Source organism: Chromobacterium piscinae (assembly GCF_021129175.1).
GTDB lineage: Bacteria > Pseudomonadota > Gammaproteobacteria > Burkholderiales > Chromobacteriaceae > Chromobacterium > Chromobacterium piscinae.
This window is the reverse complement of sequence record NZ_JAJOHV010000063.1, coordinates 1-43,463: the sequence shown is the minus strand read 5'-3', so window position 1 is coordinate 43,463 and position 43,463 is coordinate 1. Positions and strand designations below refer to the sequence as shown.

31 protein-coding genes are annotated in these 43,463 nt (G+C 59.2%); 19 read left to right on the top strand and 12 right to left on the bottom strand.

Going from position 1 to position 43,463, the window contains the following annotated elements; genetic code table 11:
• The 3 genes from LQR33_RS16480 to LQR33_RS16470 form a co-directional block, all read left to right on the top strand.
• Positions 1-403, top strand: a 403-nt coding sequence (locus LQR33_RS16480) for an ABC transporter permease (RefSeq protein ID WP_231469769.1), incomplete at its 5' end; no start/stop codon positions are given.
• A 303-nt stretch (positions 404-706) separates the two neighbouring features.
• A complete protein-coding gene (locus tag LQR33_RS16475) occupies positions 707-1,093 on the top strand; it encodes a cytochrome b562 (RefSeq protein ID WP_221667967.1) in 387 nt (128 codons plus the stop codon).
• A gap of 75 nt (positions 1,094-1,168) precedes the next feature.
• Positions 1,169-1,711, top strand: coding sequence for a cytochrome b (locus tag LQR33_RS16470; protein WP_231469767.1), 543 nt, complete (start codon positions 1,169-1,171; stop codon positions 1,709-1,711).
• A 28-nt stretch (positions 1,712-1,739) separates the two neighbouring features.
• Here the strand turns inward: LQR33_RS16470 and mnmE are convergent, their stop codons facing one another.
• From mnmE to rpmH, 5 genes are all read right to left on the bottom strand, one after another.
• Positions 1,740-3,092 carry a tRNA uridine-5-carboxymethylaminomethyl(34) synthesis GTPase MnmE gene (mnmE, locus tag LQR33_RS16465; RefSeq protein WP_021477550.1) on the bottom strand — a complete coding sequence of 451 codons (1,353 nt, stop codon included), beginning with the start codon at positions 3,090-3,092 and terminating at the stop codon, positions 1,740-1,742.
• A gap of 343 nt (positions 3,093-3,435) precedes the next feature.
• Entirely contained in the window at positions 3,436-5,073 is a 1,638-nt protein-coding gene (yidC, locus tag LQR33_RS16460) for a membrane protein insertase YidC (RefSeq protein ID WP_021477549.1), read from the bottom strand.
• A gap of 19 nt (positions 5,074-5,092) precedes the next feature.
• Complete coding sequence (gene yidD, locus LQR33_RS16455; protein WP_021477548.1) at positions 5,093-5,302, bottom strand: membrane protein insertion efficiency factor YidD; 210 nt, start codon at positions 5,300-5,302, stop codon at positions 5,093-5,095.
• Entirely contained in the window at positions 5,278-5,643 is a 366-nt protein-coding gene (rnpA, locus tag LQR33_RS16450) for a ribonuclease P protein component (RefSeq protein ID WP_011137952.1), read from the bottom strand. The genes yidD and rnpA overlap by 25 nt, the downstream gene beginning before the upstream one ends.
• A 4-nt stretch (positions 5,644-5,647) precedes the next feature.
• Positions 5,648-5,782, bottom strand: a complete 135-nt coding sequence (gene rpmH / locus LQR33_RS16445; RefSeq protein WP_021477546.1) for a 50S ribosomal protein L34 — start codon at positions 5,780-5,782, stop codon at positions 5,648-5,650.
• A gap of 330 nt (positions 5,783-6,112) precedes the next feature.
• Between rpmH and dnaA the strand changes: the two genes are divergently transcribed.
• The 3 genes from dnaA (at position 6,113) to gyrB (ending at position 11,188) form a co-directional block, all read left to right on the top strand.
• Complete coding sequence (gene dnaA / locus LQR33_RS16440) at positions 6,113-7,516, top strand: chromosomal replication initiator protein DnaA (protein ID WP_021477545.1); 1,404 nt, start codon at positions 6,113-6,115, stop codon at positions 7,514-7,516.
• Positions 7,517-7,558: 42 nt separating this feature from the next.
• Positions 7,559-8,668, top strand: coding sequence for a DNA polymerase III subunit beta (gene dnaN / locus LQR33_RS16435; RefSeq protein ID WP_231469765.1), 1,110 nt, complete (start codon positions 7,559-7,561; stop codon positions 8,666-8,668).
• Positions 8,669-8,797: 129 nt separating this feature from the next.
• A complete protein-coding gene (gene gyrB / locus LQR33_RS16430) occupies positions 8,798-11,188 on the top strand; it encodes a DNA topoisomerase (ATP-hydrolyzing) subunit B (RefSeq protein ID WP_231469763.1) in 2,391 nt (796 codons plus the stop codon).
• Between the two features lie 366 nt (positions 11,189-11,554).
• Here gyrB and LQR33_RS16425 read toward each other — a convergent pair whose 3' ends face one another.
• The 5 genes from LQR33_RS16425 to LQR33_RS16405 form a co-directional block, all read right to left on the bottom strand.
• The gene (locus LQR33_RS16425) at positions 11,555-14,638 is read right to left on the bottom strand and encodes a DEAD/DEAH box helicase (RefSeq protein ID WP_231469761.1); all 3,084 of its coding nucleotides are present in this window, start codon (positions 14,636-14,638) and stop codon (positions 11,555-11,557) included.
• 53 nt (positions 14,639-14,691) lie between these two features.
• Positions 14,692-15,501, bottom strand: a complete 810-nt coding sequence (locus LQR33_RS16420) for a virulence associated protein (RefSeq protein ID WP_231469759.1) — start codon at positions 15,499-15,501, stop codon at positions 14,692-14,694.
• Between the two features lie 429 nt (positions 15,502-15,930).
• Positions 15,931-16,620 (bottom strand): HNH endonuclease, encoded by a 690-nt coding sequence (locus LQR33_RS16415; protein ID WP_231469757.1) that lies wholly within the window; start codon positions 16,618-16,620, stop codon positions 15,931-15,933.
• Entirely contained in the window at positions 16,617-17,690 is a 1,074-nt protein-coding gene (locus LQR33_RS16410) for an AAA family ATPase (RefSeq protein WP_231469755.1), read from the bottom strand. The genes LQR33_RS16415 and LQR33_RS16410 overlap by 4 nt, the downstream gene beginning before the upstream one ends.
• Positions 17,691-17,923: 233 nt before the next feature.
• On the bottom strand, positions 17,924-18,601 hold the full coding sequence (locus tag LQR33_RS16405; RefSeq protein ID WP_231469752.1) for an HNH endonuclease: 678 nt from the start codon (positions 18,599-18,601) through the stop codon (positions 17,924-17,926).
• Between the two features lie 848 nt (positions 18,602-19,449).
• Between LQR33_RS16405 and LQR33_RS16400 the strand changes: the two genes are divergently transcribed.
• The 5 genes from LQR33_RS16400 (at position 19,450) to LQR33_RS24420 (ending at position 26,048) form a co-directional block, all read left to right on the top strand.
• Positions 19,450-20,223 carry a Tn7 transposase TnsA N-terminal domain-containing protein gene (locus LQR33_RS16400; protein ID WP_231469751.1) on the top strand — a complete coding sequence of 258 codons (774 nt, stop codon included), beginning with the start codon at positions 19,450-19,452 and terminating at the stop codon, positions 20,221-20,223.
• Entirely contained in the window at positions 20,220-22,256 is a 2,037-nt protein-coding gene (locus tag LQR33_RS16395) for a Mu transposase C-terminal domain-containing protein (protein WP_231469749.1), read from the top strand. Before LQR33_RS16400 ends, LQR33_RS16395 begins: the two co-directional genes overlap by 4 nt.
• Positions 22,253-23,245 (top strand): TniB family NTP-binding protein, encoded by a 993-nt coding sequence (locus LQR33_RS16390; protein WP_231469747.1) that lies wholly within the window; start codon positions 22,253-22,255, stop codon positions 23,243-23,245. Before LQR33_RS16395 ends, LQR33_RS16390 begins: the two co-directional genes overlap by 4 nt.
• Positions 23,242-25,089: a TniQ family protein gene (locus tag LQR33_RS16385; protein WP_231469745.1), complete on the top strand. Its 1,848-nt coding sequence runs from the start codon at positions 23,242-23,244 to the stop codon at positions 25,087-25,089. The genes LQR33_RS16390 and LQR33_RS16385 overlap by 4 nt, the downstream gene beginning before the upstream one ends.
• A 638-nt stretch (positions 25,090-25,727) precedes the next feature.
• A complete protein-coding gene (locus LQR33_RS24420; RefSeq protein ID WP_378076702.1) occupies positions 25,728-26,048 on the top strand; it encodes a helix-turn-helix transcriptional regulator in 321 nt (106 codons plus the stop codon).
• 322 nt (positions 26,049-26,370) lie between these two features.
• Here the strand turns inward: LQR33_RS24420 and LQR33_RS16380 are convergent, their stop codons facing one another.
• Together LQR33_RS16380 and LQR33_RS16375 are read right to left on the bottom strand one after the other, a co-directional pair.
• The gene (locus LQR33_RS16380; protein WP_231469743.1) at positions 26,371-27,426 is read right to left on the bottom strand and encodes a DUF4238 domain-containing protein; all 1,056 of its coding nucleotides are present in this window, start codon (positions 27,424-27,426) and stop codon (positions 26,371-26,373) included.
• Between the two features lie 51 nt (positions 27,427-27,477).
• Entirely contained in the window at positions 27,478-28,314 is an 837-nt protein-coding gene (locus LQR33_RS16375; RefSeq protein ID WP_231469741.1) for a WYL domain-containing protein, read from the bottom strand.
• Positions 28,315-28,561: 247 nt separating this feature from the next.
• Between LQR33_RS16375 and LQR33_RS16370 the strand changes: the two genes are divergently transcribed.
• The 8 genes from LQR33_RS16370 to LQR33_RS16335 form a co-directional block, all read left to right on the top strand.
• Positions 28,562-29,872, top strand: coding sequence for a Wadjet anti-phage system protein JetA family protein (locus LQR33_RS16370; protein WP_231469739.1), 1,311 nt, complete (start codon positions 28,562-28,564; stop codon positions 29,870-29,872).
• The gene (locus LQR33_RS16365) at positions 29,869-30,540 is read left to right on the top strand and encodes a DUF4194 domain-containing protein (RefSeq protein WP_231469737.1); all 672 of its coding nucleotides are present in this window, start codon (positions 29,869-29,871) and stop codon (positions 30,538-30,540) included. Before LQR33_RS16370 ends, LQR33_RS16365 begins: the two co-directional genes overlap by 4 nt.
• Positions 30,537-34,169, top strand: coding sequence for an SbcC/MukB-like Walker B domain-containing protein (locus tag LQR33_RS16360; protein ID WP_231469735.1), 3,633 nt, complete (start codon positions 30,537-30,539; stop codon positions 34,167-34,169). The genes LQR33_RS16365 and LQR33_RS16360 overlap by 4 nt, the downstream gene beginning before the upstream one ends.
• Positions 34,166-35,311 (top strand): Wadjet anti-phage system protein JetD domain-containing protein, encoded by a 1,146-nt coding sequence (locus tag LQR33_RS16355; RefSeq protein WP_231469733.1) that lies wholly within the window; start codon positions 34,166-34,168, stop codon positions 35,309-35,311. Before LQR33_RS16360 ends, LQR33_RS16355 begins: the two co-directional genes overlap by 4 nt.
• Positions 35,312-35,426: 115 nt before the next feature.
• Complete coding sequence (locus LQR33_RS16350) at positions 35,427-39,986, top strand: AAA domain-containing protein (protein WP_231469731.1); 4,560 nt, start codon at positions 35,427-35,429, stop codon at positions 39,984-39,986.
• A gap of 70 nt (positions 39,987-40,056) precedes the next feature.
• Entirely contained in the window at positions 40,057-41,151 is a 1,095-nt protein-coding gene (locus LQR33_RS16345) for a DUF4236 domain-containing protein (protein WP_231469728.1), read from the top strand.
• A gap of 441 nt (positions 41,152-41,592) precedes the next feature.
• A complete protein-coding gene (locus LQR33_RS16340) occupies positions 41,593-42,693 on the top strand; it encodes a hypothetical protein (RefSeq protein WP_231469726.1) in 1,101 nt (366 codons plus the stop codon).
• Between the two features lie 590 nt (positions 42,694-43,283).
• A partial coding sequence (locus tag LQR33_RS16335) for a hypothetical protein (protein WP_231469724.1) occupies positions 43,284-43,463 on the top strand: 180 nt, incomplete at its 3' end.

The window sequence follows — 43,463 nt, the reverse complement described above, 5'->3', positions numbered from 1 at the left end:
CTTCGGCGCCGCGCCGGCGCTAATCGCGCTGGCACTGTACAGCTTGCTGCCCATCACCCACGCCGCGCTGTCAGGCCTGGCCTCGGTGCCCGAGGACGCGCTGGAAACCGCCCGCGGCATGGGCATGAGTCCGCGGCAAATGCTGTGGCGGGTGGAACTGCCCTTGGCCGCGCCGGTGATCGTGGCCGGCCTGCGCACCGCGATGGTGATCAATATCGGCACCGCCGCGCTGGCCTCCACCGTCGGCGCCCGCACGCTGGGCCTGCCCATCATCGTCGGCCTGTCCGGCTTCAACACCGCCTACGTGATCCAGGGCGCGCTGCCGGTGGCGCTGCTGGCCATCGTCGTCGACCAGGTGTTTCAGTGGCTGGGGGAGTGGCTGACGCCGCAGCATCAGACCTGAGCGGATCGGCCTGGCCCGGCTGTGGATAAAAACGGCGTCCACACGCCGCTGTGGATAAGCATGCCGCGAGCCGCAATCCTGCCGGCCAGAACCGCAGGAGCGGCTTCACGCGCATGCGGCTCCGCTCCTCCAGCCCGGCAGAAGGCTTTCGCCTCGCTAACAAAAACTTGCAAAGTCCCTGGTCTTGCCAGCCGTTCTTAAGTTTCGCGTAAGTCTAGCTGACTATGCTGCGGGAAACGCCGGATGTGCCGGCGCAGATCGCCGGCTTTCCGCCGCCGCTCAGACAACTTGCGCGAGGCCCCCATGAACGCTTTGAAAAAACTCCAACCGCCCATTGCCGCCTTGGGTTCCATCCTGCTGGCACTCACGCTGCTGGCGTCCGCGCCCGCCCAGGCCGGGGAGCTGAAATTCCTGATGAAAGACATGAAAACGGCGCTGAACGGCGCGCTGGGCAGCGCCAGCATACCGGAGTTCACCCGCTATCTGGCGCGTTTGCGGGGCGACGTGGACAAAGCCGGGAGGCTGCCCTACGCCGACAATCCGGTCGACTACCGCGAAGGCATGCTCGCGCTGAGCGCCAATCTGGACAAGACCGAACAGCTGGCCAAAACCGGCGACCTGGCGGCGGCCAAGCAATCTCTGCAAGCCGCCAACCAGACCAGGAAGCATTACCACCACCTACTCAATTGACGCAGACGACGCAAGCCGTCGCGCCTCTCCGCGGCGGATTTGGGCTTAACGGTTCTCAAAACCGGGGAGAATGAGATGTCCACCCACCATCGTTACCCTTGGACCGTCAGCGCCATCCACTGGTTGCTGGCCACACTGGTCGGGGCCAATTTCGCGCTCGGCTGGCTGCTGGACGATATGGAAGAATTGATGGCCGCGCATAAGGCGCTGGGGATCGCAATCCTGGGACTCGCCCTGCTGCGGATCGTCAACACGATACGCGTGCGCCGCCGGTTGCCGGCTTCGGTCAATCCGGCAGGCTCGTTGCCGCGTTTGGGGGAAAAGCTGGCGCACAGGCTGCTGTATCTTTGCCTGATCGGCATCCCCTTACTCGGGTGGCTGAAAACCAATGCCGCCGGCCACGGACTGAGCGCGCTAGGCTGGGCGCTGCCGACCCTGGTGGAAAGAAACCGGCAGCTGTCCCACCTGTTTGGCGACCTGCACGCGGCCACGGCCACCTTGTTCGCCGCCTTGATCGGCCTGCACATCTCCGCCGCGCTCTGGCACCAGTTCGCCCATCCCGGGCAAGGGCTGGCGCGGATGCTTCCCATCGGCCCCAGGCGCCAGCGAGGCGGCTGATGCCGCCCGCCGGGAAGCCGGCTACCGCTTACTTACCAATGCAGAAGCGGGAGAAAATCACGCCCAAGAGATCGTCGGCGCTGAACTCGCCGGTGATCTCGGACAGCGCGTTCTGCGCCATCCGCAGCTCTTCGGCGAAGATTTCCACCTGCTCCCAGTCGGCTTCGGCCAATTCCAGGTGGTCGGCGGCGCGGGCGATGGCGTCCAGATGGCGCTGGCGGGCCAGGAACACGCCTTCGTCGGCGCCGCTGTAGCCTATCATCTCCAGCAGCTTGGCCTTGAGAACGTCCACGCCGTCCAGCGTTCGGGCGGACAGGCGCACCAGCGGGTGGCCATCCTGCACGGTCAGGCCGGCGGCCTCGCCGGACAGGTCCACCTTGTTGAAGACCTGCACCCTGGGCAGCGCCGGCGGCAGCCGCTCCAAAATTGTCTGCACTTCGGCGGTCAGGCCTTCGCGGCTGTCCACCAGCAGCAGCGCCAGGTCGGCGCGCTCCACCGCCTGCCAGGTGCGCTCGATGCCTATCTTTTCCACCACGTCGTCGGTGTCGCGCAGGCCGGCGGTGTCGATGATGTGCACCGGCACGCCGTCGATGACGATTTCCTCGCGCACCGTGTCGCGGGTGGTGCCGGCGATATCGGTGACGATGGCGATGTCGTCGCCGGCCAGCGCGTTCATCAGGCTGGACTTGCCGACATTGGGCTGGCCCACCAGCACCACATGCATGCCCTCGCGCAGGATGGCGCCCTGCTTGGCGGTGGCCTGCACGCCCACCAGATGCGCGCGCAGCCGGCGCAGGCGGCCGATGGCGTCGGCCTGCTTCAGGAAGTCGATTTCTTCTTCCGGGAAGTCCAGCGTCGCCTCCACCAGCATGCGCAGATTGATCAGCTCGTCCACCAGGCCGTGCACTTCGCGCGAGAACGCGCCCTTCAGCGATTTAAGCGCGCTCTTGGCCGCCGTTTCGCTGCTGGCGTCGATCAGGTCGGCCACGCTTTCGGCCTGGGCCAGGTCCAGCTTGTCGTTGAGGAAGGCCCGCTTGGTGAACTCGCCCGGCTCGGCCAGCCGCGCGCCCAGCTCCACGCAGCGCGACAGCAGCATCTTCAGCACCACCGGCCCGCCGTGGCCCTGCAGCTCGATCACATCCTCGCCGGTGAAGCTGTTGGGGCCGGGGAAGAACAGCAGCAGGCCGTTGTCCAGCGCCTGGCCGTGGCCGTCGAAGAAGTCGGTGTAGGTCGCGTAGCGCGGCTTGGGCGTCTTGCCGCCGGAGATGGCCTGCGCGAACGGCAGCAGGTCCTTGCCGGAGACGCGGATCACGCCGACGCCGCCGCGTCCCGGAGCGGTGGCGACGGCGCAGATGGTGGCGGGGGTGTAGCTGAGGTTCATCGGCATTCCTTGGGTGCTTGGCCGCGGATGGCGGGCTGGGGCATGGGCGGGTGGTTGGAGATGCATCCCCCTATCCTTGGCCTTCTCCCGCGAGGGAGAGGAAGATCAGCCGCATGGGACAACCGCCTTGCGCTCATGCTCCGCGCCGGCTTCATGCCCGCGGCGAATTCGTTTGGAGCGGCTAACAGAGCGCCTGAGCCAAGGCGCGCCGACGCAGACAGTACACATGGTACGGCAAGGAGGCGCAACGCAGGATCAGGGGCTCTGTTAGCTGCTCCTGTTCAATTATCCAGCAAAAAACCCGGCCAGTGGCCGGGTTCGATCAGCAATTCGGACGGGGCGCTCAGGATTGCAGCGCGGCCTTGTTGCTCTTTTCGATCTGCTTGTTGATGAACCACTGCTGGGTCATCGACAGCACGTTGTTGACCACGTAGTACAGCACCAGGCCGGCCGGGAAGAAGAAGAACAGCGCGGAGAAGGCCAGCGGCATGATCTTCATCATCTTCGCCTGCATCGGATCGGCCGGCGGCGGGTTCAGGAAGGTCTGCAGGAACATGGTCGCGGCCATGATCACCGGCAGGATGTAGTACGGGTCCGGACGGGCCAGATCGGTGTACCACAGGATCCACGGCGCGCCGCGCAGTTCCACGGAGGCCAGCAGCGCCCAGTACAGGCCGATGAACACCGGGATCTGGATCAGCATCGGCAGGCAGCCGCCCAACGGGTTGACCTTCTCGGTCTTGTACATCTCCATCACCGCCTGCTGGAACTTCATGCGGTCGTCGCCATGCTGCGCCTTCAGGCGCTCCAGACGCGGCGCCAGGGCCTTCATCTTGGCCATGGAGCGATAGGACGCGGCGGTCAGCGGGTAGAACACCGCCTTCACGGTCAGCGTCAGCAGCACGATCGCCCAGCCCCAGTTGCTCACCAGCGCATGCAGCTTCACCAGCAGCCAGAACAGCGGCGAGGCGAAGATGTAGAAGATGCCGAAGTCCTTGGCGTATTCCATGCCGTCGGCCAGCTTGGAGATGATGCTGTACTCTTCCGGACCGGCGAACAGCGGCACGGACACGCTCAGGCTCTTGCCCGGCGCGACGGTGGCGTAGTCCACCAGCGCGGCGGCGGAGTTCAGGCCGGCGGTTTCCTTCAGCTCGAAGCGGCAGGAACGCTCGTCCTTGCAGACCGATGCGCCGTCCAGCGGCTTCAGGATCCAGGCGGACATGAAGTAGTGCTGCACCATCGCCACCCAGCCGTCGGTGGTGGTCTTGGCGTAGTCGCCCTTGCCCTTGGCCAGGTCGTCGAAGCTCACCTTCTGGAACTTATGCTCCGAGGTGTACACGGCCGGGCCGGTGTAGGTGTGGGCCATGCGGCCTTCGCCTTCCGGCGCCTGGCTGTCGCGCAGCAGGCGGTAGTAGGCGGTGGGGGCCAGCGGCGCGGCACCGCCGTTCACGATGTCGTAACGGACGCCGATTTCGTAGCTGTTCTTGCTGAAGGTGTAAACCTTGCTCACCTTGACGCCGTTGGCGTCCGGCGCGGTCAGCTTCACTTCCAGCTTGTCGCCGGTCAGCTCGTAGCTGGGCTTGTCGGCGGTGAATACGGTTTTATGGGTCGGCAGCGCGGGATTGCTGGCCGCCACCAGGCCGGTCTGGGCCACGTAAGTGCGCTTGGCGTCATCCTCGAACAGCTGGAACGGCTGGTTGTGGTCTTCGGCCGCGCCGTGCTTCAGAAGCTTCAGCGAGCGCAGGTCGCCGCCCACGGTATCGATCTCTGCCTCGACCAGATCGGTCTTGACGTGGATGCGCTGACCTCGGGTCAGCTTGTTGGCATCGGCCGGCTGCGCCACATTATTGGCGGCGCCGGTCGTGGCCTGGGTCTTGGCCGCTTGCTGCTGCGGGGTGTGCTTGGGCATGAAATATTCATTCCACCCAAACAAGATGCCCACGGACAGTAGAACAAAGATTATCAGTCGCTTGGAGTCCATCTTCTCGATACCGGAAAGTTCAGGGAACCGGGTCATAGCCGCTGCCGCCCCAGGGATGGCAACGGCAGATGCGTCTGGCGGCCAGACAGCCACCCTTGAGCGCGCCGTGTTTCCTCACCGCCTCGATCGCATAGCCGGAACAGGTGGGCTGGAAGCGACAACGCGGCGCCAACCACGGGCTGATAGCCAGCTGGTAGAAACGGATCAGGAGGATGAGGATGCGCGACATCGTGCCAGTTTAGCAAACAAGGCCTGCAAAGCCGTTACAGCTTCGGCACGCTGTTCGCGGGTGAACGCCGTCTTGGCGCGCACCACGTAGTCCACGCCGTCCAGGCCTTGCTGGTTCAGACGGAACCACTCGCGCACGCAGCGCTTGATATAGTTGCGGCGTACCGCCCGCTTGGCGACCTTCTTGCCGACCACCAAGCCCACACGGGCGTGGTCCAGGCCGTTGGGACGGGCGAACACCTGGAAGAACGCATTGCTGCGCTGTTGCCGCAAACTAAAAACGGATGAGAACTCATCCGTTTTTAACAGCCGGTGCGCACGGCGAAAGCGGTAAGCCGACAAGGGCTTAGACGGCCAGCTTCTTACGGCCCTTGGCGCGGCGAGCGGCGATAACGGCGCGGCCGCCACGGGTCTTCATGCGGACCAGGAAGCCGTGAGTGCGTTTGCGACGGGTATTGGAAGGCTGGTAAGTACGTTTCATGATATGGGTTTCCTGTTTCGAAACGGAAATAAACGCGTGATTTGACTAGATATTCGTCGCTTTGTCAACGAGGAATTTTCTCCACCCCTGTGGATAACTTTGCAAAAAACCGTTAGAATGTCTAGGTTTACCGTTGCCGTTCGGCTGCACAACAAATGAACGCACCCAAGGGCCCACAGGCCCGCCGCGTTCGAAACACCGCAGCCCGCCGGCCGCTTCCATGCCGAACATTCCGTCGCTCGCGCGCGCGAAACGCGCATCGCGTGCGGCATTTCCCGCTGTTGCAAGCCATGCGCCCGCAGCGGGTTTTTCGCTTTCACTTGGTATGTAATGACTGAACTGGATCAATTCTGGCCTGCGTGCCTCGCCCGCCTGGAGGCCGAACTGTCTTCGCAACAGTTCAACACCTGGATCAAGCCGCTGACCGCCGAAGCCGGCGACGAAGGCATTGCGCTATTCGCGCCGAACCGCTTCATCATGCAGTTCATCAAAGACCGCTTCCTGCCGCGCATCGAGGAACTGGCCGTTGAACTGGTGGGGGAGCTGCCGGTGGAACTGCGCCTGGGCGCGCCCAGCTCGCGCCCGGCCGCCCCGGTAGCCAGCAGCAGCCAGCCCAGGGCCAAGGAGCCGGCCAAAGCCGCCGCCAGCGCCCCGGCCGCGCCGTCGCCCGCCAAGCAGGCGGCGGTGAAGGCCATTGGCGGCAGCCATGAAAGCACGCGCCTGAACCCGTCCTTCACCTTCGACACGCTGGTGACCGGCAAGGGCAACCAGCTGGCGCGCGCCGCGGCGATGCAGATCGCCGAGAATCCGGGCGACCAGGCCTACAACCCGCTGTTCGTCTACGGCGGCGTGGGCCTGGGTAAGACTCACTTGATCCAGGCGATCGGCAACCACGTGTTCCAGAAGAACCCGCAGGCCAAGATCCGCTACATCCACGCCGAACGCTATGTGGCCGACATCATGCGCGCCTACCAGCACAAGGCCTTTGATGAATTCAAGCGCTACTACCACTCGCTGGACCTGTTGCTGATTGACGACATCCAGTTCTTCGCCGGCAAGAACCGAACCCAGGAAGAGTTCTTCTACGCCTTCAACGCGCTGATCGAGGGCGGCAAGCAGGTGATCATGACCTGCGACAGCTACCCCAAGCAGATAGAAGGCATGGAGGAACGGCTGATCTCGCGCTTCTCCTGGGGCCTGACCGTGGAAATCCAGCCGCCGGAGCTGGAAATGCGCGTGGCCATTCTGATGAAGAAGGCCGAGGCCGACAGCATCAAGCTGGAGCACAACGTGGCGTTCTTCATCGCCCAGAACGTGCGCTCCAACGTGCGCGAGCTGGAAGGCGCGCTCAAGCGCGTGGTGGCCTACGCCCGCTTCACCAACCAGAACATCACGCTGGAGCTGGTGAAGGAAGCGCTGAAGGACATCCTGGCCGCCGGCAACCGCCAGGTGACCGTGGACGCCATCCAGAAGACCGTGGCCGAGTACTACAAGATCAAGCTGTCCGACATGCACAGCAAAAAGCGTTCGCGCGACATCGCCCGCCCGCGCCAGGTGGCGATGGCCTTGGCCAAGGAGCTGACCCAGCTGTCCTTGCCCAATATCGGCGATGCCTTCGGCGGCCGCGACCACACCACGGTGCTGCACGCCTGCAAGACCATCACCGAGATGCGCGCCAACGACGCCGACATCGCACACGATTACGAAGCGCTGCTGTCCATGCTGCGCAATTAAAACCATGATCCGACTCTTCACTATCCAACGGGAGCCCGCCACATGCTGATCCTGCAAGCCGAACGCGATGCCCTGCTCAAGCCCTTGCTGGCAGTCACCGGCATTGTCGAGCGTCGCCACACGCTGCCCATCCTGTCCAACGTCCTGATCGAGAAAAAGGGCGGACAGGTAGGCTTTTTGGCCACCGACCTGGAAATCCAGATCACCACCGCCAGCAGCGACGAGCTGCCGGGCGAGGATTTCCGCCTCACCACCTCGGCCAAGAAGCTGCAGGACATCCTGCGCGCCATCCCCGGCAACGCCACCGTCACGCTGGAACAGCTGGACGGCGGCCGCCTGGTGCTGAAGGCCGGCAAGAGCCGCTTCAACCTGCAAACCCTGCCGGCGGAAGACTTCCCGCTGCTGTCCGTGGGCAGCGCCGGCGAGTCCAGCTTCACCCTGTCCCAGCGCGAGCTGAAGCGCCTGATCTCCCAGGTGCAGTATTCGATGGCGGTGCAGGACATCCGTTATTACCTCAACGGCCTGTTGATGCAGACCGACGGCAACCAGGTGCGCCTGGTGGCCACCGACGGCCACCGCCTGGCCTTCGCCAGCGCCGACGTGGCCGCCACCCTGCCCAAGGCCGAGGTGATCCTGCCGCGCAAGACCATCATCGAGCTGTACAAGCTGCTGCAGGATAGCGACGACGAGATCAAGATCGAAGTGCTGGCCAACCAGGTGCGCTTCAGCTTCGGCGCCACCGTGATCATCAGCAAAGTGGTGGACGGCAAGTTCCCCGACTACAACCGCGTGATCCCGCTGGACAATGAAAAGATCTTCCTGATCGAACGCCTGGAGTTCCTGCACGCGCTGCAACGCGCCGCCATTCTGGCCAACGAGAAATTCCGCGGCGTGCGCCTAGTGCTGGCGCCGGGCAAGATGTCCATCCTGTGCACCAACAGCGAGCAGGAAGAAGCCGAGGAAGAACTGGAAATCGCCTTCCAGGGCGGCACCCTGGAAATCGGCTTCAACATCAATTACCTGTTGGACGTGCTGACCAACCTGCCGGCCGAAACCCTGCAGCTGGCGTTTGGCGACTCCAACCGCAGCGCGCTGTTCACCATTCCGGATGTCAGCAACTTCAAATACATCGTGATGCCGATGCGCATCTGATGTAGCGACGGAGCGGGCGGCCCAGCCGCCCACCGGGTTAAAGAGCCCCCTCCCCCGGGCGGTGGCTCTCAAGAATGACCGGCGCGGCCCGCCTCACGGCGCAGCCGCCGCCATTTGGAAGGTTTGAGTATGAGCGAACAAGAATACGGCGCGGACAGTATCAAGGTGCTTAAAGGCCTGGATGCGGTGCGCAAGCGCCCCGGCATGTACATTGGCGACACCCAGGACGGCACCGGCTTGCACCATATGGTGTTTGAAGTGCTGGACAACGCCATTGACGAGGCGCTGGCCGGCCATGCCGACACCATCAAGGTCACCATCAATCCGGACAACTCCGTTTCCGTGGAAGACAACGGCCGCGGCATCCCCACCGACATCCACCCGGAAGAAGGGCGATCGGCGGCGGAAGTGATCATGACCATCCTCCACGCCGGCGGCAAATTCGACAGCAACAGCTACAAGATCTCCGGCGGCCTGCACGGCGTGGGCGTATCGGTGGTGAACGCGCTGTCCGACTGGCTGAAGCTGAAAATCTGGCGCGACGGCAAGGTGCATGAAATGGAATTCCGCCGCGGCGACGCCGTGGCCCCGCTCACCGTCACCGGCCATACCAGCCACCGCGGCACCGAAGTCACCTTCTTCGCCAGCGTGGAAACCTTCGGCCACATCGAATTCCACTTCGACATCCTGGCCAAGCGCATCCGCGAACTCTCGTTCCTGAACCAGGGCGTGGGCATCCAGCTGATCGACAAGCGCAGCGGCAAGGAAGAAAACTTCGCCTTCTCCGGCGGCGTGGCCGGTTTCGTGGAATACATGAACCGCAACAAGACCGTGCTGCACCCCAAGGTGTTTTACGGCATCGGCGAAAAAGACGGCATGAGCGTGGAAGTGGCGATGCAATGGAACGACTCTTACCAAGAGAGCGTCCAGTGCTTCACCAACAACATCCCCCAGCGCGACGGCGGCGCCCACATGACCGCGCTGCGCCAGGTGATGACCCGCACGCTGAACCAGTTCATCGAAGAAACCGAAGCCGCCAAGAAGGCCAAGGTGGACACCACCGGCGACGACATGCGCGAAGGCCTGACCTGCGTGCTGTCCGTCAAGCTGCCGGACCCCAAGTTCTCCAGCCAGACCAAGGACAAGCTGGTTTCCAGCGAAATCGGCCCGGTGGTCAACGAAGTGGTCAGCGAAGCGCTGAAAACCTATCTGCTGGAAAACCCCAACGACGCCAAGATCATCTGCGGCAAGATCGTGGAAGCCGCCCGCGCCCGCGAAGCCGCCCGCAAAGCCCGCGAAATCACCCGCCGCAAGGGCGTGATGGACGGCCTGGGCCTGCCCGGCAAGCTGGCCGACTGTCAGGAAAAAGACCCGTCGCTGTGCGAACTGTACCTGGTGGAGGGTGACTCCGCCGGCGGCTCCGCCAAGCAAGGCCGCGACCGCAAATTCCAGGCCATCCTGCCGCTGAAGGGCAAGATCCTCAACGTGGAACGCGCCCGCTTCGACAAGATGCTGCAAAGCCAGGAAGTGGCCACCCTGATCACCGCCATGGGCTGCGGCATCGGCAAGGACGAATACAACCCGGACAAGCTGCGCTACCACCGCATCATCATCATGACCGATGCCGACGTGGACGGCGCGCACATCCGCACCCTGCTGCTCACCTTCTTCTACCGCCAGATGACCGAGCTGGTGGAACGCGGCCACATCTACATCGCCCAGCCGCCGCTGTACAAGGCCAAGCACGGCAAACAGGAACGCTATCTGAAAGACGACGGCGAACTGAACCAGTACCTGCTGCAACTGGCGCTGGAAAAAGCCGAGCTGATCCCGGCCGAAAGCGAAGCCCCGCTGTCCGGCGAAACCCTGGGCGAAATCGCCCGCCAGTTCCTGCTGGCCCGCGCGGTGATGGAACGCGAAAGCCGCGTCATCGACCCGCTGGTGCTGGAAGCCATGCTGAAAACCGGCCCGCTGTCTCTGGAAAGCCAGCAGCAAGCCGACTCCACCGTGGCCGAGCTGAACAAGCACCTGTCCGCCGACACCATCGAGCTGCAACTGCTGCGCGATGAAAAGAACGACGGCCATCTGGTGAAGATCATCCGCAAGCTGCACGGCAACGTGCTGGTCACCGTGCTGGACCAGAACTTCCTGGACAGCGGCGACTACGCCGAGCTGAAGAAGACCGGCCACCTGCTGGGCGGCCTGCTGCGCCAGGGCGCCCACGTGAAGCGCGGCGAAACCGTGCGCCCGGTGAGCGAGTTTGGCGAAGCGCTGGACTGGCTGCTGGCCGAAGTGAAGAAGGGCATGAACATCCAGCGCTACAAAGGCCTGGGCGAGATGAACCCGGAACAGCTGTGGGAAACCACCATGGACCCGACCGTGCGCCGCCTGCTCAAGGTGCGCATCGAAGATGTGATGGGCGCGGACGACGTGTTCACCACCCTGATGGGCGACGAGGTGGAGCCGAGACGTCAGTTCATTGAAGGCAATGCGCTGATTGCTCGGAATATCGACGTGTAACCCTGTATGTAGATAGACGCATAACCTGAGAAAACGAGACCCATAAGTTGATAGACTTATGGGTCTTTTTTTTGATAGTTGTGATTTATGAGTTGACCTATCTACGTGCAGACTTTCCCTGCCATGAGTGAAAAGTCAGCTTAGGCCTCAGACCAGAAATAGCATACTTTTGGAAAGCAGGCGCTCAGGACCGCTTGAGTTGCCCCTGAGGAGTGAAACCTTAGGAAGCCGTATTATTTCCCTTGTGTCCAGTAGCAGATGATGAACTTGAATCTGTAGGAAATTGCTCGTGGGTAGCAACGATAGTATTTATTAAGTGTCTCCTTCTTGGAGACGGCTGAGTGGCCCTGAAGAATACATCTGATGCTAGTTACTGTTCAGAATCTGGCCAAAATACGCGGGAGTCAATGCCACGACTCGCTGGATAGCGCTCAGGTGATGTACCTTGGCTGCCTCAAAGTAGGCACCTTCGAACCCGTCTTGGATAAGCGCATCTCGAATAGCTTGTGCGATGAAGCGGTCGGCAAATCCACCTTCATACGCGCTCATAGACAGGGTATCCGGAAGGCCATTCTTCAGGCTCTTTTGAAAGCTCGCGAGCGGAGCACCCTGCTCACCCAGAAGCTCTGCGGGACCAAAGAGGAATTGCGCGAGGGCCGCAAGGATGAGCGCGCAATCGAACGCCAGTGCGCTCTCCAGGAAATCAAGAACATCGTCGTCGCCCACCTTCTGCTGACGGCTGCCGGCCTTCTTCTTCGCATCCATCATTGCAGCTTGTTTAAAGATGTCCCCATAACTTGTTCCACGCATCCACGAAAGTGCGAGCTGATAACCGGCTGTCGAAGGCACGACGGAACGGAAGAAGCGGTTGTCGCAAAGCTCGGCAAAGAGCGGCCAGACTGCGGCGAGCCAACTTTCATTCGAGTCCAGACGCAGGAGGGCCTCACGATTTTGGCTACCCCACGCCTCGATTCGCTTTGCGTGCTTTACGCCGAGCAACGTTTTTCCGAACGATGCTTGCTTTGCCGGGGAGCTCTCGACCGACTCGACGCGTTGTGCTACCAACTTGAAGAACTCTTCCAGCTTGGTAGCTTGGTCAGCAGTCGCCAGCGAGTACGCTAATGTTCCAAGGGCAAGCTCTCCGGCCCTCTGCACGAAGTCTTTAGAATTCTCGGTCGCACGGTTCGCCATCAGGTAGCTTTCAAGCGTGTGCGTCATCTTTCTACGTTCCGCCAGAGACTTGCGCAGCCTCCTCGATAGTTCGTTTTTCTTTGACTGGTCGAGCCTTGGCACCTGGTTGGCTAGCCAAAGTGCCCAGCTTTCCCAGCTTGACTCATCATCAATCAGGGATAGTAGTTCATCGGCAGAAAACCGCCACTCGAGGGTACGAGAAAGAGAAAACGGCGCAAGCAACAAGAGAAGGGAACTCGTGACCCCTTCTGCTCGATTGGGCGACAACAGCTCCACTGCACTTCGAAACTTCCATGACTCCTGATTGCTAAGTCTGTTGTCATATACCGTCGAGTCAGCAAAGAGAACAATACCCTCGGTGTGCATTCCTGCACGACCGGCGCGGCCTATTAGGTTCTGGAAGTCTCGAACTTTTACACGCCCTGCGCCTTGATTGACACCTTGCACTATGAGGTAACGAATTGGCAGGTTTACCCCTTGAGCAAGAGTGGACGTGCATGCGATGAAGCTGATGAGCCCCTTCTGCATCCCATACTCCAGCGCCAAGCGAATACCGTGGGGGGTGTTGCTGTGATGGGTGTAAATGCCAAGCTTAGCGGCTTTTGACAGTAGAGATTCGCTGCCGAAATTCCCGGCGATAACGTTCCGAAGGGCCGAGACTTCGCCGGGGTTGGCGTAGCTCGAAGGCCACGTGGTGCTGTATCCTGCATTGGCAATCTGCACCGCCCGCTTTGCGATTCCATTTGCAATCGCCTTTGTTCCACAGAATATTGCGACCGCGCCATTATTTGCGACGCGCAGGCCCAAATACAGCGATACGTCGCTCGATTTTTGCCGGTCTGGGAAATGCGAGTCATCCGGCTTGAGTCCCTTTAGTTCAGATGCTTCGATAACTTTCGGAACGAAGTAGTCATGTTGTTCATAGCCACTTTCGTAGAACATCAGTTGTCCAAGTGACTCAGCCCAACTTGCAAATGCAACTGAGCGACTGGTCGGTAGCAAAGTCGTCCCATCAACCACCTGTCCCTTTTCTTGGCCCATCAACCATGTGGCAATGGCTTGAGGGTTCTGCATGACGGCGGAGATGAGCACTATCTGCGCACTATCGGGCAGGAATCCCTTGATTTCTGTAAGTAATAGTTCGTACGTAATGCCTCTGCCTCCGGTATCGAACTGATGCCCCTCGTCATAGGCCACAAGCCCAACATGATTCAGGGCTTGTGGTGATTGACGTAGAACATAGAGAAACTTCTCTGGCGTAAGTACCAACACATACGATGTCAAGGGAGGGGTGTTTCCGAAGAACTCGGCGACCTGTTCGACAAAGTCGATTTGCAAGGCATCCGTCAGTTCATTCACCTTGATGTCATCGCCCACTAGGTCCTGCCGCAGGGATGCTGCAATTTCGTGGCAAAGCGCTCGAAATGGAGCAACAACCACCGCAAGCTTCGTGCGGCCGGACATAAATGCGCTGCGGAGAATTATCTCTATTGACCTCGTTTTCCCTGCACTTGTTGGCATCTGCACCAGGCCCGAGGCCCCGCTAAACAGCCCCCGCTCCCCTAACATAATTTGAGATGGCCAGAGCTCTTTTGGGAAGGAGTTCCTTTGAATTACGGGTTTCCATTGCTCGGCTGACAAGCCTGAAAAAGCAGGAAGAGTAACCCAGGCCGAAGCGGCTAGCCTCATGCGGCAAATCGACAGCGCTGTGTCTGCGTATAGAAGCTCTTCTGGGGTTCCGAACCTATAGACTTTGCTGCGAAGTTGCTTCAGCAACTGACCAATCTCATCCAGCCTGGAGCCATCTTTGAAATGTAAATGAACAGCCTGGGAGATTAATGTCAATAGCGAGCCGTAACGCTCATCTCCAAGCTCCCAAAACCAGCCCCAATCCGCTTTCAACAGCCACTGAAGAAGGTGTTCAACCTTGTTATCTCCGTCATGCGGCTCGATGCGTTTGGCGAGAACTAAGCTGCTTCCCGGTCGCTGGGCTAGGTAGTAGGCGGCAGCGGCCAGAAGCAATGTCGTCCTTTCAAGCCCACTAGCGAATTTAGAATCAAGAATCGCATCGAAGAAGCTTGCGCAGAAGTTCAGCTCTGACTGTTGGTCCTGGTGAAGTGGCGCCAAAGGGTATTCACTGTCAGCAAGTAGTTCGCTGACATCACCTAGCGTCCCAATAGTAAGGAGGAACAGCTGTAGTGGGTCGGTGCCTTGGGGGACCTTAAGATGTTGAGCTTCGTCAAGACCGAACTCGTACATCTTTCCTTTCGAGCGCGTGATGCCAAATAGGCGTCTGCTGTTGTTTCCGGCCCTCATTTGCAAGCCCTGTCGTACAGTTCATGGACCAGCTTCATCAGCAGATTTGCTCGGACGACTATCAAGCCAAGATTGGCCTGATTTGAGTGGTGGGCGGCAACAGTCTTTTCCAGCTCGGTCTGATTGAAAGCCACATTGGAGAGCACTGCAACGGCCCCCGAGAAGTACGTATAAGGGTTGTCGGCAAGATTCTGGAACCGTGCAATCCTATTAACTTCCGCCGTCTTCCCTTCGCGTAAGAGCCTACGTTTGGTTGCATTTAGCGTGAAACCTTGCCTGATATACAAGTCCTTTGAGCCATCGTCCACAGCACTTTGGAGTTGGCGGTCGTAGTCCTTCCCCGAGAGTGACGCTTTAACCTCAAATGCTAATAGAACATCGTCAGGAGTTGCTGATGTGGGGTTAGCTTGATAGAAACCTAGTATGTCAACGCCTTTGACAGACTCGTCCTTGCTTGCCTTGTCTGAATATTTACCCCGAGGTACCCAGTAGCCGAGCATGAACTCCAAGTAGTCGGAGATGAGGAATTCAGCGAAGTCACCCGAGCGAATTGAAGGCCCTGGCGACTTTGTTTTGTGAGGGAAGACATACTCGTTTAAATATTGCTTAATGGCCATCCCAGTGCCGGCCATGAGAATCGGAAGCTCTTCGTCAGAGCAGTATTGACGACGAAAATGCAGTGCCCATGCGTCGAGGATGGCTGTGTCCGTAGGAGCATCAAACTCCCATACATCGATTGTACGCCCCTCAGCCGTCGTCAAGCCGATTGCGCTCTTCTTTAGTCCGTGCAGATGGGCTGGCAGCATGACCCTTCCCCTTGAGAGGTATTTGGCTATTAATCCTGAAGCCGTCATACTCCAGCTTTAAGGGTAATGTTTTTTGAATGACAACTACAAATTATCGGTTTGCAACCTATTGTCATTTTACTAGATTTTCGTGCTGCTAACGGCTGCTTCGAGACAATTTATTCAGGGTCAGCTCATGGCGGACTGCCGGCTGCCACCCAACGGAAGAATACGACTCAACGCTGCCGGTAGCACCATCGTGGCCTCAACGGCAGGTAACTGCTGCAGCCGGTCACCCGCCTCAGTCAATGTCAGACGCTAGTTTTGCCGAAATAGTTACTAGCCAACACTCATGTGAATGGTTGCCGCCACAACGCATAGCGGACACTAGGCGGGGCAGGTCCGCACTGCGGCTTGAATTATGTTGATTGAAATTAATTAATTTTATATTTAAATGTTCGTAGTCATTGCAGATATTAAATTTTTTAGTGCTTGAGTTTTGTTAGGGCAATGCTTTGCCATATATGTGTTTAAGTTATTAATTGCTTGTGCAACATTAGGGTTTGCTACCGCTTTTGCCTCAAACTCACTTACATTTACAAGTAGATTTGTACATATCGCTACGCCAGCTGACGTTTTTCCAATATAAGCTCTCAGGTGAATATGATTGGTTTGAATTACAAAGCGGTCAATATGCTCGGCATATACATGGTGAACGGGATGAAAGCATTGCCAATTATTAGATGAATTAGGGTAATATCTTCCGGGGTTTTGTAGGGTGTAGTAATCACGGTCACTTTTAAGTGCATTGCAAGTGACACACGCAACAACAAGGTTGGCCTTTGTAAATGTGAATTGTGGGTAAATGCTCGCAGGAAGAATGTGGTCAATATTTAAATTTGCACCGTGGAAAACTTTATCTTGGCAATAGGCGCACCTAGAAGATGAATTGCTAACTTGCTGAGTAATTGCATCGTAAAGTTTCCTTCCATAGGGGGCGTCATTGTACATCGTCGCCCAAAGTCCTGTGACGTTTGACTTTGCAAGTAAATAATAATTTACTGCGGTTTTCTTGAGAATTTTTCGTCTTTTGTATTGATTGGTTTTGTAGCCATTCAATGCGGTTTGAAGAAATTTCATGCTGGTTTCTTGGGTGGCTTTGCTTGGGATACTGAAAGCAATTCATTAATTGCCGTTTGAAATTCTTCAAAAATTTGCATTACAGATGCATTGTCTAGCGCAGATTTCGACGCATCATTTATTTTTTCACCAAGATTCTCAACGGCATCTCTCGCAACTTTTTCCGTCGTTTGTGATTGTAAATTTAAATTAGTGACAGTCTGATTTATAATTGTGGCAATCTCGGAGAATATGTGTCGATTATTCGGTGTGAGCGTATTAAAATCTTTAAACAGAATCTCCTCAACATCGAATTTGCCTTCCTCAATTCGATGAAGTTCATTTGCTTTTAGCAGATAACACGCGGCCTTATTTTGCATTGCATTAGAAATGATGACGGGTGAATGTGTTGCAATAAATGCTTTCACCCCTGGGTGCAGGCTTAGTAAAGGCTGGAAGCGTTCTGGCCACTTAATTTGCCATTCTGCGTGAAGACTAATTTCAGGCTCGTCAATGTAGTATATGATGTTTTCACTTGATGACGCGATAATCTTCAGCGCAGTACTGATGATGCATTGTTCACCAGAACTAAGTTCGGAAATTTTGAAAGATTTATTCGACTTATAGAAGACAGCCTCGAATGGTTTTCCAGTGAGCGATAACATATCAGAATTATTATTAACAAATTGCTCTGTTAGCTCAGTCGTATCGAAAGTGGGAAAGCTAGAACGCTTAACGCTGCGGTGAGCTATTCCTACTTTTCTGTCAAATCCGATTTGATTTAAGAAGTCTAAGAAAATATTTCTTAGATTGGCTTGCAATACTTCTACATATAGCAGGACCGTATTGGCTGACAATGTTCCGTTGTGGGTGCCATTTCCCACGGTCCGATTTCCCATGTACCGATAGGAACCATTTGGCGTAATCTTCGGTTTTTGGCGGTAAGTGAATTTGTCCGAAGCACTTGACGAGATTACTACCACATCATTTTCAAAGTGACGTGTATTGGCATGTTTTTCTAATGCTCTACTTTTTCCAGAGCCATTACTTCCAATAATATAGGTAAATTGATTTTCTTCTGGGAAATCCATTATATTCTACTCTGCTAAATTGGTTGTTTTTAACTTGGCTGTCTGCTTAGATAGGGTTTTATGCGAAGGATTTTCGGTAGGTCTTGGAGCAAAATAGCCCCACAGATTAGCTCCTAATCGCTCCACCAAGCGTCAGCAACTGGCCTAGGGCTGTTGGTCATCACCCCGGCAGAAAGAGACCAGAAGCCAAAATTGGAAAATTGCAGCTACAGACATTTATGGTGACTGGCTATTCACTCACGCACTAATCTGGCAATTCGCTCGTAGAGGCACGAAACTAACTCCCTAGAGTTTTCACTATAGTGAAAAGCCTTATGGCAGTTCGGGCATAAGGCTACCGCATTTGTCACAGTATCAGAGCCGTTGTCAGCGAGTTGACGAACGTGGTGAACTTCTAGGTAAGGTTGACCATCTGACCCACAAAAAGGAGCCGGCTGGCCGCACGATTCGCATACGCCTTTGGCGTGTTGGAGCACCCAAGCCTTAACAGCTACATCTCTTTTATACTGAGTAATTGTGGATGACGTGATTGCTGGGCGGTAGTTACCTTCTGGTCTTAAAAGATTTTTCTTTTTGACTACTTCTCTGACCTCTATTTCAAATGCAGCAATAGGGACGTATTGCTTACCCTCGGCCTGAGCAATCATTGCTTCAATTTCCGTAGCTACGTTTGCTCCGACATTCTTGGCAGGTTTGAGGCCAGAAAGCCAGTTACGACCCAAGAGTGTCATGACGTACGATATGTTTTGCATTCGATATTCAAATGCTTTTGTTGTACGCCCAAACTTTGCGGCCAGGTCCTCGTAGTAATGTTTCTTGATGAACGGCTGGCCATTACGCTCCTTACGCTGCATCTCAATGTATGCGACAACGGATGCGAGTAGTTCTTCTTTGCCCCACCCCTCACTCATGAAATGTCCTCCTGGAGAAGTATGTGACGCTAGCATACACCCAAGCTATAACAATGGCTGCTTTCCCGACCGAGGAATAATTGGCAATGTTCGTCATTTACCTCACTTGAAAACCCCCGCCCAATCGCCTAGGGTTGGTAGATATCAGTGCAATGCTGACCTGCAGTTTTGAGAGTGAACCTGTCTTTGTTGATGTGAGCCGCCAACGCGGTCGTGCCCTATTTATGAGAGGGTACGATGCGGGGGCTGGTCATGGGACGGGTTGTCTGCAGTAGGTGGCAGTCTTACGAAATCCGGTCCAAACTGGAGGGGTATGTTTGCGCTTTTTTCTGGCTAGATGCGAGCGCCGCGTATCCTGAACTGCCAAGAGTCACCATCAGCCAAGCGCAGCGGTGGGGCTTAGTAGCTGAATACTCCCCTGTTCGCCATCACGACAAACCTGGCCGAGTTCGTCTTGCAGGCTCGTTGGTCTGCCACGCAATTTCCCGTTTTAACACACATTGTCTTGAGTGCTGCAGCATGGGTTCATCACTCCGTGCGACGCCATCACTACACCTTGTAACGCTAACGTTACATGCGCGTAACGGGGAAAAAATTTTCGCCGAAACTCACTCTGTCAAATCAATATTTTCCCGCGTTATTGCTTGTAACGTCGGCCAAAATGCATCTATTTTTCCTCAAAACACTCAGATAAGCTGCGCGGTTTATCGTTCTGTTGACTGCCTGATGTTGAGCAAAACCCGCACTACAAATTTCCCGTATCGCCCTTCCGCTGTAAGCGTCATTGCGCGTGCCAGGACTCGTGGCCAGAGCGTTCTGTCATGCCGAGCTTCCAGGGGAGGTGTGTCATGAGCCGGACACCCGCATCCTATGGCCGTCGCGGTCGGGTGGATGATGCCAACACGGGCGTCCGACATCCGGCCCCCACCTATGGCAAAGCTAAGCTGGGGACGTACAGCGAGAAGGCGAACGGGCACATCAACGTTGAGCAGGAGGCTGAGCGTTTCGTTTCGCATCTGCTTGAGATTGACCCACGCGTTCGCGGCTTTCAGCCGCAACCCTTCTGTGTCGACCTGATTGACGAGCGTCTGCTGCTGACCAAAGCAGCCCGAAGTGCCGCCTGGCACGCGTATCGCGAACTGCCGGGCGCGAAACTCTACACCCCCGACTTCAGCGTCGACTGGCAAGACGGGCTGCGCTATGCAGTTGAGGTCAAGCTAGAGGGCTTCGAGGGGGACGAAGCGTACTGGGAGAAAATCGAGCGCGCCCGCCCGATTCTCACGGCCAATGGCTACCCGCTGCGCACCTGGGTCATGCCGGCGAACACCGCCCATCCGCTGAGGATGAACGTGCGGCTCCTCAAGCAGGCAACGCATCAACGTCATACCTACCTTACCGCTGAGCTGGTCGAACGCGTGAGAGACCGCTGTGAAGCGGGGCCGGTCACCGTGCGTACCCTGTGCGAAGACCTCCAGCTATTGCCCAGCCTGATGCCGGTCTTGCTGGTCAGCGGTCTGCTGACGGCGGACGTGGCCCATTTCCCTATCTGCGGCACGCTCGAGGTCTCGCTCGCGCAGGGTGACCTGAGCCATCTGTGTTTGTTGGAGGAGGTGGAACGATGATGCATACCCTCTTTCAGAATGACCGGCTGGCGCCTCCGATGAACCTCGACGCCTATCTTGAGGTGCTCGACCCGCGCCCGCGTGACGGCTGTGTCAAAGTCTTCGATGCCGCCAAGCGTGCGGACCGCTATGTGGAAGTGGCAACGCTCACGGCGGACCTCTACGCAGGCAAGCTCACGCTGTTGCGTGCGGGCAAACCACGCTTCAGCCAGGCAGCCCAACACAGTGACACGAAGCTTCACAACAAAATCCATGTCATCAAGGAGGCAATGCGGCGCATCCGTGGCATCCAGAAGCAGCTAGGCGTGAGCTTTGCGGCGGCGTACCACTACGCAGCCGAAGCGTATCGCGATGAAGCGGGGCCGCTGTCGGAGCCCTTTCCTCCGCAGTCGACGATGTACCGCTACCGCCAACGCGAGTTGGCCGGTTTGCCCGTGCTGCGCGGTGACCGAAACAAGGGCAACCGCTCGCCGCGCTACTCCCAGGAAGTCATCAACACGATTTGCACGCTGGCGGAGTTGCATTATCTGGTCCCGCAATCGCGCTGGTCACTCGAAACCTTGACCAACACGGTCAATCGGGCGGTACGGGGTAGTCTTGTCCCACTGGATTGTCCAAAGATTAGCCGGAAGTTCGTCAGGAACACCATCCGGCGTTTTGTCCAAGCGAACCCCGACGACGACCGGATGCTGCCAAGCCAGGCCATAGCGGGAACCGCCATTGCGAAACAGCGCATCCGAGTCGAAATGCCCTTTGAGCGGGTGGAGCAGGATGCGCTTCATCTGCCCTTTGTCATCCAGACCCCGAGCGGTGTCAGCAGCCAGGTCTGGCTGGTGCATGCGATTGATTGCTGCACGGGCCATCCCATGGGGTGGAGGCTGGTTGTGGGTGCGCCCACCGACACCGACTCGCTGGCCTGTGCGGAGATGTACATGGCGCCCGTCAGGCTCACATACTTGGCCGCCCTCGGTATCGACTGCACCTGGGCAGCGTGTGGCACACCCGGTCTTCTCGTCTTCGACAACGGGGCCGAAACCAAAACCTGGCGCATCGAAAAGCTGGAGCTGCTCGGGGTCGACGTCAGACATTGTCGCGCCCGCGCCGGGCAGGAGAAGCCCTTCATCGAGCGTCTGAATCTATCGCTCAAGAACGCTTTGGAGGCCTTAGCGGGCTGCACGCGCTTCGAAGGAAAAGATGGGCAGCGCGACCCCATCGCGCTGGGAGACCGACTCATGACGCTCGAGGAGCTCGAGCGCTGGATTGTGCGCTGGTTGTACGAAAAATGGATTCACCAGCCACTCGACCGTTTGACCTGGGAGGTGGTCCTCACGGAATCCGCCGTCAAAGGAGAGACTCCGGCCAAGCGCTGGCAACATTTCGAATCGTCCTGCTACGCGATTTCCCTGCCGCCGTCGCGCGCGGAATGGCTGTCGGCACTCTACGAACACACGGAACGCACGCTGAGTCGAAAGACCGGCATCACGGTGGAGGGTATGAACTACAAGGGCGACGGCTTGCCCGCATTGATTCACCGCCATGGCGAAGGGCAAGTGGTGCACGTGCTCTACGACCCGGACGACTTTCGTTACGTCTACGTGGATGATGGCGATGAGCGGCCGCTGGTCACGCTGGTCAACGAGCACGTCCGACCTGAAACGCCCGCCTGGTCGATGCGCGAGGCCACGGAGCGTTTGAAACTCCAGAAGTCTAGCCTCGAGCTCGCCCCGCAGGCCCAGAAGTTCGAGGACGCATTGCACGAGCAGGTGGTCGCGGACTCACTGGCGCCCAAACGCAAAAAAACCAGCAAGCATGAACGCAACCGCGAAACGGCCCAACGGGAAAAGCACGCGCGTGCCGTGACGCGTGCATCCAAGCAGCCAGGCCCTATGCCTCCGCCAACCGTAGCCGCGCGCAGCGCCGACTGGCCATCAGACACCCCGCCAGCGCCCGCCGCCACACCGCCGGTAGTACCGTTGCTTGACGATGTGGAGCTGTTGCCGGTTCTCGCTCGTGACAGTGGAGGACTGCTATGACCACACCCGCCAAGCAACTGCGCATCGCTATCGAAACCTGCGAACTGCCGCACCCGCAGTTCCTCGAGCATTTCAAGCCGCTCAGGCAGCGTATCGAGGACGCCATGGATGGCGCGGCAAGCCGTATCGAGCGGGTGGTGGGGCCATCGCGCGTCGGCAAGTCGATGCTCATTAATGCGCTCAGCCGGCCTTTCCCAGAAACGAAGGTAAATGGTCGTCGCCATGTTCCTGTGCTGGTCGTGCCGGTGCCCACCCCAGTCTCACCCCTGCTGCTGCCTTCCTGCGTGCTCACCGCCCTCGGCTTACCAGTGCAGCGCAGTATCACGTCGGGCGCCATGGGAAACCGCATGCTGGACCAGTTGAAACTGGCGGGTACGCGCGTTGTCATTTTTGAAGAAGCGAGCCACTTGGTGGAGCCCGGTGCTCGCGTGCCCCCCCGTGCGGCGGGTGACTGGCTCAAGACGCTGGCCGATGCCCTCAACCTGACGCTGTTTCTGTTCGGTGTGCCCCGCCTCGAGCGTTTGTTCGAGCACAACGAGCAATTGCGTATGCGGACGTCGGCGCCGCGTCGGCTTTTGCCTTACGACTCCCGCATTCCAGAGCACATGAAGGCGTTTCATAGCTGCGTGGCAACCTATGCCAACCTGTTTCGCGAATCCGGCTATCCGATTGACCTGCCGGGGCCCGTACTGACTTATCAGTGCTACCTGCTCAGTGGTGGCCTGATTGGTGTGGTGAGTCGATGCATGCAGGAGCTGGCCAGTCAGATGGCGTATGAGTCGCCGCGGTCGCTGACTTTCGCTGATTGCCAGGCCGCCGCCAATGCCATCGAAGCGGCGGGTTCCCGCCACTTCCCCGCATTCAAGAACCCCGAGGTTTTGCAGGGTGACGTCGCGCCAGCCGCTCTCCACCAAGCCTTTGTGCAGGTGATGAACGACAACGACCTGGCGGTGCCACTCATCCCTGAACCGCTCCGAGGTGTCCAATGAGTCTGGTTGTGACGTATGGACCCCGGGAAGATGAATCGGGGCTGGGCTATTACCGGCGGCTTGCTGCCGCTAACGTATTATCGGGTTGGCGTGAGCTGGCCGGGCTTGCTGGTGTACAACGCAGCCGCAGTGCGTTGCTGGGGCATGCTGATTTTGTGGCGGGACAGCTTGGGCTCGAGAACGAGTGGGCGCATTTTGCGAGCCAGCAGGATGCAGGCTGCCGAAGCTGGGGGCGTTTGCATCGGACCCAGGCCGACGCTGTCTGCCCGGCCTGCCTGGCGGAGGATGCCTATCTGCGGCATGACTGGGAGCACGCCTATGTCACCGCCTGTTCTTACCATCGCATCCGACTTGTCGACCAATGCGATGACTGTGGCGAGTTGCTGTCGCCGCATCGCGACCATATCGACCGGTGTGAATGTGGTCATGACCTGCAGATGCTGCCTCGCGTGGCATCCACCCGAGCGCAGCACTGGCTGTCGACGCTGATTGCCAGCGGCGGTAAACACGCGGGGAGTGTCGAGCCTGGACTGCGCGGGGTTGACCTCATTATGCTGGGGCAGGTTGTGGGGACGCTCTGCTTGTCCGCTGACCTGGCACGCCCGACTTTCCATCGAAGTGCTGCGCTTCCAAAGTCCATTACTGAAGCGGTTGATTTCCTCGCCCCTCTCGACACGCTGCTTGCTGACTGGCCAACAGGTTTCCAGGCACATGTAGAACGTCGAATCGCGGCCGGCAAGCAGGATGCCCGAACACTCAATACATTGCTTGGCCCATGGTACATCGGCCTAAGAAAGCTCTGTCAGGGTACGGCACTCGAGCCCTTCCTCCAGGTCATCATCGAAGTCGCTGCTGAGCGATTCGATGGCATCCTCGGACTCGACTCGGCGAAAACCATGGCGGAGGACGTGACAGACTACTTGCGTGCACCTGATGCTGCCAAAGCGATTGGTGTCAGTATTTCCCGGTTACACAAGGCCATCCAGACTGGGGAATGCGGTTACCGGACGCGTCGCATGGGGACCCGCGGCTTGGTTTATGAACTTCCCCGCTCCGAGGTTGAACGTATCCAGCAACGACGCAGCGAATGGGTGAGCGGCGCACAGGCCTGCGAACTGGCTGGTGTGCCGGAATCGGTGCTTGAGCACATGATAGCGGCTGGTGTGATTCGCGCTGATATGAACTGGCGCCAGGACCTTCTGAAAGGCGGGCTGGTAGAGTCTTGCTCCATCTCGAACCTGGTCACCCGCGTTCGTGAGTCGGCGGAGTCCGATGCCGTCGGCGAGGACGAAACGCTCACGTGGGCGGGACTGACCAGCAGACGCATGGGCGACAAGCAGGCTATTCAGACCGTGATGCAGGCCGTTGCTGATGGCAGGGTGAAGGCTATTGCGTGCGGTCGTCGGCTCGGCGATATGGTATTCCGCCGGTGCGACGTGGCCGTGTATTTCGGAACCCCCTTGCTCGAAGCGGGGATGTCGATTCAGCAGCTTTCGAAGTTCACCGGCTGGAAGTGGGAGAGCATTGCTTACTGGATTGATGAGGGCCTACTGGAGTCCGAGTCCATTTTGCTGCGAGGACGACCGTGTCGAGTCGTGTTGCCTCACCAGCTGCTGACGTTCCGGCAAACCTATGTTCCTCTGGCAGACCTGGCGCGCGGCATGGGCACAAAGTCGTCAGCGCTGTCGAAGCTGTTGCCCGGTATCGAGCTGGTTGGTGCGCGGCCTCTGCCCGATGGGGCTTCTCGTGGTGGGTTGATTCGTATTGCTGACCTGGGAAGGCTTGCGGTCATTGGTGCAAGGGCTGGTCAGGACCTGTTTGTATCCGCATACCCGGCTCAATGAGGGTATGGCGCCAATTGTGGACGTCCGAAAATCGGAGCCCCACTGACTGACCTGACTGGTTTCTCTACCCCCTTGCCTGCCTGAAGGGCTCAGCCAGACAAACAAGTGCATACTTTTCAGCTTACCTACGGGTGGTGAGGCTGAGCCCAGCCCTCCCTGGCAGGTTTGCCTGGGATACGCCTTCACTCAGCCGCCACCCACACTACTACGGTATGGAGCCGGCCTCGCCCGGCAGACTTTCGTTCCACGCCTCTGCCTTCGCCAGCGCGCCGGATGTCTCAGAACTTCCCCCCAGAGTCCGGTATCCCCTGCGCGCTGGTGGTTAGCACCTCGTCCGCGCAGGCGGCAATCGCTGCATCACCGAAGCCCATCGATGGATGGGGCGGCCCTTCTGCCCAGCGGCATTGCGCGCGGCGGGTAGCATGCAGGTCTTGCATCAGAGTATAGGCATCGTCGGGGGCATGAAATGTGAATCCTGGAACGCTATGTGGAAGGGGTTGGTGCGCCAGGGGCGTTACCATGAGCCACGTGCATCACCCCTCGCAATAATCGGCAAAAAAATGCCACTTATTGGTGATGTCCGGTGATAAAAGGAATAATATTGCCGGTTGTTGCGGGCGGTTTTCTGGAGGCAATGTATGGCGACGAGCAACGAACCCAGGCATCAAACGGTGGACGAGATGGAGGTGGCGCTGGGGGAGCGGTTGAAGACCCTCCGGATACATCGGAACCTCGACCAGGCAACGCTTGCAGAACGTGCGGGCATCAGCGTTCGTACCTTGCGAAATCTGGAGGCTGGCGGTGGTTCGTCGCTACGAACGCTTATTCAGGTTGTTCGCGTCTTGGGGCGGGAATCGTGGTTCGAGACGATTGCTCCCATCCCGAGTATCAATCCCCTCATGTTGACGAGGACTGCTTCCCCACGGCAGCGGGCCAGTAAAGTCAGGAAGCCAACGTGACTATCTGGCCGTCACGAGTCAGTACCTGACCCCTGGTATCCCCCTCCTCGCTGTCCTTCTCCAAGCCTGGAGCTGGACACCTACCGTGGCGTCTTCCCCTGCATCACAGTCAGAATCCTACAAAATTCAGACAAAAACACGCCGAATAGCACACTTTTCCGACAAAATGACCCAGCTTGATGGGGCAATCCGACAGGAATCAGACCGTTTAAGCTAGCCATCAGCCTGGCACCCTCCTTGAGTTGCCATGAGACAGTGATTGCGTAATAACGGACTGGCACCGAAATTTGGCGTAGTCGCACAGGTGCTGACGCGTGTCAGGTCAGTTGGCCCTGAACTTTGGCTGCCACTTCTTGCTGGCGAGCCCAAGCTCTTCCGTCAACGACTTCACCAACGCCTCGTCGCGTCCGACGACGAACCGCTGACAGCGCTTGGCAAAGTGCAGGTTGGCCATCCGCAGGTAGTCGCGACCTGTTGTCTTGTGTTCAAGGGTGCCGCTGTCGCCGAACATCTCGAGGGTGCAGGACTGGTGAAGTGGGAACGAGATGAAGGCGTCTGGACTGCCGAATCCGACCCCGTACACGGATGTGGGCCGCGGGACCACCGTGTTGAGGTAGACGGGCGAGTCCGACGTGATGAACGACAGCTTCTCGTTGTTCCGATGAACCACGCGCCAGTGACGTCCAGCGAAATAAGGGGCAGCAGCAAGTGCCATCTCGATGGCACGACCGACCGCCCACTTCTCGTCAGTCTCTACGACGAATCCGTCGGTCTGGGCCATCTTCACCATCCACTCCGCCTGCTTATGCAGCTCGTCATCGGACTCTTGCGCAAACTCTTCGTCGACACGCAGGTGCGCGAAGGTCTGGTCAACGTCGGCAAAGAAAACCTTGGCTGTGTGCTTGACCATCTCCCCGTTCAGAGCTTGCACGGAATGCACCATGTCCGGGGTCCGTGTCGCAGCCAATGCGATGAAGATTGACAGGTCTCTCCGCTCGTCAGCCGAAAGGTCCGGCGCGGCAGCCACCAGCTTGTCGATGACCGGCTTGGCCTTCCCCTCATACTCCGAAAGCAATGCCTCCAGTTCGAAGCGTCGCCGACCCTCGGCATCTTCCATCGTGTAGAAGTGCCCGATGACCGCAGTGTTCACCGGCTGCTGGTGTCGAATCTCGTTCTTCTCACGGTCAAATACCGCGACAAGACCGCCACGGCTGAAGCCATCTAGGTAGAAGCGAGGGAGAAAGTGCTGGCGCTTTGGACCGGTGAGCATCGGCGGTCGTGGATTCGCTTCTGCATCAGTGGCTGCCGCTTGCGCGCACGCCAGCGTCTCAAGGTCTTCTAGCCGTGTTGGCAATGCGTCTTCGAAGTCGTCAGTCATGTCCAATGTGTTTGGTTGGCTCTATAGAGGGCTCAATGCTCGTGATGGCGGTCAGCTCCCACCCACCCCGAACTCTCCGACAAAGTGCCTGGCGTTTGAAAGCGCTAGTTGGTACTCAGGCGGTGTCTGTCTGGCCGGCTCGGTGGCAATGCGGAGGTCTTGGACCGTGTACCCAACCAAGCATCGGCGTACTCGCAATGTTCTGCTTTCTTCGCCGCCTAGGTACTCGTCCCGAAGAAGCCGGGCTTGCCCGTCCGGTAAACCCGGGTGAGCTTGCACGACTAGGTTGACGAACTCGGACCAGTCCTTGTCCGTCTGCGCGGCGGCCGGCGCTGGTTCAGCATCGAGAGCTGCTTGCGCGATACGTCCTAGCGCGAAGTCCCGAAAGGCTTGCCGTTGTACACACCATGCACGAGCGTGCCACCGGCGCGCAGCTCGAACGAGCACATGCGGGTAGATAAGGCGGTCCTGGCCTTCTGGGGCTGCCAGCGACCGATAGCGGATGCGTAGCCCTACGCGTCTACGGCAGGCCTGGGTGATGACGGCAAAGAGGGCTGGGCGGACCGGTGCCAAATCAAGTCGTAGGTCTTCGACCGTGGAGTTGATGTGTGAGGCGCCAAGCTTTTGAACCAACTGCAGGTACTCGTCAGGGCTGTTGCCGGCCAGCCTTGGTCGGAACGACTGTGTGGCGGTGATGGGCGCATACGGCGTGGCTCGCGTGACCGTATCGGTGAATTCCGCCAAGAACGCTGCTAGCAGGCGACTGGCCTGTACGGACTGGATGCCGAACACCTCGCGCAGGCGACTGTTATCAATTTCGCCTTCCCAACGAAGCAGCACTTCCATGTCCCGCAAGCGCAGCTGCGCCGGGGTGAGTGACATGCTCATGTGTTATCTTGTAAGATAAGTTATCCTTGAAGATAATACTTCAAAAGTACATGGACCGGGCAAGGTCCAATGGGAGCCATCAGCCTTGATACCGTCTGACCTGTTGCCGGAATCCATGACTCCACCAGCGGGTCATCCTGTGTTCTTTGAGGCTGAGCGTCAGCGGTTCTTCCGTCCCCTGAACAACTCCCGCCGGGAGCTTGTGGCTGCTTGCCTGCGGGCACTCTATGACCGACTGCACGGCCCCATGGCCGACTATGCCCACAACCTCACGCGGGACGCGCTGCGTGAGCTCCTGCTGCCGGTCGTTCAGCAGTACCAAAACGTCAAGGCGCAAGAGGGGAGCGACGATGAGCTGAGCGGTGCGGAGGCCGATGACCCGCAGGCGCTCGTCGGCATGGTCATCCGGGCACTGCTGACCGACGCTTGGCTGGAGCAGTTCGCCGACCGCACCGGTCTCGTCACGGCCTTCCGATTCTCTCGGCCTGGGAAGCTGTTCGCGGAGGCTCTCTGGTCGTTGGACCGCCCGAGCCGCAGCCGGCAACGGAACATGCGGGGCTGTCGCAATGCGCTGGAAGCGGCACTGTCCGACCGAGGTGACGCGCACGACCTAGTCGACGCTTACGAGTACGCCGAGAAAGTCATCGAGGACTTGACCGATGGCATCGACTACTTCCAGGAGCTGGTCCGGCACCTGATGCAGACCGCCTCGGTGCAAACGCAATGGAGCGAGTTCGTCGAGTTCCTGGACCGCTTCCAGCGTGACTATTCCAAGCAGCTCACTGCCGATAACGCAACGCTTAACCGGCAGGCCATTGTGCAGAAGCTGGAGCGGCTTCGCCTCGTCCCCGAGGCCAAGTTCAAGCGGATGGACGAACAGCTGCGAGACGTCGCCCATTGGGCCGTGAAGGAACACGTGGGCACGTCCGTCTATGACTGGCTCCTGACCCGCATCGAAGACATCGTTGATGCGGCGTGCCAGTCGAAGCAGCCTGGCTTCCTGAAGGCCATGGAGACTTACCTCAAGCGGGTCAATGGCTTGGCGCTGCAGTCGATGATGCTGCGCGCAGGCCAGACCCGGCATGCCTACCTCGCTGCGATTCAGCAGGTCGCGGAGGCCCCCAAGGAACAACAGGACCTGCTGCTCGCGCACATGGGGCAGTTCCTGGCACCGGCGGAGGTACGGTTGCTGGACCCTGCGAGTTTCAAGCTCCGGACAGCCGCTCAGCGCCGCAAGGCTGTCACGATTTCCGTTCGGCCGCGGCCCTCTCGCGAAGAGCGCCTGGCCGCCGCCATGGCCCGCGCCGAGGCGGAGGCCTTCTCCATCCCCAACGAAGAGGTTGCCCAGCTGCTTCGGAGCGACCTGCGCATCTTTCAGCATCCCATTCGCGTTTCAGCTCTCCCAACGGCCACCGCCCGCGACACCCTCCGTGCCATGCAGGCCGTGGAGGCGGTTCGAAGCGAGGTTGGCGCAGACCTGTCCATCAAGAAGCTACCTACCCGCTTGGAGAATGAGCTCTACAGCGGCAACGACTACGAGATTGACCTCAAAAAATGAGCCTCCTGTCGCACATCAACGAACAACTCGCGCTTGCCAACATCAAGCCAGACCGGTTTCGGGAAATCATCAACCGTCTGATGGCCTACGGTGCCATCGTGCGCGAGGAGGACCGGGTTGAGCAGCTGCTGTATGACGACGCAAGGCGAGCCGAGGGTCTTCTGGAGGACTACTTCGACATCGCTGGCTTCCGTTTGCACCACGACAGCAATAACCAGTTCTATCGCCTCTACGTTGCGGGCGCCGTAGTCGATGGGCTGCCGGAGGACATCCTGGAGCCGACGCCATCGCTGCGGGCCCGGGTGTCTCCCGACTTCGTTGCGATGGCCCTTGCCCTGCGCTTCCTTTACCAGAACAAGCTCAACATGGGCGACATCCAGCCGCAGGGCGAAGCGCTGGTGAACTTCGAAGAAATCGCGGCCACCATGCAGACGCAATTGAAGCGTCCTCTGCCGAGCGGCATGGGCGACAAGATGGCCTTGCTGGCCGAGTTGAAGCGGCATCGCCTGCTCAGCTACACGGCCGAGTTTTCGATTTCGGATGAAGACGCGCTGCTCGCTATCCGGCCAACCATCCTGGGCATCGTGTCCAACGACGCTCTGAGCGCAGCTCTGGAAGCAGAAGGCGTGGTTGACCAAGAAACGTCCGTCGAGGAGACCGACCAATGAAGCTCGACCGCTTGGTGCTTGTGAACTGGGGACAGCTGCAGCCCGGAAACTACGAGCTGGGAAACATGACGCTGCTCACTGGCCCAACGGGTGCGGGCAAGTCGACGATGCTCGATGGTCTTCAAACCATCATGACGGCAGCCTACCAAGGCATCGTGGCCTACAACCCTGGCCAAGAGGAGGTCCAGCAAAATCATCGCCGTGGCAAGTCCAAGCGCACCCTTGAATCCTTCGTGGTCGGCGCCGAGTACAGCCTCTTCTCTCGGCCGGCAGGTGCTCAGGGCTACCTCGCAGCGGTCTTTCGTCCGGGTCCCGAGGACGGTTCTGCCAAGATGTTCACTGCGCTCGTAGCAGCCTCGGCACGCGTGGACGGCTCAGGAGAGCGGCGAGACGCTAAGCTGGAGCGTCTCGTCCTGGTCATCGTCGACGACGCTGCGCTGTCGGTCGAACAGTTCTTTGAGGACATGGACCAAGGTATCTGTGTGCCGGTCGAAGACATCGTTAAGCGACTAAAGGCCAAGTACCCAAAGGTCATTACCTACGACGACCACAAGCGAGACTACCTCAGTGGCCTCTACGGCCGGTTCCGCGGGCGCGTGTCCATTCCCTGGGACGAGGCTCAGAACGCGGCCCGGGCATGGTCGCAGTCGATTGCCTACAAACCCATCGGTTCGGTGCACGACCTGGTTCGCGACGACATTCTGGAGTTCGACGGCAAGCAGCTGCAGGAGAGCATCGCTCGCATCAGTGACCTGATGCGCCAGGTGACGAACCTGAAGGTTGAAGGCAAACGCATCGAAGCGACTGTCACTCGACTTCGCGAGCTTAAGGAAGTCATTGGCAAGACGACGGCCACCTTCGAAGAGCAGGTTCAATATGATTTGCTCCTAGCCAAAATGCAGCTGGCCGCCGACGAAGAGCGCATCGCTTCGGAGCGGGAGAAAATCAAGGACGACAGAGCGCTGGTCGACCAGCACGAGCTCAAGGCCAAGACCGAAGCACAGTTGAAGCACAACGTTGATAGCGCCCGCATTAATATCGCAGCGAAGTTGAGCGGCATTCCGGCCCATACCGAGAAGAAGACGCTTGACGAACGCCTTGAGCGGGCGACATCGGCCGCGCGCGGTAAGCTCGCGGAGCTGCATGTAGCTCTCCTCGCCGCGGCACACATCAAGAACTCCGGCGACGCCATCGTTAAGCGGCCGGTGCCGGAACAGTTCCCGAAGCTGCGCGAGTCTGTAGATGTCGTGGCCAAGGCCCTTGCATCCACCAATGTGGACCGGCTGGCCGGGCTGCTCAATTTCGTGGTGGACGCGAACCGTGATGACGTCTTGTCAGTAGAGAAGCTGCTTCAGCTGGCCCCTGCATTTGATGGCATCGACGCCGGCTTGAGCCAGCTGCACAATTCGTTGGTTGGTACCGAGGGTAGTGTGCTTATGGCTGTTGCTGCCGAATCGGCATCGCTCGGCCAGCGCGTCGAGGCAGCGAAGAAGGAGCGCGGCGAACTGGCTGACCGCAAGCAACGACTTGCGGCCGGTGCGGGCAACTACAACCGGGACACCGTCCTCGCGCTGGAGCGCATTCGAGAGAGGCTGCCCGACGCTGGTGTCCAGGTGTTGTGCGACCTCGTCGAGCCGGTGTCCGAAGAGTGGCAAGGCGCCATTGAGGGCTACATGGACGGCGCGCGCTTCAACCTCATCGTCAAGCCAGACTGGGAAGCCCGCACGATTGACTTCCTGCAGTCCTGGGGTTCGCGCTCGAAGGTCGTTCAAGGAAAGCGATGCTTGGAGCGTGCCGACCAGTCTCGTGTGCCGGGCACTTCCATCATCCACGAGTTGCGCACCGACCACCCTATTGCGCGGGCCTACCTCATCGAGCAGTTCGGGTCTGTCGTGAAAGTGGCAGACTCTGAGGAGCTGCGGCGGACCCCGCGCGGCCTCACCAAGGATGGTAAGGGTAGCGGCGCGATGACGATGTTCATCTGCGAACGACGCGACTTTGTACTTGGTCGCAAGGCTCGTGAGCGAGCACTGCAGACCACCACCGAGAAGCTGGAAACAGTTGACCGTGACATCGAGGCGCTGGCCCAATCCCAAGGCACGTTAGATGGCTTTCGGAGAATGCTCACTTCGCTGAAGGAACCGTCCTTTGATGCGGCGCCCTTGGCGCAGCATGCCGGCGACCTGGACGCTACACGTCGGACGCTGTCGCAGCTCGACTTGACTGAAGTCGAACAGTTGAGTGTAGAGCTGGCTCGATTGGAAGAACTCATCCGAGTACATGATTTGGAAATCGAGGCGGCCAAGAAGACCGTCACGCTGGCCGAACAGCGCATCGTGGCCGCGGAGGGCACCATCAAGCGCATCAACGAGGGCCGGGACGCTCGTTTCCAAGAGCGCGAAAACCAGATTCGCCGCCTGAAGCACCTCTGTGAAGCGAACTCAGAGAAGACGTACACGGTGATGGCTCAAGAGGTGGACGACCTCATTGCGTCTCACACGTACGAAGTCCCTACCGTCCAGGCCCGGCTTACCCATCTGCGTACGCAACCCGAGAAGCTCTTGGGCGACGTGCGCGAGATGCTGGCGGAGTACAACGCTGCTGTTCGTACTGATGAACGCTTTCAGTCTGCGTTGCCGCACCTGACGGATGCGCCGTCCTTCGACCCCTACTACGGCCCCCTGGTACTGCTCGGGCGCTCGGTCAAGACGCTTCACAACGAGCTCGAGAGCATCGGCCTGTACAACAACCGCGCGAAGATTGAGGAAGCGGAACGCTCTTTCCACGACGTCTTCACCAAACAGTTCTGCGTTGAAATCAAGAGCAAGGTCGACGAAGGCGTGCGGATGCTGCGCCAGTTGAACGTCGAGCTCGAGAAGCTGAAGTTCGGCACCGACCGCTTCAACATCGACTGGTCGAAGTGGGAGCCCGAATTCCAAGAGTATTACGGCTTCTTCTCCGCCGTCGCGGAGCTGGCCGATTCGCCGGAAGCGGTGGACCTGTTCGGTGAGACGGAGCTTTCGCCTAAGCACATCGAGGTTCGTGACCGCTTGGTCAAGCTACTCCTGGACCAAGACCAGGACAAAGCAGGGCGCGAGCTGCTACGCATCGCTGACTACCGCAACTACCGACGCTACGAAATCTGGAATGACTCGGACAGCGGCGGCCGCATCGCCCTGTCGACGTGGGGCACGGGCTCGGGTGGTCAGTTGGAGACGCCTGCGTACATTGTGCGCGCCGCCGTTGTGACCAACCGCCTGCGCCTTTTCGAGAAGGGCGCCAGCCTGAAGCTTCTGGTCAGCGATGAGTCCTTCTCTCGCATGGACGAGCCGCGCGCGCGTGCAGTTCTGCGGTACCTGCGAGACAGCATGGGCCTGCAGCTGGTCAGTGCCATGCCGACGAAGCACGCCGGCGCGTTGCGGCCCGAGTTCGACCGCGAGTTCAGCTTCAGCCGAATGAACGTGCCGGATAACGGTGAGATTGACTTCGTCTCCGAGTGCGACGAGCGCATCTTCAAGAAGGACCGCATGCGCGAAGTCTGGGAAGCACAGCGTCAAGAGGTTCGTTCGCAAGCCAAGCTTCTCTTTGATGCCGCGGAGCCTGAAGAGGTCTCGGGAGCCTCGAAATGAAGGAGGAACTTCTTTGGTTGCAGTCGGCGCCCGTTCAGCAGCTGCTGAACCTGCTCGTGGACCGACTCGATTCGGCCGAGCAGCGGGGTAGCGCCAGGGCGCAGTCCGTCGCTCTTGGTGAGCGAACCTGGCCAGCCCTCTACAAGGCTCAGCGCGAATCCGAGAAGGAAGACCTCTGGAGTCATGCCGTCGAGTTGGTGCGTTGGGGATGGCTTGCGGTCAAGCCGGATGGCGCTCTCCATTCGCGTTCGGGCTATTCCTACTCGCCTCGCGTCACGGTTGCCAACGAGGCCGAGGTGCGGAGGGCAGTTGGCCGCGCGCAGCGCGTCAAGTCCGCGGTAGAGCGTTGGCGTGAAGCGGTCCGCGAGGGGCTACATGGGTCCGACGAAGTCAAGGCGGCCGTCTCTGAGTTCTGCATCGACATGCCGGACCGGACCATGGCCGAGGTCGTCGAACGGCTGAACGGACTTCCCGCGCTCGCCGGCAAGCCCATGCTGCTTCGTGAGGTGTCGGCTCAGCTGTTCTGGGGCATGTCGAAGGTCCTAGACAAGCGGCAAGGGTTGGTCGCGGCTCTCTTGGGCGTGGATGAGTGCCCGTTTCCGGAGTCTCCTATTCAGCTGCAAGTGTTCCTGCCGCCGGCGGGCTACCGGGGCATCCTGTTCATCGAGAACCTCATGAGCTTCGAGCGAGCCCTTCGCTCGACGAGTTCGGCGTTCGACGGGCTGGCGTTGGTCTACGCGTCGGGGTTCAAGGGAAGTGCTCAGCGGCTGCGTACGCCGGATGGGTGCTCCCTCTTCTACGCGGCTCGTGGCGGCATTAGCCAGAACCTTCGGGATAGCTTCGAGGCTTGGCTCTTCGATAAAGACTCCACGCCAGTCTTCTTCTGGGGCGACCTGGACTGGTCCGGCATGCGCATCCTGTCTGCCATGCGCACAAGCTTCGCGGGCCTCACGGCCTGGGAGCCGGGCTACTCCCTGATGCTGGCAACGCTCACGGAGGGCAAGGGGCACACGCCAGAGGCGGCCGATAAGCAGGGCCAGAAGGCGCTTGGTGCCTCCGGCTGTGCCTACGCGGACGCCCACCTGCTACCCGCGCTGCAGGCCCACGGGAGGTTTGTTGACCAGGAGCAAGTCAACCCGTAGCGCCTCTCGAGGTTGGGCACAGGAGCATTGCCGCCCAACGCATCAAAATGTAACTTGCTGACCTCGCAATCCATAGACAACAACCGGACCAGCGCGTCATGAACAGGGAGGGCCGATGAGCCCAAACAGCTTGCTGAACAAACTCCTAGACTACGTCCTGGAGCAAGACAAAGAAATCGACCCTCGTGGCTTCAAGCTGCAGGGCTACAAGGGCTTTCTGAAGGGGAGGCCTGACCTCCAAGGACTCCCGGGCGTTGATTTCGACATTAAGCTGGATGGTGACCACATCTGGATGCGCGTGGCACGGCTGGAGGCGAAGGCTCCGCCGGCTCTGCCCGCGGAACAGTGGAAGGGAGTCATCGTCGTCAGCGACAACCCGGAAGGTGCCGCACCACGGATTGACGAGACCACACTCAAGAGCCGCATCTTGGCAGAAAGCCAGACCAAGTCCGCAGAGCAGCGGCCCTTGGTCGAAGCTCGGTGGCGGTCGTCGTCCCAACAAGTTTTGGCGCAGTACGCGCCCTTGTGGGCGGCCTGGGCTGCGGGTGAGATTCCGCGCCGCAAGACGATTTCCCTCTACGGCGACCTGTTCGCCATCAAGCACCAGCTGGAATCCGAAGAGACCGCCAAGCCGCACGAGCTGGTTTGGGGTGTTGGTGTTGCTGCCTGGAAGCTCAACTATGCGGAACGCTTCGGCAGTACCCCGGTGGACTTCCAGTACCCGCTTCTGACCCAGGCCATGGAGCTGGCCTTGGACGAGACTACGCTTGCCATCGCGCTGCGCCCCCGGTCCGTTGACCCTCGCTTCGAGTTTGATGCGTTTGCTGCGTGCTTGCTTCCGAGCACCGCGGACGTCGAGCGTGCCGCCCGTGAGGCCCTCGCCAAAGGTGCCGACCGCCCCGTGACTCCGTTCGACCCGGGCAGCTACGAGCATCTCCTGAAGCTGGTCGCCGGGAACCTGCATGAGAAGGGCCGGTTCGTGAACGGCATCGAAGCGTTCCCGACGCCGACCGACGAACTGGTGGTCAGCGACAGCTGGGTGGTTCTTTCGCGCCCTCGGCCGAACAACTATCTGCACGAAGACATCGAGCGCCTGAAGCGGCGTCTTGCCGACAACTGCGAGATTCCGCTCGGCCCATTGGCCTTGGTGACCCCTCCGTCGGACCAGCAAATGACCTACGAGCCGGTGGCCTTCCGAGGACTGTCTGGCTACACCGGCGGCGCCGGCGCGAAGGGCGAGCCGCGCGAGCTCTACTTCCCCTTGCCGTACAACCAGGAGCAGGTGACCATCGTTGAGCAACTTGAGCGCTCCGATGGCGTCGCGGTGCAAGGGCCTCCTGGCACCGGCAAGACCCACACTATCGCCAACATCGTCTGCCACTACTTAGCCACTGGGCGGAAGGTCCTCGTGACTTCGAAGGGCGAGCAAGCCCTCGAAGTCCTGCAGTCGAAGATTCCCAAGGAAGTACAGCCGCTGACGGTTGCTCTGCTGGCAGGCGACCGCGAAGGGATGCGGCAGTTTCAGTCGTCGATTGAAGCCATCATCCACAACGTCTCGCAGCTGAACCCTGAGGTCGTCCGGGAGCAGATTCGTACCTTCCAGAGCGCCATCGAGCGGGCGCACGTGGAGCTCGCTGCCATCGACCGCCGTGTCGATGAAATCGCCCAGTCGCAGCTGTCCGACGTCGAAGTCGATGGCGTCCCGATGCGAGCCCAGAAGATGGCCGAGCTTGTGCTCCACGGCAATGAGCAGCATGGCTGGTTCGACGACACCATTTCTCTTGTTCCAGAGAATGCCCCGCCGCTGACTGGCGAACAGGCCGCAGCTCTTCGCGAAGCCAGACGGCGCCTCGGACAGGATTTGGTCTACGTTTCTGCGCGTACCCCCTCGAGCTCAGGGCTGCTACCGGCCGCCGATGTTGGCCAGCTGCACCAGGCGCTGGTGGACATGCGGGAAATCGAAGAGACCGAAGCTCAGGGTCGCTTGCTTGCCCTTCGCTCCTCGACACCGGATGTGCTTGATGGCGCGCGCAGCCTCCTGCCCCTTGTGGCGCAGGCTCAAGAGCTCGCCCATGAGCTTGAAGCGACCGGCGAGGTCTGGACAGACCAGCTTCGTAAGAAGTGTGGCCTGCCAACGTTCCAAAGCGAGCGTGAAGCCTTGGAGGCGCTTGTCGGCGAGGTCGAAGCCCTTACCGAAGCGCGCGCCGCGTTCCTGAAGCGTCCCGTTGAGGCGCCCGAGGAAGCCTTGGTCTCGGTCAAGACCCGCGAGGCCATTACGCGGGGTGCGAGCACGGGCAAGCCGTTCGGCATGATGGCGTTCGGGGCTGGCGCAGCGAAGGAACACGTTGCTGCTATCAAGGTTGCCGGCTTGAGCCCGGCGAGCGCAGAGGACTGGGGCCATGTGCAGCGATACGTCGAGCTTCACGCGCAAGTGCTGTCCTTTAGTGTTCGCTGGAACGAGTTCGCCGATGTGCTGTCGGTACCAGCGGTACGCGGCGGAGTCTTTGGACTGCGCAACATCGAGCTGGTCACGACCCTCGCACTGAAAGCGCACAAGCTGGCAACGCAGTTCGATGCCAAGTTGCCGGCCCATGCCGAGCGCGTTTTCGCGCAAGCGCCCGTGGCACTACTGAAGGGGTCCGCAGCGGAACTTGCGGAGGTGCAGCAGCACCTGCGTCACCATCTCACGCGCGCCGACCTGGCCAAAGCGGCCACCTCGCTCGCGACGCTCCAAGAGAAGCTCGCGGGAACCTCCGGGCCGGCCTCCGAGTCGTTGCGGGCCTTTGTCGAGAACGACCTCGGTGCTGCGCGTCTGCCGGTCGAACGTGCTGTGGCGCGGTACGCAGAGCTTGTTGGTGAGGTTCGGCGCATTGAAGGCCTGGCGCACGACCTCTCTGTGGTCAACCAGCTGGCAGACCAAGTTGAACGCGCAGGTGGGCAGAAGTTGGCCACGCGCATTCGAAGCATCCCTGTTGAGGCCTCCGGCGATGACAAGGCGATGCCGACCACCTGGCGCGACGCCTGGAACTGGGCACGGGTCAAGAACCACCTGGACACTATTGAAGCTCGCGAGGAGCTTCGAACGCTGGCTGCGCGCCGGCGGGACCTGGAAGTAGGCTTGGCTCGCCTGTATGAGGACCTCGTTTCCAAGTCGGCATGGCTATCCACAAAGCTGGGCGCCTCTCCAAAGGTTCTGTCTGCACTGGAGACCTACCGCACGGCCGTCCGGCGCATCGGCATGGGCACCGGCCCCAATGCGACTCGGCACCGTCGGGATGCTCAGAAGGCGATGAACGATGCGCAGGGTGCGGTCCCGTGCTGGGTCATGAGTCATGCCAAGGTCTCCGAAACGCTGCCGTCTCAGCTCGGGTGCTTTGACCTGGTCATCGTGGACGAGGCCAGCCAATCAGACCTGTGGGCGCTGCCTGCTGTGTTACGTGGGAAGAAGATTCTGGTCGTTGGCGACGACAAGCAGGTCTCGCCGGACGGTGGCTTCATGTCCGCGGTGCGCATCCAGGAGCTCAAGGACCGCTTCCTGTCCGACCAGCCGTTCGCCACCGTCCTGACGCCCGAGAAGTCGCTCTACGACGTCGCCTCGACGGTGTTCGCTGCCCAGAAGGTGATGCTGCGAGAGCACTTCCGGTGTGTGCCGCCCATCATTGCCTACAGCAACAGGTTCTACGACGGGTTCATCCAGCCTCTGCGCATCCCCAAGGCCTCCGAGCGCCTCGACCCGCCGCTGATTGACATCTACGTAGAAGGCGGCAAGCGCGGTGTCAAGGATGAGAACCGTCTCGAGGCCCAGGCCATAGCTGAGGAGATTGCCGCCCTAGTCTCTGACCCGAAGTTCGCGGGACGGACGCTTGGCGTCGTGTCGCTGCTGGGCCCGGACCAGGCGAAGTACATCGACACGCTGGTTCGTTCCCGCGTGAGCGCCGTGGAGCTTCTGCACCGCAAGTTCGAGTGCGGAGATGCTCGCCTGTTCCAAGGCAGCGAGCGGGACATCATGTTCCTGTCTATGGTTGTTGACCCAACAAACTGCAAGGCCTTGTCGGGTAACACCTTCGAGCAGCGATTCAACGTTGCGGCCAGCCGCGCGCGGGACCGCATGTACCTCGTTCGCTCTGTCCATCTGGCGGACCTCTCTCACGTGGATTTGCGTCGAGGGATGCTGGAGCACTTTACCAAGCCGCTGGATGGCAGCGTCGAAGAGACCAAGAGCCTCATCGAGGATTGCGAATCCGGCTTTGAGAAAGAGGTCTACACCGCATTATTCAGCCGGGGTTACCGCGTAGTGCCGCAAGTCAAGGCCGGTTCATTCCGCATTGACATGGTGGTGGAGGGGGCCGACGACAGCCGACTGGCCATCGAGTGCGATGGAGACGAGTTCCACGGCCCCGACCGGTGGGCTGCGGACATGAGCCGGCAACGGGTCCTAGAGCGGGCAGGTTGGACGTTCTGGCGCTGCTTTGCTTCGACCTGGTCGCTTCGCAAGGACGAGGTACTTCGGGACTTGCTCGACCGCCTGGCCGCAATGGGCATCGAGCCGATTGGCGCTATCGAGCGAATCCCGTCTCTCGTCGAAACTCGTACGTGGAAAGCTGGGCAGCCCGCGAACGCTGTGAACGGCGCGGCAGCTGACGCTTTGGAGGCTGCCATCGCGGCCGGTAAGTAGAACTTCAACCAACTCAATATCGTTGAAGCAGCCCTCGACTGAAGGGTACAACAGTCATCAAGGAGGACGTATGGGTCTCAGCTTTTCTCGTAGCGTGAAGTTTGGCGCAGTGCGCTTCAACTTCTCCGGTTCCGGCATTGGCATGTCGGTTGGAGTCCCGGGCCTTCGTATCGGTACCGGGCCGCGCGGCGCGTACATCAGCGGCGGCGTGGGTGGCTTCCGCTATCGCAAGAGCTTGAACGCTCGGCAACCTGCTGGGGCACAGCCTGTCGTGATGCCTGGGCGCCCGCAGGACGTGCAAGTTGTCGCCGACGCCAACATTGTCGCCACCGTCGAACATGAGACGAAGAGCGTCCTCGAACTGCGCGACTCCACCAGCGACGCGCTGCTGCAGTCAATGAACGAGCAGCGTGCCAAGCTTCCACTGTGGCCCATGGCCGCGGTTGCGGTCTTGCTGCTGTTCTACATGCTCTATCCCGTCAGCGAGACATGGCCGTCTTTCATTCGACCGATGGCCTTCGTCATTGGCGTAGGGTTGATTGGTTGGGTGTATTGGCGCGACCAGATGCGCAAGCTGACCGTGCTTTTCTATGAGCCGGACCAGGCAACTAGCGACTTGTTCGAGCGGTTGTCCGGTGCCGTCTCCCATGCCGCGGCGGCGCGCAAGCTCAAGTCCATCACCACCACGTCACGCTACGCCGATACGAAGTATTCGGCGGGAGCAAGCCAAGGTCTGAAGTTTGGTGCCGCTAGCCTCACGTTGGGCCAAGCTCCAGGGGTCGTCGCGAACATCCCTGTCCCCGTTCTGACCGCAGAGCGTACCACGTTGGCGTTTTTTCCTGACCGCGTCCTAGCCTTTCAAGGGAAGTCCGTCGGTGCCGTCGACTACGCACGCCTCCAAGGTGTCAGCGAATTCGTGCGGTACGTCGAGAGCGAGTCGGTCCCGGGCGATGCCCGCATCATCGACCAGACATGGCAGTACGTGAACAAGAAGGGTGGCCCCGACAAGCGCTTCAAGAACAACCGCCAACTTCCCATTTGTGCCTACAGCCAGTTCAACCTCTCGACGTCGGACGGTTTGGATATTCGCTTCCTCGGTTCGAAGGAGGGCGGCTTCGATGCATTGGAGCAGGCATTGGCTGCGGTTCGAGCGGCCCAGCGCTGACCCGGAGCGGGTCGCGATGTGTCAGGCTGGATACCGGGCAATGGGGTACAGAATTACTGCTCGTGATAGCAAGTTTTATCCAATTTGGTAACAGCTTTATCATTGTGCCCCGGGGGAGCTGCCATCGAAGCGGTTCTAGGCCCCCTCTCAACGATAAGTAAAACCCATATAGCCTACTACGTGCCATATGGGTCTTTTCGAGAGGCAACCCCATCAATTAGATGATGCCGGCCATGCCCCGATTGTTATTTCTTGGTCGGAGGGTTATTCCCTCGTCCGCCACCAGAGGGGTTGCCGGTACGGCTCGGCCAATTCGGGTTGTCGGAGTCGGAGTAGGTACGATTTGCCATGATGGCTTCCTTTCATGTGAAGAGTCTAAGTGGGCGTCCTGTTGGACGTACGCTATGCTCTCACCGCTTTTTCGGCTGACGGTACCGCAACATGGAAAACCTGCCTCCAGCCCCGAGTGCAGCCCCAAAACGCATTTCCGATATGACTGTTGGCGAATTTCTTACCCCGCCATTTCGGCCGGTTGAGGTTCTGCGTGCACTCGGTCCTTACGGTCGAATGCTGCACCTTGAGCCCGCTATTTCTATGGCTCCCGACCCTGAATTCCTTGTTCGACTGGTCACTGACCATGCGAGTCACCAAGCGTACATCCGGCATGAGGCAGGAAGTGATTACAAGAATCTGGAGAACCTGATTCGAGGAAAGAACAATCCCAGTCGAACGACGAAGCAGGTGTTGGCTGGTCGCCTGGGCTTTCCGATGGATTACCTCGAAAAGCTCGCAGGCAGTGCACTGGATGGCCCCTTGATACCGGACATTCTTGCTATGTTTCAGGTCCTTGAGGGGCTCCCCATGCGGGTTACTTCTGGTGTTTTGGCCATAGAAGTCCCGTGCCATCATTGTGGCAATAATCTCCTGAATGATGTGGATGCTTGGTGGTCAAGGCAAGTCCCTGGGATGAGGCCAGCGGAGTACCATTTTGCTGAGCGCCTGTTGAACGCCGTCCTTGGGGCGAGCCTAATCGAGCGCCTCATTGCAGTGTTCAAAGAACGAGCAGAGTTGTCTCTTGACCGCTTGGATGCATTGGCCAATCCGCTGCACCATCCGATTGGCAATTGGCTTTTGGAGGCCCTGGCTTCCATGTCTTGCGACTCGCTGGCAGAACTTGCAACTGCCATGCAGCTGCGAGGGGGCGTCGGTGCCTCCTTCTCACATGGTCGGTTGAAAAAATGGTCGGCCGGCCAAGACGTCATGCCACTGGAAGCCGGAGAGGCGATTGCGGAGGCTTGTGGCCAAGTTAAGAGCGGGGTGAGGCGGCTGATAGCGGCACGCGCAATTGCACTCGTTACTGACTTTGTTGCGGCCTCATGGCCCACCACCGCCCACGTCGCTGGTCGAAAGGGTGCGGGAGCCCAGGAGGTCGTACACGCTCGACTTGTGCAACTAGGCCATAATCTACAGATGGCTATCGCTGAAATGGCAGGTAAAACACCTCAGCGTTCCCGGCCTTCAGGCAATGCTGAAGCGTCTTAGATTGACTACTCCCATCAGGGAAAACAGGCTAAAATCGTCTTACTTAGTAGGCAGTTTTCTGAGTTGCCTTTCGTCCATGGTGACCACGTCTGATGGGACGGCCTGATTTTCTGCTACCTCCGCAGTTCTGCTTGAGGAGGCTACGAGCGTAAATTCTTAATTTACGCATCATGTTTTCCCATTTTATGCGGCCATGCCGACCGTAAAGCCTTGTTTGGAAAGGCTGAGGTTTCTCAAGTTATTCATCCACCTACAAGTAGGATCCCACGAAGATCTAGATTTTTCCCACTTTTCTAGATTTTTGGGATTTCACACGCAGCCTACGCCGTGAGAAAGATGGCCCCCAGGTTTGGGGGCCATTTTTATTTCTAGAGTACCACTGGATTCAAAAAACGTACTGAGCACATTAGTGCCCCAGTATTGAGAAAATCATCCAGTCCCTACCAACAACACACCTGTACTTTAGTACAGTCATGTCAACCATTACCGACAATTCGAGTTGTTGGTACCCCCTCAACATCATAGAATTCTTATCCCCTTTCAGTTCAATAACATACCCTCTTTCGAGGGTATTTTTATTTGGGAGCCTGATGGATCTGAATGCACTGCTGGCCAGCTTCGCCTCCGCCTTTGGCCAAGACCACCGGATGTTGACGCTGCAGCTTGGCTCCGGCCAGATCGCCACCGAACAGCTACTGCCGTTAAGCCTGGAGGGCGAGGAAGGCCTGTCCCGCGCCTACCGCTACACCCTCGCTTGCCTGTCGCCAGAC

Bases quoted from the DNA above. Each gene is read 5' to 3' on its own strand.
- LQR33_RS16475 (WP_221667967.1), top strand. From the start codon at position 707: ATGAACGCTTTGAAAAAACTCCAACCGCCCATTGCCGCCTTGGGTTCC.
- LQR33_RS16470 (WP_231469767.1), top strand. From the start codon at position 1,169: ATGTCCACCCACCATCGTTACCCTTGGACCGTCAGCGCCATCCACTGG.
- mnmE (WP_021477550.1), bottom strand. From the start codon at position 3,092: ATGAACCTCAGCTACACCCCCGCCACCATCTGCGCCGTCGCCACCGCT.
- yidC (WP_021477549.1), bottom strand. From the start codon at position 5,073: ATGGACTCCAAGCGACTGATAATCTTTGTTCTACTGTCCGTGGGCATC.
- yidD (WP_021477548.1), bottom strand. From the start codon at position 5,302: ATGTCGCGCATCCTCATCCTCCTGATCCGTTTCTACCAGCTGGCTATC.
- rpmH (WP_021477546.1), bottom strand. From the start codon at position 5,782: ATGAAACGTACTTACCAGCCTTCCAATACCCGTCGCAAACGCACTCAC.
- dnaA (WP_021477545.1), top strand. From the start codon at position 6,113: ATGACTGAACTGGATCAATTCTGGCCTGCGTGCCTCGCCCGCCTGGAG.
- dnaN (WP_231469765.1), top strand. From the start codon at position 7,559: ATGCTGATCCTGCAAGCCGAACGCGATGCCCTGCTCAAGCCCTTGCTG.
- gyrB (WP_231469763.1), top strand. From the start codon at position 8,798: ATGAGCGAACAAGAATACGGCGCGGACAGTATCAAGGTGCTTAAAGGC.
- LQR33_RS16425 (WP_231469761.1), bottom strand. From the start codon at position 14,638: ATGTACGAGTTCGGTCTTGACGAAGCTCAACATCTTAAGGTCCCCCAA.
- LQR33_RS16420 (WP_231469759.1), bottom strand. From the start codon at position 15,501: ATGCTGCCAGCCCATCTGCACGGACTAAAGAAGAGCGCAATCGGCTTG.
- LQR33_RS16415 (WP_231469757.1), bottom strand. From the start codon at position 16,620: ATGAAATTTCTTCAAACCGCATTGAATGGCTACAAAACCAATCAATAC.
- LQR33_RS16410 (WP_231469755.1), bottom strand. From the start codon at position 17,690: ATGGATTTCCCAGAAGAAAATCAATTTACCTATATTATTGGAAGTAAT.
- LQR33_RS16405 (WP_231469752.1), bottom strand. From the start codon at position 18,601: ATGAGTGAGGGGTGGGGCAAAGAAGAACTACTCGCATCCGTTGTCGCA.
- LQR33_RS16400 (WP_231469751.1), top strand. From the start codon at position 19,450: ATGAGCCGGACACCCGCATCCTATGGCCGTCGCGGTCGGGTGGATGAT.
- LQR33_RS16395 (WP_231469749.1), top strand. From the start codon at position 20,220: ATGATGCATACCCTCTTTCAGAATGACCGGCTGGCGCCTCCGATGAAC.
- LQR33_RS16390 (WP_231469747.1), top strand. From the start codon at position 22,253: ATGACCACACCCGCCAAGCAACTGCGCATCGCTATCGAAACCTGCGAA.
- LQR33_RS16385 (WP_231469745.1), top strand. From the start codon at position 23,242: ATGAGTCTGGTTGTGACGTATGGACCCCGGGAAGATGAATCGGGGCTG.
- LQR33_RS24420 (WP_378076702.1), top strand. From the start codon at position 25,728: ATGGCGACGAGCAACGAACCCAGGCATCAAACGGTGGACGAGATGGAG.
- LQR33_RS16380 (WP_231469743.1), bottom strand. From the start codon at position 27,426: ATGACTGACGACTTCGAAGACGCATTGCCAACACGGCTAGAAGACCTT.
- LQR33_RS16375 (WP_231469741.1), bottom strand. From the start codon at position 28,314: ATGAGCATGTCACTCACCCCGGCGCAGCTGCGCTTGCGGGACATGGAA.
- LQR33_RS16370 (WP_231469739.1), top strand. From the start codon at position 28,562: ATGGCCGACTATGCCCACAACCTCACGCGGGACGCGCTGCGTGAGCTC.
- LQR33_RS16365 (WP_231469737.1), top strand. From the start codon at position 29,869: ATGAGCCTCCTGTCGCACATCAACGAACAACTCGCGCTTGCCAACATC.
- LQR33_RS16360 (WP_231469735.1), top strand. From the start codon at position 30,537: ATGAAGCTCGACCGCTTGGTGCTTGTGAACTGGGGACAGCTGCAGCCC.
- LQR33_RS16355 (WP_231469733.1), top strand. From the start codon at position 34,166: ATGAAGGAGGAACTTCTTTGGTTGCAGTCGGCGCCCGTTCAGCAGCTG.
- LQR33_RS16350 (WP_231469731.1), top strand. From the start codon at position 35,427: ATGAGCCCAAACAGCTTGCTGAACAAACTCCTAGACTACGTCCTGGAG.
- LQR33_RS16345 (WP_231469728.1), top strand. From the start codon at position 40,057: ATGGGTCTCAGCTTTTCTCGTAGCGTGAAGTTTGGCGCAGTGCGCTTC.
- LQR33_RS16340 (WP_231469726.1), top strand. From the start codon at position 41,593: ATGGAAAACCTGCCTCCAGCCCCGAGTGCAGCCCCAAAACGCATTTCC.